55 protein-coding genes and 1 tRNA gene (2 of these 56 only partly in view) are annotated in these 57,671 nt (G+C 35.8%); 14 read left to right on the top strand and 42 right to left on the bottom strand.

The genetic code is table 11. From position 1 onward, the window contains the following. On the top strand, positions 1–633 hold the 3' portion of the coding sequence (gene tsaD / locus P176_RS0117910; protein ID WP_026755994.1) for a tRNA (adenosine(37)-N6)-threonylcarbamoyltransferase complex transferase subunit TsaD. The gene continues 390 nt to the left of window position 1, outside the view; 633 of the gene's 1,023 nt are visible here — the last part of the coding sequence; its start codon lies off the left edge, out of view; the stop codon is at positions 631–633. 3 nt (positions 634–636) lie between these two features. On the opposite strand, the gene P176_RS0117905 is transcribed toward tsaD, so the two are convergent. Next, the gene (locus P176_RS0117905) at positions 637–1,419 is read right to left on the bottom strand and encodes a tRNA pseudouridine(38-40) synthase TruA (protein ID WP_026755993.1); all 783 of its coding nucleotides are present in this window, start codon (positions 1,417–1,419) and stop codon (positions 637–639) included. A 109-nt stretch (positions 1,420–1,528) separates the two neighbouring features. Here P176_RS0117905 and P176_RS0117900 point away from each other — a divergent pair, with 109 nt between their 5' ends. Both P176_RS0117900 and P176_RS0117895 read left to right on the top strand, forming a co-directional pair. After that, complete coding sequence (locus tag P176_RS0117900; protein WP_026755992.1) at positions 1,529–2,314, top strand: LytTR family DNA-binding domain-containing protein; 786 nt, start codon at positions 1,529–1,531, stop codon at positions 2,312–2,314. Between the two features lie 160 nt (positions 2,315–2,474). Then, positions 2,475–3,425 (top strand): DUF5694 domain-containing protein, encoded by a 951-nt coding sequence (locus tag P176_RS0117895; protein ID WP_156033157.1) that lies wholly within the window; start codon positions 2,475–2,477, stop codon positions 3,423–3,425. Between the two features lie 51 nt (positions 3,426–3,476). On the opposite strand, the gene hisIE is transcribed toward P176_RS0117895, so the two are convergent. The 21 genes from hisIE to P176_RS0117790 form a co-directional block, all read right to left on the bottom strand. Next, entirely contained in the window at positions 3,477–4,076 is a 600-nt protein-coding gene (gene hisIE / locus P176_RS0117890) for a bifunctional phosphoribosyl-AMP cyclohydrolase/phosphoribosyl-ATP diphosphatase HisIE (RefSeq protein WP_026755990.1), read from the bottom strand. A gap of 90 nt (positions 4,077–4,166) precedes the next feature. Further along, on the bottom strand, positions 4,167–4,922 hold the full coding sequence (gene hisF, locus P176_RS0117885; RefSeq protein ID WP_026755989.1) for an imidazole glycerol phosphate synthase subunit HisF: 756 nt from the start codon (positions 4,920–4,922) through the stop codon (positions 4,167–4,169). Between the two features lie 26 nt (positions 4,923–4,948). Beyond that, the gene (gene hisA, locus P176_RS0117880) at positions 4,949–5,665 is read right to left on the bottom strand and encodes a 1-(5-phosphoribosyl)-5-[(5-phosphoribosylamino)methylideneamino]imidazole-4-carboxamide isomerase (RefSeq protein ID WP_026755988.1); all 717 of its coding nucleotides are present in this window, start codon (positions 5,663–5,665) and stop codon (positions 4,949–4,951) included. 55 nt (positions 5,666–5,720) lie between these two features. Next, positions 5,721–6,305: an imidazole glycerol phosphate synthase subunit HisH gene (gene hisH / locus P176_RS0117875; RefSeq protein WP_026755987.1), complete on the bottom strand. Its 585-nt coding sequence runs from the start codon at positions 6,303–6,305 to the stop codon at positions 5,721–5,723. Positions 6,306–6,316: 11 nt separating this feature from the next. After that, complete coding sequence (hisB, locus tag P176_RS0117870; RefSeq protein WP_026755986.1) at positions 6,317–7,450, bottom strand: bifunctional histidinol-phosphatase/imidazoleglycerol-phosphate dehydratase HisB; 1,134 nt, start codon at positions 7,448–7,450, stop codon at positions 6,317–6,319. A gap of 31 nt (positions 7,451–7,481) precedes the next feature. After that, positions 7,482–8,537 carry a histidinol-phosphate transaminase gene (gene hisC / locus P176_RS0117865; protein ID WP_026755985.1) on the bottom strand — a complete coding sequence of 352 codons (1,056 nt, stop codon included), beginning with the start codon at positions 8,535–8,537 and terminating at the stop codon, positions 7,482–7,484. 2 nt (positions 8,538–8,539) lie between these two features. Continuing rightward, positions 8,540–9,826, bottom strand: a complete 1,287-nt coding sequence (gene hisD, locus P176_RS0117860) for a histidinol dehydrogenase (RefSeq protein WP_026755984.1) — start codon at positions 9,824–9,826, stop codon at positions 8,540–8,542. A gap of 54 nt (positions 9,827–9,880) precedes the next feature. Further along, positions 9,881–10,738 (bottom strand): ATP phosphoribosyltransferase, encoded by an 858-nt coding sequence (hisG, locus tag P176_RS0117855; protein ID WP_026755983.1) that lies wholly within the window; start codon positions 10,736–10,738, stop codon positions 9,881–9,883. Positions 10,739–10,991: 253 nt separating this feature from the next. Then, on the bottom strand, positions 10,992–11,807 hold the full coding sequence (locus tag P176_RS0117850; RefSeq protein WP_026755982.1) for a prohibitin family protein: 816 nt from the start codon (positions 11,805–11,807) through the stop codon (positions 10,992–10,994). Between the two features lie 9 nt (positions 11,808–11,816). Next, positions 11,817–13,844: a hypothetical protein gene (locus tag P176_RS0117845; protein ID WP_026755981.1), complete on the bottom strand. Its 2,028-nt coding sequence runs from the start codon at positions 13,842–13,844 to the stop codon at positions 11,817–11,819. Between the two features lie 10 nt (positions 13,845–13,854). Continuing rightward, positions 13,855–14,898 (bottom strand): hypothetical protein, encoded by a 1,044-nt coding sequence (locus tag P176_RS0117840; protein ID WP_026755980.1) that lies wholly within the window; start codon positions 14,896–14,898, stop codon positions 13,855–13,857. Between the two features lie 19 nt (positions 14,899–14,917). Further along, positions 14,918–15,664 carry a 3-oxoacyl-[acyl-carrier-protein] reductase gene (fabG, locus tag P176_RS0117835; RefSeq protein ID WP_026755979.1) on the bottom strand — a complete coding sequence of 249 codons (747 nt, stop codon included), beginning with the start codon at positions 15,662–15,664 and terminating at the stop codon, positions 14,918–14,920. Between the two features lie 214 nt (positions 15,665–15,878). Beyond that, complete coding sequence (locus tag P176_RS0117830; protein WP_026755978.1) at positions 15,879–18,854, bottom strand: pitrilysin family protein; 2,976 nt, start codon at positions 18,852–18,854, stop codon at positions 15,879–15,881. A 132-nt stretch (positions 18,855–18,986) separates the two neighbouring features. Then, complete coding sequence (gene sucD, locus P176_RS0117825; RefSeq protein WP_026755977.1) at positions 18,987–19,862, bottom strand: succinate--CoA ligase subunit alpha; 876 nt, start codon at positions 19,860–19,862, stop codon at positions 18,987–18,989. Positions 19,863–19,972: 110 nt separating this feature from the next. Further along, the gene (locus P176_RS0117820; RefSeq protein WP_026755976.1) at positions 19,973–20,377 is read right to left on the bottom strand and encodes a nuclear transport factor 2 family protein; all 405 of its coding nucleotides are present in this window, start codon (positions 20,375–20,377) and stop codon (positions 19,973–19,975) included. After that, entirely contained in the window at positions 20,378–21,313 is a 936-nt protein-coding gene (gene lpxD, locus P176_RS0117815) for a UDP-3-O-(3-hydroxymyristoyl)glucosamine N-acyltransferase (RefSeq protein ID WP_026755975.1), read from the bottom strand. Between the two features lie 43 nt (positions 21,314–21,356). After that, entirely contained in the window at positions 21,357–21,923 is a 567-nt protein-coding gene (gene efp, locus P176_RS0117810; RefSeq protein WP_026755974.1) for an elongation factor P, read from the bottom strand. Positions 21,924–21,964: 41 nt separating this feature from the next. Continuing rightward, positions 21,965–22,750, bottom strand: a complete 786-nt coding sequence (gene lpxA, locus P176_RS0117805; RefSeq protein WP_026755973.1) for an acyl-ACP--UDP-N-acetylglucosamine O-acyltransferase — start codon at positions 22,748–22,750, stop codon at positions 21,965–21,967. Between the two features lie 85 nt (positions 22,751–22,835). Further along, positions 22,836–24,242 (bottom strand): bifunctional UDP-3-O-[3-hydroxymyristoyl] N-acetylglucosamine deacetylase/3-hydroxyacyl-ACP dehydratase, encoded by a 1,407-nt coding sequence (locus P176_RS0117800; protein WP_026755972.1) that lies wholly within the window; start codon positions 24,240–24,242, stop codon positions 22,836–22,838. Next, on the bottom strand, positions 24,229–25,257 hold the full coding sequence (gene lpxD, locus P176_RS0117795) for a UDP-3-O-(3-hydroxymyristoyl)glucosamine N-acyltransferase (RefSeq protein WP_026755971.1): 1,029 nt from the start codon (positions 25,255–25,257) through the stop codon (positions 24,229–24,231). Before lpxD (P176_RS0117795) ends, P176_RS0117800 begins: the two co-directional genes overlap by 14 nt. An 81-nt stretch (positions 25,258–25,338) precedes the next feature. Continuing rightward, the gene (locus P176_RS0117790; protein ID WP_026755970.1) at positions 25,339–26,562 is read right to left on the bottom strand and encodes an HD domain-containing protein; all 1,224 of its coding nucleotides are present in this window, start codon (positions 26,560–26,562) and stop codon (positions 25,339–25,341) included. Positions 26,563–26,594: 32 nt separating this feature from the next. On the opposite strand from P176_RS0117790, the gene P176_RS0117785 reads away from it, so the two are divergent. Next, positions 26,595–28,154, top strand: coding sequence for a response regulator (locus P176_RS0117785; RefSeq protein WP_026755969.1), 1,560 nt, complete (start codon positions 26,595–26,597; stop codon positions 28,152–28,154). 83 nt (positions 28,155–28,237) lie between these two features. Here the strand turns inward: P176_RS0117785 and P176_RS0117780 are convergent, their stop codons facing one another. Continuing rightward, positions 28,238–28,912, bottom strand: a complete 675-nt coding sequence (locus P176_RS0117780; protein WP_026755968.1) for a hypothetical protein — start codon at positions 28,910–28,912, stop codon at positions 28,238–28,240. 246 nt (positions 28,913–29,158) lie between these two features. Between P176_RS0117780 and P176_RS0117775 the strand changes: the two genes are divergently transcribed. Beyond that, positions 29,159–30,220, top strand: coding sequence for a DUF3667 domain-containing protein (locus P176_RS0117775; protein ID WP_026755967.1), 1,062 nt, complete (start codon positions 29,159–29,161; stop codon positions 30,218–30,220). 20 nt (positions 30,221–30,240) lie between these two features. Here the strand turns inward: P176_RS0117775 and uvrA are convergent, their stop codons facing one another. Beyond that, positions 30,241–33,024 (bottom strand): excinuclease ABC subunit UvrA, encoded by a 2,784-nt coding sequence (gene uvrA / locus P176_RS0117770; RefSeq protein WP_026755966.1) that lies wholly within the window; start codon positions 33,022–33,024, stop codon positions 30,241–30,243. Between the two features lie 229 nt (positions 33,025–33,253). On the opposite strand from uvrA, the gene P176_RS0117765 reads away from it, so the two are divergent. Together P176_RS0117765 and P176_RS20625 are read left to right on the top strand one after the other, a co-directional pair. After that, the gene (locus tag P176_RS0117765; protein ID WP_026755965.1) at positions 33,254–33,838 is read left to right on the top strand and encodes an RNA polymerase sigma factor; all 585 of its coding nucleotides are present in this window, start codon (positions 33,254–33,256) and stop codon (positions 33,836–33,838) included. 57 nt (positions 33,839–33,895) lie between these two features. Beyond that, entirely contained in the window at positions 33,896–34,039 is a 144-nt protein-coding gene (locus P176_RS20625) for a hypothetical protein (RefSeq protein WP_197022183.1), read from the top strand. Between the two features lie 110 nt (positions 34,040–34,149). On the opposite strand, the gene P176_RS0117760 is transcribed toward P176_RS20625, so the two are convergent. From P176_RS0117760 to P176_RS0117740, 5 genes are all read right to left on the bottom strand, one after another. Beyond that, a tRNA-His gene (locus tag P176_RS0117760) sits at positions 34,150–34,225 on the bottom strand. Between the two features lie 120 nt (positions 34,226–34,345). Further along, positions 34,346–35,062: a bacillithiol biosynthesis deacetylase BshB1 gene (gene bshB1, locus P176_RS0117755; RefSeq protein ID WP_026755964.1), complete on the bottom strand. Its 717-nt coding sequence runs from the start codon at positions 35,060–35,062 to the stop codon at positions 34,346–34,348. A 35-nt stretch (positions 35,063–35,097) separates the two neighbouring features. After that, positions 35,098–35,994 carry a 23S rRNA (adenine(1618)-N(6))-methyltransferase RlmF gene (gene rlmF / locus P176_RS0117750; RefSeq protein WP_026755963.1) on the bottom strand — a complete coding sequence of 299 codons (897 nt, stop codon included), beginning with the start codon at positions 35,992–35,994 and terminating at the stop codon, positions 35,098–35,100. A gap of 4 nt (positions 35,995–35,998) precedes the next feature. Then, the gene (locus P176_RS0117745; RefSeq protein WP_026755962.1) at positions 35,999–37,153 is read right to left on the bottom strand and encodes a PLP-dependent aspartate aminotransferase family protein; all 1,155 of its coding nucleotides are present in this window, start codon (positions 37,151–37,153) and stop codon (positions 35,999–36,001) included. A gap of 64 nt (positions 37,154–37,217) precedes the next feature. Then, entirely contained in the window at positions 37,218–37,655 is a 438-nt protein-coding gene (locus P176_RS0117740; protein ID WP_026755961.1) for a hypothetical protein, read from the bottom strand. A gap of 364 nt (positions 37,656–38,019) precedes the next feature. Between P176_RS0117740 and P176_RS0117735 the strand changes: the two genes are divergently transcribed. The 3 genes from P176_RS0117735 to P176_RS0117720 all read left to right on the top strand — a co-directional run bounded on the left by P176_RS0117735 (position 38,020) and on the right by P176_RS0117720 (position 39,960). Beyond that, positions 38,020–38,697 (top strand): HAD family phosphatase, encoded by a 678-nt coding sequence (locus P176_RS0117735; protein ID WP_026755960.1) that lies wholly within the window; start codon positions 38,020–38,022, stop codon positions 38,695–38,697. 428 nt (positions 38,698–39,125) lie between these two features. Beyond that, positions 39,126–39,557: a DUF2452 domain-containing protein gene (locus tag P176_RS0117725; RefSeq protein WP_026755958.1), complete on the top strand. Its 432-nt coding sequence runs from the start codon at positions 39,126–39,128 to the stop codon at positions 39,555–39,557. Further along, entirely contained in the window at positions 39,550–39,960 is a 411-nt protein-coding gene (locus tag P176_RS0117720; RefSeq protein ID WP_026755957.1) for a hypothetical protein, read from the top strand. Before P176_RS0117725 ends, P176_RS0117720 begins: the two co-directional genes overlap by 8 nt. A gap of 8 nt (positions 39,961–39,968) precedes the next feature. On the opposite strand, the gene mscL is transcribed toward P176_RS0117720, so the two are convergent. After that, complete coding sequence (gene mscL, locus P176_RS0117715; RefSeq protein WP_026755956.1) at positions 39,969–40,424, bottom strand: large conductance mechanosensitive channel protein MscL; 456 nt, start codon at positions 40,422–40,424, stop codon at positions 39,969–39,971. A 332-nt stretch (positions 40,425–40,756) separates the two neighbouring features. Here mscL and P176_RS0117710 point away from each other — a divergent pair, with 332 nt between their 5' ends. Both P176_RS0117710 and P176_RS0117705 read left to right on the top strand, forming a co-directional pair. After that, positions 40,757–41,359: a SatD family protein gene (locus P176_RS0117710; RefSeq protein WP_026755955.1), complete on the top strand. Its 603-nt coding sequence runs from the start codon at positions 40,757–40,759 to the stop codon at positions 41,357–41,359. Then, positions 41,356–42,075 carry a DUF3307 domain-containing protein gene (locus P176_RS0117705; RefSeq protein ID WP_026755954.1) on the top strand — a complete coding sequence of 240 codons (720 nt, stop codon included), beginning with the start codon at positions 41,356–41,358 and terminating at the stop codon, positions 42,073–42,075. Before P176_RS0117710 ends, P176_RS0117705 begins: the two co-directional genes overlap by 4 nt. Before the next feature lie 69 nt (positions 42,076–42,144). On the opposite strand, the gene ccsA is transcribed toward P176_RS0117705, so the two are convergent. From ccsA to P176_RS0117670, 7 genes are all read right to left on the bottom strand, one after another. Beyond that, positions 42,145–45,408 carry a cytochrome c biogenesis protein CcsA gene (gene ccsA / locus P176_RS0117700; protein WP_026755953.1) on the bottom strand — a complete coding sequence of 1,088 codons (3,264 nt, stop codon included), beginning with the start codon at positions 45,406–45,408 and terminating at the stop codon, positions 42,145–42,147. Positions 45,409–45,535: 127 nt separating this feature from the next. Beyond that, positions 45,536–45,718 (bottom strand): CAL67264 family membrane protein, encoded by a 183-nt coding sequence (locus P176_RS19780; RefSeq protein ID WP_037349039.1) that lies wholly within the window; start codon positions 45,716–45,718, stop codon positions 45,536–45,538. A 93-nt stretch (positions 45,719–45,811) separates the two neighbouring features. Continuing rightward, on the bottom strand, positions 45,812–46,531 hold the full coding sequence (locus P176_RS0117690; RefSeq protein WP_026755952.1) for a pirin family protein: 720 nt from the start codon (positions 46,529–46,531) through the stop codon (positions 45,812–45,814). Positions 46,532–46,599: 68 nt separating this feature from the next. Beyond that, complete coding sequence (locus tag P176_RS0117685; protein ID WP_026755951.1) at positions 46,600–47,472, bottom strand: pirin family protein; 873 nt, start codon at positions 47,470–47,472, stop codon at positions 46,600–46,602. Between the two features lie 38 nt (positions 47,473–47,510). After that, positions 47,511–47,948, bottom strand: a complete 438-nt coding sequence (locus tag P176_RS0117680; protein WP_026755950.1) for a MarR family winged helix-turn-helix transcriptional regulator — start codon at positions 47,946–47,948, stop codon at positions 47,511–47,513. A gap of 51 nt (positions 47,949–47,999) precedes the next feature. Then, complete coding sequence (locus P176_RS0117675) at positions 48,000–48,281, bottom strand: GNAT family N-acetyltransferase (RefSeq protein ID WP_026755949.1); 282 nt, start codon at positions 48,279–48,281, stop codon at positions 48,000–48,002. A gap of 2 nt (positions 48,282–48,283) precedes the next feature. Beyond that, positions 48,284–48,814 (bottom strand): NADPH-dependent FMN reductase, encoded by a 531-nt coding sequence (locus tag P176_RS0117670; RefSeq protein ID WP_026755948.1) that lies wholly within the window; start codon positions 48,812–48,814, stop codon positions 48,284–48,286. A gap of 140 nt (positions 48,815–48,954) precedes the next feature. Here P176_RS0117670 and P176_RS0117665 point away from each other — a divergent pair, with 140 nt between their 5' ends. Together P176_RS0117665 and P176_RS0117660 are read left to right on the top strand one after the other, a co-directional pair. Continuing rightward, entirely contained in the window at positions 48,955–50,583 is a 1,629-nt protein-coding gene (locus tag P176_RS0117665) for an acyl-CoA carboxylase subunit beta (RefSeq protein WP_026755947.1), read from the top strand. Positions 50,584–50,621: 38 nt separating this feature from the next. Continuing rightward, entirely contained in the window at positions 50,622–51,890 is a 1,269-nt protein-coding gene (locus P176_RS0117660; RefSeq protein WP_026755946.1) for a nitrate/nitrite transporter, read from the top strand. On the opposite strand, the gene P176_RS0117655 is transcribed toward P176_RS0117660, so the two are convergent. The 5 genes from P176_RS0117655 to P176_RS0117635 all read right to left on the bottom strand — a co-directional run. Beyond that, positions 51,880–52,500 (bottom strand): hypothetical protein, encoded by a 621-nt coding sequence (locus P176_RS0117655; RefSeq protein ID WP_026755945.1) that lies wholly within the window; start codon positions 52,498–52,500, stop codon positions 51,880–51,882. The two genes, P176_RS0117660 and P176_RS0117655, sit on opposite strands and share 11 nt — an antisense overlap. A gap of 261 nt (positions 52,501–52,761) precedes the next feature. Continuing rightward, entirely contained in the window at positions 52,762–54,831 is a 2,070-nt protein-coding gene (locus P176_RS0117650; RefSeq protein ID WP_026755944.1) for a VWA domain-containing protein, read from the bottom strand. Positions 54,832–54,923: 92 nt separating this feature from the next. Next, positions 54,924–55,988, bottom strand: a complete 1,065-nt coding sequence (locus tag P176_RS0117645; RefSeq protein ID WP_037349037.1) for an AMP-binding protein — start codon at positions 55,986–55,988, stop codon at positions 54,924–54,926. 2 nt (positions 55,989–55,990) lie between these two features. Next, entirely contained in the window at positions 55,991–56,968 is a 978-nt protein-coding gene (locus P176_RS0117640) for a CPBP family intramembrane glutamic endopeptidase (RefSeq protein ID WP_026755942.1), read from the bottom strand. Between the two features lie 19 nt (positions 56,969–56,987). Beyond that, a protein-coding gene (locus P176_RS0117635) for an o-succinylbenzoate synthase (protein WP_026755941.1) crosses the window boundary here: on the bottom strand, positions 56,988–57,671 show its 3' portion. The gene runs 366 nt beyond the window's last position; 684 of the gene's 1,050 nt are visible here — the last part of the coding sequence; its start codon lies off the right edge, out of view; its stop codon occupies positions 56,988–56,990.

The raw sequence follows: 57,671 nt of genomic DNA, 5'->3' as shown, positions 1-57,671 counted from the left end.
AAGCCTCCATTTCCATTTTTGGCGATGACAATTTCTGGCGGTCATACTCAGATTATTAAAGTGGACTCTTATTTTGATATGGAAGTGATAGGAGAAACTATTGATGATGCGGTTGGCGAAGCATTTGATAAAAGCGGAAAGCTTCTCGGTTTGGGATATCCCGCTGGTCCAGAGATTGATAAACGTGCTAAACTGGGCAACCCAAAAGCCTTTGCGTTTACAAAACCTAAAGTAGACGGACTTAATTTTAGCTTTTCGGGATTAAAGACGGCGATTCTCTATTTTGTACAAAAACAAGTTAAAGCCAATCCCAATTTTGTTGAAGAACATTTAAATGATATTTGCGCTTCTATTCAATATACTATTGTTGGGATTTTGATGGACAAACTAAAATCGGCCAGTAAGCAAACTGGTATCAAACATATTGCAATAGGGGGTGGTGTTTCTGCAAACTCCGGTATTCGTGAGGCATTGATGTCTGGTGAGCAAAAATTTGGATGGACCTCTTACATACCTAAATTTGAGTATACCACAGATAATGCAGCCATGATTGGTATTGTAGGATATTTAAAATATCTGGAAGGAGATTACGCAGAGCAACGCGTTATGGCTAGTGCACGATTGAAGATTTAAACACTATTCAAATTCAACACTGTTTAAGATTAAACCAGAAGCTGGCGCAACAAAGCCCATGACTTCGGTGCTTTCGGGTTTTAATGAGTTTTCAATATAGGCTAAGGTCACGTCTCCCCTTCCTAGATTGACTAGTGTGCCCATCATGAGCCTGATTTGATTTCGACCAAAACCCTTACCCTTAACAATGAGCGTATAGCTTTCCGAAGGAAAGAAATTTGCAGTAAACATGGTGTTCTCTGTAATTTCACAATGTAAAATTTCACGCTCATAAAGTCCTTTCTCAGTGGCTCTAAAACAATAGGGTTTAAAATTATGAAGCCCTTCAAACAATTTTGCGCCCTTTTTCATAAGTTCAATATCCAAGGGCTCTAAAAAGGTGGTCATTATTGGAGAACAGAAGGGGTGACATTTTTGGCCGTGGGTAAAAACATAAACATATTCCTTAACCTTAGAATGCTGGATGATATTGAACTCGGCAGTCACTTCTTCCATTTTTAACGCTCTAATATCTTGAGGAAGATTGTGATTGAATAAGGCAATAAAAGCCTCTTTATCTTCAATTTCATGATAAACAAATAATTCAAAAGCAGTTTCATTTGCAGAGACCATGGCATCTGTTCGTCCAGAAACCAACGTTTTAAAGCGTTTGCCTTCAAGCACGTAATTGAGCGTGCGATCAATCATAAAATGAATGGTTTTCAATTTTGGCTGTTTTTGCCAACCATGAAATCGATATCCTAAATATTGAATGGAGACTACGTAATAAAAGCGCTTTGTAAACATGCACGCAAGTAAGTTATTTTGATGAAGATTATAAAATTATTAGCGTTTTTGTTGATTTGGGATTTCCGCATAAAATCTTATTTTTAAAATCTAAACGTAAACCTCTAATTTGACTGTAAAGTATCCATTTGATCCATCTATAAAGCACCATCTCTTGATCGCCTTAGGCTTGGCCATTTGGGTATTTGTATTTCTCTATTTTACAGAGCCGCTTGACGTCAATGAGTTTAACGCTACTGAAAAGCTAATTTATCTCCCACTCTATGGCATTTTAACAGCAATCATCTATATAATGTTGTTACCCGTTCAGCAATGGCTTTATCATAAGAGCGGTCAATGGCGACTTCGAGATGAGCTACTAGTACTGATCTTATTTATAGGTATTGCGGTTGTGGTTATGCGTTTTTATTATTTGCAATTTATAGTCCATTGGCATCCCAATGCTTATAGTTTGTGGTTTCATTTCAGGGCTATTTTAGCTCCCGCAATGCTTACTATACTTCCCGTTTTACTTATTGGACGATTTGGCTTTGGCAAATACAAAGAGAAACAGTTTGAGGATCAAAAAATTGAAATTAAGGGAGAAGGTCATTATGAAGGCTTGCGACTTCAACAGCAGGATTTGATTAGCATTCAGTCTTCTGATAATTACATCGAGGTGTTTTACCTTGACGGACATGTGCTGAAAAAGACCCTTATTAGAAATAAACTATCGGTTGTTGCCGATACGTTTCCCGATCTCTTAAGAACGCATCGCGGCTATGTGATCAATCCTTATCATTTTCAATCTTGGAAAACCGAAAAAGGAAAACCTATAATTCATCTTTCCCATCAGATAGAAGTGCCAATTTCTAAGACTTATTTAGAGCAATCTAAGCTTGTTTTAGGATTATGATTTTAGAAGTTTGTCTTTATTCTAAAACATTTTAAATTAACACCATTAATTTCACCACAGCAGCATTTGATTTCACCCCAAAGTCCCATTATTATTGAATTAGAGCAAGGTCTTCTTCTAAATTTGTTTTCAGAAAGTTTAATCAAAACACATGACTATTATGAAAACAATCACCACTTTAATCGCCATCTTTTTCTTCGGAATTTTAAGCTCAAATGCACAAACCGAAAATCCTCAAGAAATCTATATCATGGGAACCATGCATACCGTTCCTAAAATTATAAAACGGAGTTACAAGCCGATGCTCAAGGATGCCATCACATACCATCCAGATGCTATTTATGTTGAAAGTCCTAGAGGGACTGATAGTCTTAGCTGGGCCTATTTAAAAGACGGATGGTCTAAAAGCTATCAAAAATTCTATCGCTTATCAGATTCAATACAATCTGTATTTACTCCAGATGAAAATAGATTTCAGTCCATCTTAAAAAGAGATTTTAATACTATGAATAATAACGACTTAGACTTCCTCATAAAAACCTTTACTTATCATAGAGATCATGCCAATTATGAGTTTTATTCTTATATAAAAACTTACGGCAGCGAAGGTTCGCACAAGCCTACACGCCATGAGGATGGTGACCTTACATTTAAGTTGGCCTTAGATCAGAACATAAAGTTATTGAAGTCTATGGATGATCAACGTACCAACGGAAAGTATCATGAGGCTTGGAGCAAATGTTCAAAAGAAGGGCAGTACAATGGTAATAACGCCATTAATACGAAATTGAATAAAAAAGGATATAATTCCGCAATTATACCAGCGCTTTTTAGAGGTTTAGGATCACATATCAATAGCCGTAAATCTTTAGAACGACTCCATAAATCAAGCGCTTTTACTTATGCTGAAGTTAAAACATCTGGTTGTACCGAAGGTGAAAAATATTGGAACGCACGTAATTTTAGAATGTCTCAGAACATTGCCGAGCAAGTAATAGCTTCTGGTTTGGAAAAAAACATTGTTATTGTTGGCGCGTCACACGTTATAGGTCTAGAGAAAGCGCTCAAGACAAACTATCCCAACTTAAAAGTGGTGCTTATGACTGATTGAACTTTCTAAACTAATCTTTAAGTCCACAAGCCATTGCTTTATAGCGATGGCTTATTTTTTATCCCGATCTTCTAGAACAGCAACAATATCATTCATTTTAAACCCTTTAGCCTGAAGCAAAATAAGATAATGAAATAGAAGATCAGCGCTTTCATTTAAAAAGAGGTTATCATCATTGTCTTTTGCTTCAATCACGACTTCAACGGCTTCCTCGCCTACTTTTTGGGCTATTTTATTAATACCCTTTGCGAATAAAGAAGCCACATAAGAAGTGTCTTCGGAAGCGTTAGTTTTGCGATCTTCGATGACCGATTCCAATTTTGAAAGAAAACCAAAAGTTTGATCATTGGTTTCGTCCCAACAGGTATCAGCGCCTGTATGGCACGTTGGGCCTTTGGGATTTACGGTAACTAGCAAGCTGTCATTATCACAATCTAATTTAATATCTACCAAGTGCAGCACATTTCCGCTTTCTTCGCCCTTGGTCCATAAGCGTTGTTTGCTCCTGCTAAAAAAAGTGACCAGTTTAGTGTCTTGTGTTTTTTTTAGTGCCTCCTCATTCATATACCCTAACATGAGTACGTTTTTGGTAGTTGCATCTTGAATAATTGCAGGAACGAGTCCGTTATTTTTACTGTAATCTATAGTCATCAAAACTTATTTTATTTAGTTTCTAAGAAACTGTGCTATTTGTTTGAAAGCAATCTAACTGTTGATTTATAATTGCTTAGCAAGAGTATTTTAAAGTCGAACAGCAATATCTTGCTGCTTCAATTCTCGTTTAAGATCGAAAATCTCAATCTCACCAAAATGAAAAACGCTTGCCGCTAATGCAGCATCTGCTTTGCCTATTTTAAAGGTGTCTACAAAATGCTGAATGGTTCCAGCACCTCCAGAGGCTATAATTGGGATATTGACTGTTTCTGATAAACGCGATAAAGCCTCATTGGCAAAACCAGCCTTGGTGCCATCATTATTCATGGATGTGAACAGTATTTCTCCAGCTCCTCTTAGCTCCATTTCTTTTGCCCAATCAAATAAATTTAAATCTGTGGGAATTGTACCGCCGGCTAAATGTACCATCCATTCCCCATCTATATCTTTGGCATCAATAGCAACCACAACACATTGACTTCCAAATTTATTGGATAGCTCTGTAACCAACTCTGGTCTTTTTACTGCTGAAGAGTTGATAGACACTTTATCGGCACCAGATTTTAGAAGCTGATCTACGTCACCAACGCTTGAAATGCCTCCACCAACCGTAAACGGGATATTCACCTGCTCTGCCACTTTTAACACAAGATCTATCATGGTTTTTCGGCCTTCTAATGTTGCCGAAATATCCAAAAACACTAATTCATCGGCACCAAGTTTGGCATATTTTTTAGCTAGCTCAACGGGATCACCCGCATCTCTTAAATCTAAAAAATTAACCCCTTTAACGGTTCTTCCATTTTTAATATCCAAACACGGGATAATTCGTTTTGTAAGCATAAGTTTTAATCGAAATTTCTAATGGTTTAACCGTAGATTTCCAAATCTTTTAGACGTATGTGACCCTCGTATAGCGCTTTACCAATAATAGCGCCTTCGCAACCAATATCTTCAAGCTTATTGATATCTTCTATTGAGGTTATCCCTCCAGAAGCTACCAGCTTAATATCCCGGGTTTCTTGAATGAGCTTTTCGTATAAATCAAAAGAAGGTCCCTCTAACATGCCGTCTTTAGCGATGTCTGTACAGATCACGTACTGTATGCCCTTGTAGAGATAGTCTTTAACAAAAGGCAATATATCGAGGTCGCTTTCTTCTTGCCATCCAGAGACGGCTATTTTTTCATTCTGACAATCGGCACCTAAAATAATTTTTGTGCCACCATACTTTTGTATCCAAGATTCAAATATTTTAGCGTTTTTAACCGCAATGCTTCCTCCTGTTATTTGGCGAGCACCTGAGTTAAAAGCAATATGTAAATCTTCATTGGTTTTTAAACCACCTCCAAAATCAATTTTTAGGTTGGTTTTAGAAGTAATCTGTTCTAAGACTTTATAGTTGACAATATGCTGTGCTTTTGCACCATCTAGGTCAACTAAATGTAAATATTGAATGCCCGCATTCTCAAATGCTTTTGCGACTTCAACAGGATTTTCATTGTACACTTTTTTGGTATTATAGTCGCCCCTAGTGAGGCGAACACACTTACCATCTATAACATCTATTGCTGGAATTATTCTCATTTACTATGCTTTGCTCTTAACTATTAGCCCATCACTTGGTACCAATAGCCTTTAGCTATTTAATATTTATAAAATTCTTTAACACCTGTTCACCTGCCAAACTGCTTTTTTCAGGATGAAATTGTACCCCAAAAAAATTGTCTTTTTGAAGCGCAGAAGCATATTGCAGTTCATAAGACGTGGTTGCTATGACCTCATTACTTATTTCGGCATAAAAACTGTGAACAAGATACATGAATTCTTGTTCTTTAATATCTTTAAATAAGTCAGATTTTAAATTTGTAATGGTATTCCATCCCATTTGTGGAACTTTAACTTTTTTTGAAAACTTTTTGACCTCCACATCAAATATGCCAAGCCCCTTGGTGTTGCCTTCTTCTGTAGATGTACACATGAGTTGCATGCCTAGACAGATACCTAGAACCGGTTGTGTTAGTTTGGGTATCAAAAGATCTAGCCTCGAAGATTTCAACATCGTCATGGCAGAACTCGCCTCACCTACTCCTGGAAAAATCACACGATCTGCTGTTTGAATTTCATCTGGATCATCGCTTAAGATGGCCTCAATGCCCAAACGTTGAAAAGCAAACTGAATACTTTTAATGTTGCCTGCGCCGTAATTTATAATAACAAGTTTCAAATGCGTTTTGTTTAAAGGGTTCCTTTAGTTGATGGTAAAATCATTTTCTCCAAATCCCGTTTTACGGCCATTTTAATAGCTTTGGCAAAGGCCTTAAAAATGGCTTCTATTTTATGATGCTCGTTAGTCCCTTCGGCTTTAATATTTAAATTGCATTTTGCCCCATCTGTAAAGGATTTAAAGAAATGGTAAAACATCTCGGTAGGCATCTTACCAATCATTTCCCTTTTAAAGTCTGCTTCCCATACTAGCCAGTTTCTACCTCCAAAATCTATGGCTACTTGGGCTAAACAATCATCCATAGGTAATGCGAAACCATAGCGTTCTATACCTAATTTATTACCAAGGGTTTGAGCAAATAGCTCTCCCAATGCAATAGCGGTATCCTCAATAGTGTGGTGCTCATCAACCTCTAAGTCGCCATCTACTTTGATATTTAAGTCTAATTGACCGTGTCTTGCAATTTGGTCTAGCATATGGTCAAAAAAAGCAAGACCTGTATCAATTTTACTCTTTCCAGTACCATCAAGATTAAGATCAATCTTAATCTTGGTTTCATTGGTGTTCCGTTCTAAGCTTCCTGTTCTGGCATCAGATTTTAAAAAGGTATAGATTTCCTCCCAATCATTAGATTCTAAAGCAATAAAATCCTCTAAATCATCCCGTTTTACAGTGATCTCATTAGTGCCTAAATGTGTGTGATCATTAATAAAAATACCTTTGGCACCTAAGTTTTTGGCAAGTTCAACGTCTGTCAACCTATCACCGATGACAAATGAATTTTCAAGATCGTATTCCGAAGAAAAATACTGAGTCAAAAGTCCTGTATTTGGTTTACGGGTTGGGGCGTTATCCTTTGCAAAGGTTCTATCGATAAACTGTTCTTTAAAAATAATTCCTTCAGATTTGAATGTTTGCAACACAAAATTATGAACTGGCCAAAATTTATCCTCTGGGTGCACTTCTGTTCCTAAGCCGTCTTGATTTGTAATCATAACGATTTCAAAATCCAATTCTTTTGCAATTTTACTTAAGTATTGAAACACTTTTGGGTAAAACTCCAATTTTTGGAAGGAATCAATTTGTTGGTCAGCGGGTTCTTTAATAAGCGTTCCGTCTCTATCTATAAATAATACTCTTGGCATGATCTTCTTTTATTTTTTAGAAGGTATATGGTTATATTACTGCAATATCTTCTAGTGCTTTAACTAATTTAATATTTTCAAATTGGGTACCCACCGTAAATCTCAAACAGTTTTCACAACCGGGTTGATTACTACGATTTCTAACCACGATCCCTTGTGTTATTAATTGATCATAACGTTTGTTAGCATCATCAACCTTTGCCAAAACAAAATTAGCATCAGACGGATAGACAGTTTCAATAATAGTATTCTGCTTTAATTTTGAAATTAACCAGGTACGCTGTTTTAAGATCTTTTGGATTTCTTCTGTTACTTTTTCTGGATGAGATAATCGTTCCAGAGCTTTTTGCTGCGTTAGTTCATTGATATTATATGGTGGCTTGATTTTATTTAAAATGGCAATAATTTCTGCGGAAGCATAACAAATACCCAATCGAATACCTGCCATTCCGTAGGCTTTTGAAAGCGTCTGAGTGACTATAAGATTTGGAAAATCCTCTAATCGGCTCGTCCAACTCTTGTGCTTTGAAAAATCAATATAGGCCTCATCAATAACAACGATACCATTAAAGGTTTTCAAGAGGTTTTCGATAGCATTAGGCGCAAATGTATTGGCCGTAGGATTGTTGGGAGCGCATATAAAAATGAGTTTGGTATGAGTACTCGTTGCTCTTGAGATGTTATCAAGATCGAGTTCAAAATCAGGATCTAAGGGAATTTCCCTATTTTCAATAGCATTGAGATTGGCTAAAACACCATACATGCCGTAGGTTGGCGGCACTGAAATGATATTATCTTTATTGGGCTCACAAAAAGCTCTAAAGATCAAATCCAAAACTTCATCACTGCCATTTCCTAATAGAATATGTTCTACAGCTATGTTTTTCAACTTAGAAAGTGCTGCTTTCAATTGGCCTTGCTGTGGATCTGGATAGCGATTAAGTCCATTTTCAAAAGGGTTTTCATTGGCATCTAAAAAAACCTGAGCACCATCAATCGCCTTAAATTCATCGCGTGCTGAAGAGTAAGGCTTCATGGCCTTTACATTATCTCTAACCAGCTCGTTTAGATTGAAATCTGTTGTCATGTTTATTTTTTAAGGTCGTTTAATCTTAAGGTTACTGCATTTTTATGGGCATGCAAACCTTCTGCCTCTGCCATTAACTCAATAGTCTTACCAATATTTAGAATGCCTTCTTCACTAATTTTTTGAAAGGTGATGCTCTTATTAAAGCTATCTAAATTTACTCCAGAATAAGAGCGACTGTAGCCATTGGTGGGTAAGGTATGATTGGTTCCAGAGGCATAATCTCCTGCGCTTTCAGGTGTGAAATTACCAATAAAAACAGAACCTGCATTTAAAACGTTATCAACGTAGAATGCTTCATTTTTGGTACAGATGATAAAATGTTCGGGTGCATAGGCATTAATGATCTCTAATGCAATAGCATCATTTTCAACATAAATCAAATTCGAATTATCGATAGCCTTTTGTGCCATTTCCATTCTTGGCAAGGCCTGGATTTGCTTCTCCACTTCAATAGAAACAGCCTCTATGAGTGCTTTGGATGTAGAAATCAAAATCACTTGACTGTCTGATCCATGCTCTGCTTGACTCAACAAATCTGATGCTACATAGCTCGCCTTGGCCGAATCATCTGCTACAACCAACAATTCGCTAGGGCCCGCGGGCATATCAATAGCGACTCCAAATTTAGTAGCAAGTTGCTTGGCAACGGTGACATATTGGTTTCCTGGACCAAAAATTTTATAGACTTGAGGAATACTTTCCGTTCCAAAGGTCATGCCTGCAATGGCTTGAATTCCTCCTACTTTTACAATTTTTGTGACCCCACATAATTGAGCTGTGTAGAGAATCTCATGGGCTATTTTTCCTTGCTTATTTGGTGGAGAACACAAAACAATCTCCTTGCAACCCGCTATTTTAGCTGGTACCGCAAGCATTAAAACGGTAGAGAATAATGGTGCCGTGCCGCCAGGAATGTAAAGCCCAACTTTTTGGATGGGACGCTTTTCTTGCCAACAATCCACACCCGTAGTGGTTGTTACCTTGATTTTCTCAGTTTTTTGAGCTTTGTGAAAGGTCTCAATATTTTGCTTAGCCGTTTGAATTGCTCTTTTTAAATCTTCGGAAATGTGATTGGAAGCAGCGTTTAGTTCTTCCTCAGAAACCAAAAGATGATCTAAGTTTACACCATCGAACATTTCGGTGTATTTTAAAACTGAACTGTCTTTATGGCGTTTAACGTCATTAAAAATTTCATTGACCGTATGCTCAATATTCTCAACAGTTTTGGTTGGGCGTTTTAAAACGTTGGACCAAGTTGATTTTTTTGGATTTAGTATGATGTTCATGCTTATTTTTTTAAGACGTTGGTTTCAGTTTTTAATACCTAAGGCAGTGCTTGTTTAGAGCACCATGTTCTCAATTGGACAAACGAGAATGCCTTCTGCTCCATTTTGTTTGAGCTCATCAATCACTTCCCAAAAGTCATTTTTATTGATGACGGAATGTAATGAACTCCAGCCCTCTCTGGCTAAAGGTAAAATAGTGGGACTATTCATACCCGGAAGAATACTCACAATAGTTTCTATCTTATTGTTAGGTGCGTTGAGAAGCACATATTTGCTTTGTCTCCCTCTTAAAACAGATTTTAATCTAAAATGCAACTTATCTAAAATGCTCTTTGCCTCTGCTGAAATCATTGGAGATACCGCAAGGACTGCTTCAGATTTTAAGATGACCTCTGCTTCTTTAAGTCCGTTTTTAAACAAGGTGCTACCACTAGAAACAATATCTACTATGGCATCGGCCAAACCGATATTGGGAGCAATCTCTACACTTCCGTTAATGATGTGAAGGTGAGCCTTGATATTATTTTTTGCTAAAAATGTATTTACGGTATTTGGGTAAGATGTGGCAATACGTTTTCCTTCTAAATCTTTAGCGCTATTATATTTCGCTGATTTAGGAATGGCTACAGACACCTTACAAGAAGAGAACCCTAGCTTTTCTACGATAGCAATATCTTCTCCCTTTTCAATGAGCACATTTTCGCCAATAATGGCCACATCAACGACACCATCCTTTAAGTATTGTGGGATATCGCCGTTTCTAAGGTAGAAAATTTCCAAAGGAAAATTTTTAGCGGCTGCTTTTAATTGTTCTTTACCATTATCTATAGAAATCCCAACTTCTTTTAAAATGGCCATCGAATCGTCGTGAAGTCTTCCTGATTTTTGTACTGCAATTTTTAGTTTTTTCATCTGTAGTGCTCACGTGAGTGAGGTAATTTTAATTGTTAATTGCTTGAATTATAGAAACGAAAAAACCCGTTTGATTAGCTCAAACGGGTTTCAAATATATTTTAATTTATTCAATACATTTTCAGCTCGCTTGATTGCCAGAATGAAAATGATGATGGTTTTGAATAAATGTCATGCGTCTTATATTATTTAGCAAAGATCATAAATAAAATCAAATATATGCTACTCTTTGCTTATTAAAATTCTGTTAAGCTTATTGATCTCCTAAAATAATAGGTAATCCACTATCTCCAGAACCAATAACAATAACTTTACTGTTAGGCGATTCCGCTAATTTCATAGTGGCATCAATACCTTTGTCCTGCAAAATTTTATCGGTAAGTGATGCACTTAAAATTTTATTGGCATCGGCTTTACCTTGAGCTTCAATTCTTACTTTTTGAGCTTCTTTGTCTGCAGTAACCAATCTAAACTCATATTCTAAAGACTCTTGCTCCTGCTTTAATTTACGTTCGATGGCATCTTTAATGGTATTAGGTAGAGTCACATCTCTCACCAAAACTTGATTTAATTGTACAAATTGTTTGTTTAAAATCAATTTTGTCTCTTCAAAAATTTCGTCTTGAATGGCATCTCTTTTACTGGCATATAATTGCTCAGGTGTATATCTTCCTACAACGCTTCTAGCAGCACTTCTAATGGCTGGTTGAATAACGCGCTGTAAGTAATCTTTACCTATAGATTGGTGTAAATTACCTAAGTCTTTATAAACCGGCTCATACCAAGCAGAGGCATCAATTTGAATTTCCAATCCATTTGAGGATAATACTTTCATTTTCTCAAACAACTCTTGTTGACGAACTTCATAAACAAATACTTTGTTCCATGGTGCAATGATGTGAAATCCTTCGCCTAATGGTGGGTTATCTGTTACAACTCCTTCATCAAATGTTTTGTAGAGAACTCCTGCTTGACCAGAATCAATAGTGACCGCAGATTTTGCTAATAAAATAATCAATACAACAACTGCAATGACCGCTGGTATTGCAATTTTTGGTAATCTTTCCATAGTTTTAATTTAAATTAAACCGTTATATTTTCTAATGAACCACTCTGCAGATAAGCAAAGTGCAATTAATAAAAGAAGATACTTAAAGTCTATCAAAGGTACGACTTTTTTAGTGCTTTTTTGAATGGTTACGAAACGAGAATCATTAAGTAGCGCATTGGCTACATCTTTGGTGTTGTCTATAAAATATGAGGTTCCGCCAGAGGAAGTCGCTACCGTTTGTAATTTGGAAACATCTGCATTTAAAAACTGTTGCTCCACATTATACTCTAAAATTTTAATTTCGCCAGATTTTGAAATAGTCTCATTGCTAGCCGATACTGTAAACGTATAGTCGCCAGGTTCTAAGCCACTTAAATCCACTTGATAATTGTTTGTATTTAAAACAAAAGGTAAGGTGGTTGTTGCTTCGGAAATTTCATGTTTTAAGGTGATATCTAGATTGGCATTAGCGTCGAATTCATAATTTTTATTGAAAAACTGTGCCGTCATCACTACATTATCATTGCCATCATAAAAAGACTCATAATTAAGATTAAGCCTTGTTTTTTGTTGAGAGGAGCTGAGATACTGAACCAACTTACCCATAAAATCATCGAATGCATTAAAATCTCCTTGGTTTAAATAGGTCTGTGCGCGCCATCTCCATAGCCCTTGTCCCAAGAGCAAGGCTTCTCTCCTACTATTAATTTCGAAGGTTGACAATAGTGGTTCGTCTATTTGAGTGCCATTGATGGTTTTATATAAAATGGTTTCGAAGGGAACTGAAAAGGTAGTTTCTCCAAATTCTGAAGTCAGTGGAGGAAAATCGTTAAAACTTAAATTATCTATGGTAAAGGTTCCGTAATTTTGATTTAGGCTAGGCTGAAAATCTTCGGATTGATTCGTGATTTGTTGCTTATAATTTGTTTGAAGTGTGTTTAATATGGACCAATTGGTATCGGTTCCTGTAATAACGAATTTATTGAGATTTAATCGGTTGGCTTCTTCAAAAACTGATTTAAACGTCGTGGATGGTTGATACATCACCACCATTTGAAAATCATTGGATTGTTTTAAAAATTCTTCAACAGTCACAATACTGGCTTGCCGTTGCTCATTACTTTCTATTGCTTTTTTTAAAGCACCTAAATCTGGGTGAATGATCTCTGATACAATGGCAACATTGGTCTTTTGATCAATGACTTCAACTGCAAAATTCTTTACATTATTGATCACGTTTTTTTCATTTTCCAAAGGAAGTAATTCTGCTTTGTAGCCTGAAATACCAACACGATTTGCGGGAAGTGTGAAGCTTATGATTTCCGAGGTGTTTGATTGGCTAAACGTTAGGGGTTTTGAAAATACCGTGGCATTTCCAGAAGTTATTTTTAACTGCGTATTGACATCAGTATTTCCTTCGTAGGTGGCAATTAATTCTACTGGAAATTTATTTTTTAAATACGCATAGCGATTTACGTTAAGCTGCGAAATTCTAAGATCTGTAAAGGTTGTAGTATCTCCTAAAATTATTGGAAATATGGGCTGTTTATACGTTTTGCTTAAATAGGTGAAATCACGCCCGTAAGTTTGATTACCATCTGTGATCAATAAGGTTGGTGCCACTGAATTGCCATAAACCTCTTTAAACCTTTCGAGAGCCAGGGCCATATTAGACTGTTTCTCTTTGAAGGATAGAGCATCGGTACGCGTTACATTAGATCCAAAGGTGAAATATTGAACGTTGAAGTTTTTATTAAGAGCATCATTCGTTTTTAGACTATTGATGAGACTAATCACTTCTTCACTTCTCCCAAGATAATCAACCGACTCTGAATTATCTACAGCAACCACCAAATTAGGTTTCTCGTTGTAATAGGAAATGCTATCAAATTTCGGGTTGATTAATAATAGAAGTATGGAAAAAATGGTAACAAAACGCAAGGCTGTTAGAAGCCAATATATTTTGGTTCTTTTTTTTGACTTATAGACATACTGAAAAAGCGCTATTGCTAGCGCTATGATTACTGCTAAAATTATAATTGGAATACTATTCAAGTTAAATCAATTATTTTTTTAAAGCCTTTTTTATCAGATCATTAATGTCTTTAATATGCCTTTTTTTTAAATTATATGAAGACAGCGCGCCAGCAATATAGTCTCGATAAACTATTTCTCCAGTTTTAGAATTTACAATTTGGACAAACTTCTGACTATTGACTCTAACAAATCTCAAGTAATAGAATTCTTCACCGGATAAAATTCTTTCATCCATTTCTATCTCATCTTGAAATTGATACTCGTAGTCATAACCGCTCAAAACCTCTTCAAAACCTTCCTTATCCTCTTTGGCGGTCATTTTCCTACTATTAAACTTAATTATATGATAATTTGGTATATACAATATTGTTTTGGAAAGTTTTTTTAGTTCTGGCAAAAAATCGTTTTCATACATCCAGTATTCTTCCTCATCAACTAATTGATTATTGACCTTTTGAAAGTAATTTTTCAAAAAACCTGGCTTATAGTTATAAAACACATCTCTGTTATATATGCTATCCATAATAACTTCAGAGTTAGTAGATAGTGCTGTTGGAATAAACGTGTCTTTTGGGAACATTTCTATTCGAGCAATTTTTTGTGTATTTGAGGTTAATGCCATATTGAAATCACCTTCATAACTTCTTTTATTCTTTTTTAACTTCGATACATCATCCTTAAAACCTTCAAAATCTATCATATAAAAATTAATATATAGATAAAGGTAGTCGACGACAAGTCCTGACTTCGTAGTCTTTTGTTTATGCAATCCTTCTAGATTTGCAAAGGAAAAATTACCATCCATATCCATATAATCTAAAAGATCAAAATCTTCTCGGTTAACCAACTTATAAGGGGTAACACTCCAAGAATCCTTTAATAATTTTTGATATGAGGCAGTATCTATAATATTTGATAAAATAAAAATTGTTTCTGTCTTTTTAAATTTATCTAGCTGACCCTTCGGAAATTTTTTCATTTTCCATACATGCCTAGCCCCTACGCTAATTTGAGCAGAAACTTTAAATAAAATCAAAAAACAGACAAAAAATAGAAGTTTTTTACTCATCATAATTATAAAGGTTTTATTATTAAGTCAACATACCACCATCAACATTCAAGGTCTGCCCTGTAACGTAAGCACTCATATCACTTGCTAAAAAGACACAAGCATTGGCAATATCTTCAGGCGTCCCTCCACGTTTTAAAGGAATGGCATTTCTCCATCCTTTAACAGTCTCTTCATCTAATTTTGCGGTCATTTCTGTTTCAATAAACCCTGGTGCAATCACGTTGCTTCTAATATTTCTAGAACCTAACTCTAATGCTACAGATTTTGAAAAACCGATAATACCAGCTTTTGATGCTGCATAATTGGTTTGACCGGCATTTCCCTTAACTCCTACAACAGAGCTCATATTGATGATAGAACCTTTACGTTGCTTCAGCATGGTACGTTGTACCGCCTTCGTCATATTGAACACAGATTTTAGATTGACCTCAATGACCTTATCAAAATCTTCTTCGCCCATACGCATGAGCAAATTATCTTTAGTGATCCCTGCATTATTGACAAGAATATCAATGGTTCCAAATTCGGCTGACACCTCTTCCGCCAATTTTTGAGCATCATCAAAGTTTGCAGCATCACTTTTGTAGCCTTTGGCTTTTATGCCTTCAGCATTGAGTTCTTTTTCTAAGGTTTCTGCAGCCCCTACAGATGAGCTATATGTAAATGCAATGTTAGCGCCATGTTTTGCAAAAACTTCCGCAATTCCTTTACCAATACCACGACTGGCTCCTGTTATAATTGCTGTTTTTCCTTCAAGTAATTTCATATGAGTTAATTTGAATACAGTTTTTAATCTTCTTTAGAGCTTAAGCACCATTTTCTTATGAAAAAACCTCTAAAACTTATAGGTCTTAAAAGTAAGAAAACACGCTTAATGCTTACGACTCAAATATAACAATAACAAATTGTCCGAAAGCTAAAAAACCTCACAAATTCAAGTTGAATCTGTGAGGTTTTTGTTTTAAAAGTAAGCGTATTTGTTATAATTTAATCTCTTCTGGTTGATCAAAATTAAATAAATAATCAACGTCCATCTCTTGAACTTCACCTAGTTTTTTAAGTGCTTCAAAATCGATGTCTTTTTTATTACCTATAACCATAACGTTGTAATGTTCTCCTTGAATGTTCTCGTTAAAGAATGTTCTAAGATCTTCCATTGTCATATTTTTTATGGCATTGTACATGTCTTCGCGATTGTCATTATCAATACCTAGCTTTTTTAAACGTTCATAGCTCCAGAAAACGCTAGACTTGGTAATACGTTCCGCAGCGATCTTTTTCAAAGCAGCCTCCTTAGCAGCATTAAATTGCTCTTCGGCTTCAGGCATATTGGTCATCAATTCCATCATGGCGTCAACCGCTTGTGGTAATTTGTTAGCTTGAGTTCCCATATAGGCCATAACATAGTTAGAATCGTCTTTATCTCTGGCAGTTTGATAGCTAGAGAATGCAGAATAGGCTAAAGACTTCGATTCTCTTATTTCTTGAAATACAATTGACGATAAGCCACTTCCAAAATACGTGTTGAACAATGTTGAGGCTGCCATATTTTCGGCTTTAAAAGGATCTCCTTTGGCCAATAATAACATTTCAGACTGTACCATATCAAAATCTACAAAATAGACGTTGCCACCAGTTTCTTTTTCGGTGTAACTCATTGCTTCTGGATAGTCTTTAAGTTGGTCTGCGACCTTATGATTTTCATTCAATGCTGCGACGGCAGCGTCAGAATCTTTACCATAATAGAATATTCTCTGCTTGTAATTTTTCATATCTTTTATGATGTCTACAAGCTCCATTGGGTCAATGGCTTTTAATTCTTCAACCTTGTAAATGTTACGAAGTCTAGAATTTTCTCCATATTTACCATAGTTCATCAAACCATTATACAAGATGCTTCCTTTTTGGGTCTTTGTATCTTTTCTGTCTTTTGCAATGGACTCTACGTATTTGTTGTAAGCCTCTTGATTTGGCACTGCATTATTCCAAAGGTGCTCAAGAAGTTCTAAGCCTTTTGGCAAGTTTTCTTTTAAACCATTTAAGCCAACGTATGTGGTTTCAGATCCAGCACTTACATAATAATTGATTCCTAATTTATAGAACTCCTTTTTTAGTTCTTCTGGAGAATATTTATCGGTACCTAAATACTCCATATATCCTGCAGCCAAACCTAATTTCTTATCGCTATCACTACCCATATCGAAAATGATATTCATATCAAACAAATCATTTTGTTCGTTTACGATATACGATACATCGATTCCGTTCTTCAGTTCAGTTTCCTTGATGGCTTTCTTATAGTCTACAAATTTAGGCTCTAGCATCTCAGACTCTGTTTCGTTAAAAGTCTTCATAAATTCAGAGCTCTTATCTCTGTTAAGATTAACCGGGGTAATACCAGGATTCTCAACTTTTACAATAGAATCATCGGTACCTTGTCTTTTATAAGTTACTACATAATTGTCTTTATAAAAAGAATTTGCGAAATCAACGATTTCTTGCTTGGAGATAGCTTTAAGGTCCTCTAAAAATTTCACTCTATTGGCCCAATCTTCATGTTGGATAAACGCATCAACATACATATTAGCTAGTGCAGTACTATTTTCATAGCGTTGGGTCTGGCTTAATTTAAGATCATTGACAACAGCAGTTGGCATCCAATCTTCAAACTCACCTTTTTTTAATTTTTCAATTTGTGCCAGTAATAGATCTTTGACTTCATCAAGGCTTTGTCCCTCTTTTGGAGTTCCTGAAAAAGAATGATATCCATATTCTTTTAAGAATGTAGGAGAACAACCAGCACTTTGTACCATTTGCTTTTGATTTAAGTTTAAATCAATAAGTCCGGCATTACCATTGGCTAAGATCATATCGCACATGGTGACCATTTTTTCTTGCTCACTTCCTGTTTTGTCGGTTCTGAAGGCTATAGATACCGACTCTGCAGTTGGTCCGAACACTTCATTCACTACAGGAGCTGTGATAGGATCTTCTTTTGGTAATGAAGGATGTTCAACTTCTTTTTTCTCTAATTTCCCAAAAGTATTGTTGACTTTTTCAATAGTCTTATCAAAATCAATATCCCCAACAAGTACAATTGCCATATTATTTGGCACATAATATTTATCAAAATAATTATGGATATCTACCATGGAAGGATTTTTAAGATGCTCTCCTGTACCTATAGTGGTTTGTTGACCATAAGGGTGATTAGGGAACAAGCCTTCTAACATAGCAGCATAAGTTTTTCTGTAATCGTTATCTTGGCCTCTATTGAATTCCTCAAATACAGCCTCCAATTCTGTATGAAACAAACGCAATACCAAATGGCCAAAACGTTCATTTTCTACAGCAAGCCATTTGTCCAACTCGTTTGATGGTATTTTATTGGTATAGACTGTTTGTTCAAACCAGGTATATGCATTAGTGCCTGTTGCTCCTAGAGAACTAATCATTTTATCATATTCGTTAGCAACCGCGTAATTGGACGCTTCTAAAGACACTTCGTCTATTTTTTTGTAAATCTCTTTTTTCTTTTCTGGATCAGTTTCGGCTCTGTGCTGCTCGTATAACTCAGAAATTGAATCTAAGTAGACTTTCTCTTTTTCCCAGTCTAAGGCACTGATTTTATCCGTTCCTTTAAAAACCATATGCTCTAAATAATGAGCAAGACCAGTGGATTCTTTAGGGTCATAATTAGAACCAGCTCTTACAGCGATGCAAGTTTGAATTTTAGGCTCGTCTACGTTTTTGCTTAAGTATACCTTTAAACCATTGTCTAAAGTGTACAAACGTAATCCCGTGGGATCGTTATTAATGGTTTCATAATTAAAACCGTTGTCATCGGTATTAGTCGCTACGGCGTAGTCTTTTGTCTTAGAATCTTTTTCTGATTCTTTACAGTTAAACGCCAACGCTACTATAAAAAGTAACGTAAAAAATTTGATCTGTTTCATTTAAGATTGGTTTAAATTAGTTGGAGTGGTTTTAATAATTTATGTGTAATTACAAAAAAAATTCCGTTGTCCAATGTAAGGGCAACGGAATTATAACGATATATATTTATAAATATTTTAACAGGTAAACAACTATTTACCCATAACTTCAGCAACTTTTTTGCCGATTTCTGCAGGTGATTCCACAACGTGGATACCACACTCCTTCATAATAGCTTTCTTAGCTTGAGCAGTATCATCACTGCCTCCTACAATTGCTCCAGCATGACCCATAGTACGTCCTGCAGGTGCAGTCTCTCCAGCGATAAAACCAATAACCGGTTTTTTGCTTCCACTATTTTGGTACCATTTAGCAGCATCTGCCTCTAATTGTCCACCAATCTCACCAATCATCACAACGCATTCCGTTTCTGGATCATTGATTAATAATTCAACAGCTTCTTTAGTGGTCGTTCCAATAATAGGATCTCCTCCAATACCGATAGCCGTAGTAATGCCTAATCCTTGTTTTACAACTTGATCAGCTGCTTCATAAGTTAGGGTACCAGATTTAGAAACGATACCTACTTTCCCTTTTTTGAAAACGAAGCCTGGCATAATCCCTACTTTAGCCTCTCCTGGTGTAATTACCCCTGGACAGTTAGGACCAATTAAACGGCAATCCATATGTTTGATATAGTTTGCAGCCTTAATCATATCGGCTACAGGAATTCCTTCAGTAATCGTAATAATAACTTTAATTCCTGCATCAGCAGCTTCCATAATGGCATCTGCAGCAAATGCTGGTGGTACAAAAATAATGGTTGTATCTGCTCCTACTTCTTTAACTGCTTCAGCTACAGTATTGAACACAGGTCTGTCTAAATGTTTTTGACCACCTTTTCCAGGAGTGACACCACCTACAACGTTGGTACCGTATTCTATCATTTGTTCAGCGTGAAACGTACCTTCACTACCTGTAAAACCTTGAACAATTATTTTTGAATCCTTATTTACTAAAACGCTCATATATTTTTAATTGATTTGTGTTGATTACTATGAGATTATAATACCTTAAGCAAAGGCTTAACGTATTATAGACAAAAGTAAAGGTTTAACGACTATTTATAAAGGGTTTTTTAGACTTTTATTTCTGCATAAGAGTTTAAGCTTTCTTGACTATCATCGGCCAATTGGCTTATTTCAAAACCTTTAAACAGCTTACCGTCTTTTGTTTCCCAAATTGTTATAAAATGTGCTAGTGCTTCTTCTTTATCGGGCCGTTCAATAGAGGCTGCATAAATGGTATATCTTAGTGTTACCGTATCATTATCTTCTAAGACGTGACTTATTTTATACCTAAAACTTTCAAAAGACCGCCTTAATTCTTTAAGCATGGCATCCATCCCGTTATAATCTAGAATAGTATACCCTTTACTGCTATGCCATTTGAGTTTGGCATCTTTATGAATACAACTTATGGCATGATCATCTTTTGCTAAGTCAAGATTATAAAATGATTGCGCAATAGTTTTTGCTGACATTTAAATGTTATTTAATTTCTTAATGATTTCGGGAAGTTTATTGATATAGGCTAACTCCTTGAATTTTTTTCTGGCCTCTACAGCTGGTGATCCAAAATAAGCCGTGTTTTCTTCTGTGGAATGGCCTAAACCAGATTGGGCGTAAATGGTAGTGCCTTTTGCTAATGTGATGCCGCTTTTAATCCCGACTTGCCCCCAGATTGTGACTCCGTCTTCAATAACAACACATCCAGCAATACCCGTTTGTGAAGCGATTAAACACTTTTTACCTATTAATGTGTCGTGACCAACCTGAATTTGATTGTCTAATTTAGAACCTTCCCCAATGGTCGTGTCACCCGTTACACCTCTATCAATGGTGCATAGTGCTCCAATATCAACATGATCTTTAATGACAACGCGACCACCCGATTTGAGTTGGTCAAAACCTTCTGGACGGTTTTTATAGTAAAAGGCGCTTGCCCCTATAACTGTACCAGCATGTATTTGAACGTGATTGCCAATGACCGTATCATTGTAAATACTAACGTTGGGATGGATGATACAATTCTCACCAATGGTAACATTATGACCAATAAAACAATTGGGTTGAATGATGGTTTCTTTTCCTATGCTTGCCGAATCTGAAATGGAAACACTAGAAGATTGAAAAGGTTTAAAATGACTCGTAAGCTTATTAAAATCCCTAAAAGGGTCGTCGCTTATGAGCAATGCTTTACCTTCTGGGCAATCAACTTTCTTATTGATAAGCACTATGGTGGCTTCGGAATTTAAAGCTTTATCGTAATATTTGGGATGATCTACAAAGACAATATCACCGGAATTCACGACATGAATCTCATTCATTCCCAAAACAGGAAAATCATCTGCACCTACATATTCCGTGGAAATAAGTTCGGCAATTTCTTTAAGAGTGTACGTTCTTGGGAATTTCATTGTTTAGTATAGGATGGATTCGTTGATTTGTTGAAATTCAACCTTATTCTTTAACACGCTCTTTATACGTCCCTTTTTCTGTTTCGATCTTAATTTTATCGCCTTCATTAATAAATAATGGCACATTCACCTCTGCTCCTGTTTCTACAGTTGCAGGTTTGGTTGCATTTGTGGCCGTATTTCCTTTAACTCCAGGTTCTGTATGTGATACTTCTAGAATAACACTCGCTGGCATATCTACAGATAATGGCATATTATCCTCGGTATTGATCAAAACGGTGACAACTTCACCTTCTTTCAATAAATCTGGACGATCTAAAGCCGCTTCCAACAAACGGATCTGGGTGTAGTCTTCTTGATTCATGAAATGGTAAAATTCACCATCAGCATAAAGAAACTGAAATTTGTGAGTCTCTACTCTAACATCATCAATTTTATGACCAGCAGAAAATGTATTGTCCAATACTTTCCCCGTCGTTACACTTTTCATTTTAGTTCTTACAAAGGCAGGACCTTTGCCTGGCTTCACGTGTAAAAATTCAATAATTTTAAAAATATCGTGATTGTATCTGATGCACAATCCATTTCTTATGTCTGAAGTACTTGCCATAATTTTATGTTCCACCTAAGTGGATGATTTAGTGATTTGTATTAATTTGATTTAAAATACCCTTTCATGATGCCTCGATGTGAATTCTTTATAAACTGAAGAATCTCGTCACGCTCTGGTGTGGCTTCCATTTCAGCCTCAATTAAATCTGATGCTTGGGTAGTATTATAATTTTTTTGATAAAGAATACGATAGATGTCTTGAACTTCTCTAATCTTATCGGTAGAAAAACCACGTCTGCGAAGGCCTACAGAATTAATTCCAACGTAAGACAAAGGCTCACGTGCAGCTTTAACAAACGGTGGGACATCCTTTCTTACTAAGGATCCTCCTGTAACAAAGGCATGGTTTCCTATAGAACAAAATTGGTGAACGGCAGTCATTCCTGCCAATACTACGTAATCTCCTATAGAAATGTGTCCGGCTAAGGTACTATTGTTTGAAAAAATGCAATTATTTCCTACAATACAATCATGGGCAATATGACAATAGGCCATGATCAAGCAATTATCGCCAATCACGGTTTTCATCTTATCGGTGGTACCCCTATTGATGGTAACGCACTCTCTAATGGTCACGTTATCGCCTATTATGGTTAACGTATCCTCATCATTATATTTTAAGTCTTGTGGTATTGCTGAAATCACCGAACCAGGAAAAATATTACAATTTTTTCCTATCCGAGCGCCTTCCATTATGGTCACGTTGCTTCCTATCCATGTCCCCTCACCAATAGTTACATTACTATATATGGTTGTAAAAGGTTCTATGACTACATTCTTGGCAATCTTTGCACCGGGATGCACATAAGCTAAAGGTTGGTTCATGTTATAGCTGTTAATTCGGTTTTTATCTGAAACATTCTCAATTGATAAAATGAGATTGAATATCTAATGATAATTACGATTTTAATTATTTTACTTTTGAAATTTGTGCCATCAGTTCAGCTTCGGCACATAATTTTCCATTGGCATAAGCATAGCCCTGCATATGGCAAATACCACGTCTTATAGGTGTAATCAAATCACACTTAAAAATTAAGGTATCTCCTGGTACAACTTTCTGCTTAAATTTTACTTTATCAATCTTCATGAAGAAGGTCAAGTAATTCTCTGGATCTGGTACTGTACTTAAGACTAAAATACCTCCTGTTTGCGCCATCGCTTCTACGATAAGCACTCCTGGCATTACAGGAGCTCCAGGGAAATGCCCTTTAAAAAACTCTTCATTCATGGTGACGTTTTTCATCCCGATGACATGAGAATCTGAGAGTTCAAAAACCTTGTCCAAAAGAAGAAATGGTTGCCTATGTGGTAGCATATCCATAATCTTCATAACGTCCATTAATGGCTCTTGATTTAAATCAACATTGGGCACATTATTTCGACGCTCATTTTTAATGATCTTTGAAAGCTTTTTTGCAAAAAGGGTATTGATTTGATGTCCCGGTTTATTTGCTATGATCTTGCCTCGTATTCTTGTCCCCACTAAAGCCAAATCTCCAACCACATCCAATAATTTATGTCTGGCAGCTTCATTGGGGTAATGCAAGGTAAGATTGTCTAGTATTCCGTTAGGTTTTACAGAAATAGAGTCCTTATTAAAAGCAACCTTCAATTTTTCCATAGTGGCTTCAGATAATTCCTTATCCACATAAACAATAGCATTGTTTAAATCGCCACCTTTAATAAGACCATGTTCTAAAAGTGTTTCTAGTTCATGTAAAAAACTAAAGGTTCTTGAATCTGATATTTCAGACTTAAATTCGGAAATATCTGTTAAGGTTGCGTTTTGGGTGCCTAAAACCATGGTTCCGAAGTCGACCATAGTGGTTACTTGGTAAGTTTTTGCAGGCATAACAATAATTTCGCTTCCAGAGTCTTCATCTAAATAAGAAATCACATCTGTTACCACATACTCTTCTCTGCAAGCCTCTTGTTCAACAATTTCTGCTTCTTCTAAGGCTTTGATAAAGAATTTTGCAGAGCCATCCATAATAGGTGGTTCTGAAGCGTCAAGTTCTATGATGGCATTATCGATATCCATCCCAACTAGAGCCGCTAATACATGCTCAGAGGTTTGTATGGTCACGCCATTTCTTTCAAGACAGGTACCACGCTGTGTGTTAGTGACGTAGTTGGCATCTGCATTTATTTGCGGACTCCCCTCTAGATCAATTCTTTTAAAACTGAATCCAGAATTAGATTCAGCAGGACAAAACGTTAAGGTTACATTTTTTCCAGTATGTAAACCAACACCTGTAAGAGATACTCTTTTTCCTATGGTTTTTTGTTTGACGTCTGTTTTAATTATGGCCATTGAGTTTTTTTTCTATATCGTTTAAACGTTTGATAGTTTTTGGTAGGTTTTTGAAGTGCACATAAGATTTATTGAAATCTCCATAAGTTAAGGCCGGTGAACCTTGAATAGCTTCATTATCTTTAATATTTCTGCCAATACCAGATTGTGCCTGTATTTTTACATTATTCCCTACGGAAATGTGACCGGCAATACCAACTTGTCCTCCAATTTGACAATTTTCACCAATCTTGGTTGAACCGGCCACTCCCGTTTGAGCAGCAATCACAGTGTTTTTTCCAACTTCTACATTATGGGCAATTTGTATCTGATTGTCCAACTTTACGCCTCTTCTTATAATAGTAGACCCTAAGGTTGCACGGTCTATAGTGGTAGCGGCACCTACGTCTACATAATCTTCTATAATCACGTTTCCGATTTGAGGAACTTTATGATACTCTCCTTTTTCATTTGGTGCAAATCCAAAACCATCGGCACCAATGATAGCACCAGAATTAATAACGCAGTCTTTGCCAATAATACACTCAGAATAAATTTTTACACCAGCAAAAAGAACGGTATTGTGTCCTATGCTAACATTGTCACCGACATAACTATTGGGAAAAATCTTAACATTATCACCAATAACCACATTGTCTCCTAAGTAAGAAAACGCTCCTATATAGACATCTTCTCCAACGGTGGCAGATTCTGAAATATAGGACGGTTGCTCTATCCCGTGCTTATTTAATTTGATTTGATTATAATATTCAAGCAGTTTAGAAAAGGCCTTATAAGCATCATCTACTTTAATCAAAGTGGTTGATAAGGGCTGTTCTGGCTCAAAAGATTTATTGACAATAGTAATAGAGGCCTCTGTTGAGTATATATAAGACTTATACTTAGGATTGGCTAAAAAAGTCAATGACCCCTCTGTGCCTTCCTCTATTTTTGAAAGTTTAGAAACTTCTACCTCTGTGTCACCAATGATATCTCCTTCTAAAATTCCAGCGATTTGTTGTGCTGTAAACTTCATTGCCGCAAAAATAACAAAAATGTATCAGATAAATTCTATTTGTATTTAGGGATGACTTTAAGAGGTGTCAAAGCACTGGGTTTAAACCTTGGGGTAACAGATGTAATATTTGACAATTGGTTTAGACAAGGCCTTGATATTAAACTGATCTGATGCTTTTGAAATATCAACCACCCTACCGCTTTTCTGTAAAATTTGTATGCGCTGTTTTTTAGATTGATAGGCTTGATTTGAAATCGAATCTGTAAAAACAAAATATTTGGCCTCTGCTTCAGAAATAGGATAGCGCTCGAGTAACTTCTTTAATTGTTTTTCTAACAGTTCTTTTTTAATCGGTTTATTTTTCAATTTAATTTTTAGCAAATCCCTGTTAATGATCATGCTGCACAAGTGACTTAACACAAAATCCTCTTGGTATTGCCAAGTTTTCATGGCCGCTAAAATATCAGTATCATCTAATTTTGAGAAGGTTTCTAGAGAATCATCATCTAGCCCTTTAGAGGAAATGTCTGTAGTTAAGAAAAATTGCAAAGGCTTACTTGCCTCTAAAACATAACCTTGTTGGGTGAGCTCTTTTGCTCTTTTTAAAACCCGTGTAAGCAACTGTTCTGCAACAATACCTGTTTTGTGTAGGTATACTTGCCAATACATAAACCGTCTGGCAACCAAAAACTTCTCTACACTGTAAATCCCTTTTTCTTCAACTACAATATGCTCATCTCTAACGTTTAACATGGTAATGAGACGCTCACTATTAATATTACCTTCGGCTACACCAGTATAGAAACTATCCCTTTTGAGATAATCGGCACGATCCATATCAAATTGGCTAGAAATGAGTTCACACAAAAAGGGTCGGTGATAGTCGCCTTTGAAAATAGATATGGCCAGAGTTAAACTTCCGTTAAATTCATGATTGAGTTTCTCCATAAAATAGGTGGAAATCTGCTCATGGGATACATTGTTCACGATGCTATGTTCCATGGCATGTGAAAACGGACCATGACCAATATCGTGAAGTAAAATGGCATTGTAGAGCGCGTTTTCTTCATCTTCGGAAATTTTAACTCCCTTGAAACGAAGTACATCTACAGCTTTTTTCATCAAATGCATACAACCTATCGCATGATGAAATCGTGTATGATGCGCACCCGGATAGACCAAATAAGACAGACCCATTTGAGATATTCTTCGTAACCGTTGAAAATAGCGATGCTCAATCAAATCGAAAATGAGCGAATTAGGAATGGTAATAAAACCGTAAATTGGGTCGTTAAAGATTTTGAGTTTGTTGCTAGCCTTCAAGCACGTAAAAGTTTTAATTTAAACAAATATACATGAACACTATAAATATTCTTTGGGTAGATGATGAAATTGACCTTTTAAAGCCACATATCCTCTTTCTAGAAAAAAAACAGTATAAAGTTACCACCTGTCAAAGTGGTACAGAAGCTTTAGAAATTATTGATGATAGTAATTTTGATATTGTCTTTTTAGATGAAAATATGCCAGGATTGACTGGATTGGAAACCCTTAATGAAATCAAGGAAAAGCGAGCTAATCTTCCGGTAGTTATGATCACTAAAAGTGAAGAAGAGTACATTATGGAAGAGGCCATTGGTAATAAGATTGCCGATTATTTAATTAAGCCCGTAAACCCTAACCAAATTCTTTTAAGCATTAAAAAGAATTTGGATCATTCTCGATTGATCTCTGAGAAAACCACATCAAACTATCAACAGGAGTTTAGAAAAATAGCCATGGATCTTTCTATGGTAAATAGTTTTGAAGAATGGAGTGAGCTCTACCAAAAATTGATTTATTGGGAATTGCAGCTAGAAGATATTGAGGATGTAGGTATGACCGAAATTCTTGAATCTCAAAAAGCAGAGGCAAACTCTCAATTTGGTAAATTTATTGACAAGAATTATCCGTCTTGGTTTGAACCTAAAGAAGATGCTCCAACGCTATCCCATACCTTGTTTAAGGATAAGGTGGTCCCAGAGTTGAGTGACAAGCAGCCTACGCTTCTAGTGGTAATTGATAATTTACGGTATGACCAATGGAAAGCATTTGAGCCTATTGTAAACAATTATTATAAGAAGGTTTCAGAAACCCCTTTCTATAGCATATTGCCTACTGCAACGCAATATGCAAGAAATGCCATTTTTTCGGGCTTAATGCCAAGTGATATGGAAAAATTGCACCCAAAACTATGGAAAAATGATACAGATGATGGTGGTAAAAATTTACATGAGGCTGAGTTCCTAGAGGGGCAGCTTAAGCGTTTGGGACTTCAAAATTTAAAGACAGAATACCATAAAATCACCAATCTCAAAGCAGGAAAAAAACTGGTTGAAAATTTTAAAACTTTAAAGGATAATGACTTGTCTGTTATTGTGTATAATTTTGTAGACATGCTCTCGCATTCAAAAACAGAAATGGATGTGGTGAAGGAATTAGCCTCAAATGATAAAGCCTATCGATCATTGACAGTGAGCTGGTTCAAAAACTCGCCACTTCTCGAGATGATACAACAGGCACAACAATTAGGGTTTAAATTGATTTTAACCACAGACCACGGTACAATTAATGTTAAGAATCCTTCAAAAGTTATTGGAGACAGAGATACAAGCTTAAACTTGCGCTATAAAACAGGAAGAAGTCTTACTTATGAAGAGAAAGACGTTTTGGTGGCCAAAGATCCAAAAACAATACAACTGCCCTCTATTAATATGAGTAGTTCATTTATTTTCGCAAAAAGCGATTATTTTCTAGCATATCCCAACAACTATAATCATTACGTAAGTTATTATCGAAATACTTACCAACATGGTGGCGTTTCTTTAGAAGAAATGATTATTCCTTTTATTGTTCTCAATCCAAAACAGAACTAATTTATTCATTAAAAGCAAAAACCCATAGACTTTGAGGAGATCTATGGGTTTTAAATGCTCAAATTAATGAGCGCTCTTTTTATTTACGTCTTTATTTTTATTTTCTTTTGTTTTTGGACTTTACCATTAGAGCGGTAGTAGAAATAATCGTCATAGTCATGATCATTGGCATCATAATTTCCAATTGTTCCTTGACTATTATAATGATTGCTAACGTAGGGATTGTTATAATTTACTTGCCCCGCAAAGTGTATAATCTCTCCCCATCGGTTATATTGAATTTTTAATCCACCAACCTGTCTTAGCAAACCATTACCTCGTTGATAATTCATGTATACAGAACCTGCACGTTTGATGCGACCTAACCTATCATAATTGATAAAAATATTACCTATGCGTCTCACTTTACCATCATTATCATGGGTAATAAGAACGCCTCTAGAACGAGGTTCAGAATAATGAATTCTGTTTACAGTTCCTGGTGCTCCGTAAGTGGTATTCAACATGTCTCTTCTTGATCTTGAGCTCTTATAATAAGTCTCTGAAGAACTCACTTGCAATTGTGTATTAAAATCTAAACTGCCGTCAGGAAAAACAAGAAACTCAACACCTCGTTCAACAAATGATACGGGCTCGGCAAAGTGACTTTCAATATTATAATTATCATTAAAATCTTGAGGTTGCACAAAAAAGTCCTCGGCTGCTACAGCTGCTAACCCGGTTAACATTACTGTAAATAGAAGTACCTGTTTTTTCATAATTAAAAGGGTTTTAAGAAAAAGACTTCAAGAGAAAAACATCCCCATAAAGACTCAATCGATTTCTGCTGTTAAAACAAGATACGTGCCAATAAATACAACTTATTAATATTTAGACACTTGAATTATTTATAAACGCAGTCGTTTTTTTGTATTTAAGGTGAGTTGTATTTATTTTGATTTAGTGCTCTACGTGATTTAAGTGAATTCTTTTACTATTTTTATACCAACAACCAATCATTATCAATGGCATCAGAAAACTTACAATGTAAAAACTGTGAATCACAGCTTTTACCTGAGTTTACATTTTGTCCCAACTGCGGACAAAAAGTAAATGAAGAACTGACCTTGCAGGTACTTTTCTACAACACCATCTGCAATTATTTTTCTTTTGATGCGCGATTTTTTAAAAGTTTTTGGCCCTTAATAGCTAAGCCTGGATATTTGGCAAAAAAATACTTGGAAGGCAAACGATTGATGTTTTTGCACCCAGCACAGATGTATTTATTTATATCGGTCGTGTTTTTCTCCATTTTATCGTTTTCTATAAGCGACCAAACTGAAACTTTAAACGAAGAGTTAAAAAGGGACTTAACGACTAAACAAAAAGTATCTGTGCTCGATTCTATAAGAGCAGTACAATCTGATTCTACCGAACGAGAAGAAGCTAGAGCGTTCTTAAAAAAGAACCAATGGTTAAGTGGCTTAGATGATAAGGCCGTCGATTCTATACTCTCAAATGAGAGCGTTGAAAAGAATAAGGTATCATTTGGTTTTGATGTTGAAGAGATAGATTCTTTAATTAATATAGATGCTAAAGAAACCGATATTTATAAATCTATGGGTATGGAGAGTGATGCGGGCTGGTTTCAAAGAAAAGCTTACGCACAAGCTTTGAAGTTCTATAAAAAAAGAGACGGTGGTAGTATTTTAAAAACATTTATTGATACCATTCCCATCGCATTATTTATATTGTTACCGCTCTTTGCACTTATTCTAAAACTGTTATACTATAACAGAGGTCGTTATGCCCATCATTTAGTGTTTAGCTTTTACTTTTTCTCCTTTCTATTTATCGTGTTCAGTTTTGTGTTTGGATTGAATTTAATTTGGGATATTCCTGATTGGTTGGATTGGTTGACCATTCTGTCCACCTATTTCTATCTATTTATTGCACTTAAGCGCTTCTACCAAAACGGATGGTTCTGGAGTTTCTTTAAGTGCAACGTTGCTACATTTACCTTTATGGCTCTTGTATTACCCACTGCGGCTGTGATTATTGGTTTTTATGCGTTTCTATTTTACTAGAGCTCCAAAATTTAGCGTCTTTATAGTTTGTCTTTGAGATATGTTGCTGTAATTGAAGATTTGTTTTTAACGATGTCTTCAGGTGTTCCGGCTGCTAATAATTTTCCGCCACGATCTCCTCCTCCTGGCCCTAAATCAATAATATAGTCGGCACATTTTATCAAATCCAAATTATGCTCAATTACAATTATAGAATGGCCTTTTGCTATTAATGCCTGAAACGACTTTAACAATTTTTTGATGTCATGAAAATGCAATCCTGTGGTTGGTTCGTCAAAAATAAAGAGCGCATGATCACTTTTGCTCCCTTTTCCGAGGAAAGACGCCAATTTTATACGTTGAGCCTCACCACCAGATAAGGTTGATGAGCTTTGCCCCAAGGTGACATAGCCTAATCCAACATCTTGAAGTGGTTGTAGTTTTTTCTGAATTTTATCTTGCTTGTGCGTTTCAAAAAAGGCAACAGCGTCATCAATGGTCATGTTCAAAACATCATCAATAGACTTACCTTCAAAAGCGACCTCTAAAACATCCTTTTTAAAACGCTTACCATTACAAGTTTCGCAGAGTAAATGTACATCTGCCATAAACTGCATTTCGATAGTGACTTCACCTTCCCCTTTGCAAGTTTCGCAGCGACCGCCATCAACATTAAAACTAAAATGTTTTGCCTGAAAATTTCTTATTTTACTTAGTTTTTGATTTGCAAACAGTGCTCTAATATCATCATAAGCCTTGATGTAAGTTACAGGGTTTGAGCGTGAAGAACGACCAATTGGGTTTTGGTCTACAAACTCAATTTGTTTAATGTTTTTATAATTTCCTTTCAATTCTGAAAACTGCCCAGGCTTATCTCCAAATCCCGTTAACTCCTTTTGAATGGCAGGAAATAAAATTTTCTTGACTAGGGTGCTTTTACCACTACCGGAAACGCCTGTGATTACGGTTAACATTTCTAACGGAAATGTGACGTCTATATTCTGAAGATTATTTGCTCTAGCACCAATAATATCAATATGATATTTTGATTGTCTTCTTTTCTTCGGAACCTCAATTTCCATAGTACCATTGAGGTATTTGGCGGTTAAGGACTCAGATTTAAGAATGTCGGCATAGGTGCCAACGGCTACAACTTCTCCTCCAAATGTTCCAGCTTCTGGACCAATATCAATAATTTCATCAGACGCTTGCATGATATCTTCATCATGTTCAACCACAATAACGGTGTTGCCTAAATCCCTAAGGGCTTTCAAGACGGTAATTAGCTTTTCAGTATCTCTAGGATGCAGACCAATACTGGGCTCATCTAAAATATACATAGAACCTACAAGACTGCTCCCTAAAGACGTTGCTAAATTGATTCTTTGACTTTCTCCACCAGAAAGCGTATTTGATTTTCTGTTTAAGGTAAGGTAATCTAACCCAACATTGCTTAGAAATGATAGTCTGCTATTAATCTCCTTAAGTAAGCGTTCTGCGATTTGAAGATCATGATCATTTAGTTCGAGCTGCTTGAAGAAAATGACTAATCTATCGAGAGGCATTTCAACTAGGTCGGTAATGGTAACATTGGCTATTTTAACGTAATTGGCTTCAACTCTTAATCGTTTCCCATTACAAACGCTGCACTTTGTTTTCCCCCGATAGCGCGATAACATGACTCTATTTTGAATCTTGTAGGCTTTAGATTCTAACTCTGCAAAGAAGTCGTTTAAGCCTTCAAAATACTTGTTGCCCTCCCAAATGAGTTGTTTTTGCGCATCAGAAAGTTCAAAAAATGGTTTATGTATAGGAAAGTCAAACTTGTGAGAATTATTTACCAATTGATCCCTATACCAACTCATACTTTCGCCTCTCCAAGGAAAAATAGCATTTTCATAAACCGATAAAGCAGTATTTGGAATCACTAAATCATCATCAATACCTATAACATCACCGTAACCCTCACATTTTGGGCAAGCGCCATATGGATTATTAAAACTGAATAAATGTGGATTTGGTTCTAAAAAAACCATGCCGTCAAGCTCAAATCTATTATTGAATTCTGTTCGCTTTTTATCTGATAAAGACTCGATAATACAGGTGCCCTTACCCTCAAAAAAAGCCGTTTCTATGGCATCTGCCAGGCGATTGTAAAAATCATCTTCATGTTTTACAATGATTCGGTCTACCACTAAAAACACATCAGCCTTTATCTTCTTTTCAATAGCGTCATCAATTCTAAGAACATCTTCTTTATATTGAATCCTAGCGTATCCTTGTTGTTTTAAAACGTTGAGTTTATCTTCCATACTCCGACCGGGTTCTAGAGTAATTGGGGCAAGCAAAAGAAGCTTTTCACGCTCTTCGAAAGATTTTACGAGATTTAAAACATCCTTTGTGCGATGCTTTTTGACCAAGTCTCCAGAAATAGGGGAATACGTCTTCCCTATTCTGGCAAACAATAATTTTAGATAATCGTAAATTTCTGTAGTTGTGCCAACTGTGGAGCGCGGATTGGTAGAATTCACTTTTTGCTCTATAGCAATAGCCGGAGCAATGCCTTTGATGTAATCTACCTTGGGTTTATTTAAACGACCCAAAAACTGTCTCGCATAACTAGAAAGGCTTTCTACGTAACGACGTTGGCCCTCTGCATAAAGCGTGTCAAAGGCCAAACTGGATTTTCCAGAACCAGATAATCCTGTAATAACCACCAGTTTATTTCTAGGAATAACGACGTCAATATTTTTTAAATTATGGAGCTGAGCTCCCTTGATGATGATATTGTGTTTTGGATTTACATCCAATATATGATTTGCCATAGCAGATTTTATAAAAGAAAACGCAAAGATAAGCTATCTACACAAGCCCTTAAAATGGATTATTGTATGTTAAATTGTTAAAGTTTGTTATCTTTTTTTGTTTTTTCGGAATGAATGTTGTTATATTTGGAATCATAAATAACTAAAAATAAGTCGCCTATAACATAATATTACTTTAAAAAATTTTAACCCCAAGCTGAGTTTATTCTTTGCCCTTAAAGTATGTATTATGAATCAAGAGCTTATCCCAGACGCTGTATTAGTTAAGAACTACATGAATGGTGACGAAAGTGCACTATCCGTATTAATCAAAAGACACAAACAAAAAATATATGGTTTCATCTATTCGAAGGTGTTCGATAGAGATGTTACCGAAGATATTTTTCAAGATGCCTTTATCAAGGTAATTAGAAACCTAAAACTTGGTAAGTATAATGAAGAAGGTAAATTTTTACCTTGGGTTATGCGTATTTCCCATAATTTGGTAATTGATCATTTTAGACGCAATAACCGTATGCCAAAATTTGATAACTCTGGTGAGTTTAGCATCTTTTCGGTTCTTGGGGATCCCGCTTTAAATGCAGAGAGACGCTTGATAAAGGATCAAGTAGAATGTGACGTACGCAGATTGATTGAGGAATTACCAGAAGATCAAAAAGAAGTATTGGTGATGCGTATGTATAAGGATATGAGCTTTAAGGAAATATCAGAGCGTACTGGCGTAAGTATAAATACCGCCTTAGGAAGAATGCGCTATGCGCTTATCAATCTAAGAAAGGTCATTGACAAAAATAATATCGTTTTAACAAATTGATACAATAAGTGAAGTTTTGTTACGTTTATTAAATTATAATCAACTAATAAACCTAAAATGGCAAAACTTTACTCAGAATGTCCTAAAAAGAAGGACGATTTAAACCCGAAGGAAGAAACCATCGATTTTCTTTTGAACTACTCGAAGGCTTTAAGTGTTATAAAGTGTAATAATTTGAAGTTTGAAGCACTTCAAAACTAAATTGGAAAGCCCTGAAACAAAAAGTTTCGGGGCTTTTTTATTCAATGGTTTACAACTTGCTTGATTAACACCACAAAAAAAGCTTCCTAAATATAGGAAGCTTTATTTTTGGGTGGAAGACCGGGTTCGAACCGGCGACTTTCGGTACCACAAACCGACGCTCTAACCAGCTGAGCTACAACCACCATTTTTCAATTTAAGCGTTTTGTTGTTTATTATATCCAAGGACATAACATCAACCACTGTAAATTGGATTGCAAATGTAAATGATTTACTAGATTCTGCAAAGACTTTTTTTTAGAATTATTATTTCAAATGAAATAAACTATCTACGCCAATGTAACGGTCTACGGTATAGCCTTCTGCATATTCTACACCAATGAGTCTTCCGAGATCTCTTGCGCGATACAAAATGCTATCGGTGAAATTTTTACTTGATATTGGTGTTTGTGGCTCGTTACTATTTGGATCATAAAACTGTGTTTTATAAGCTAAAACAGATTCCATTTTGATGGTTTCAAAGCCTGTGATGTCTACAATAATATCTGGTTCAATGGGTTGCCATTGGATGTAGTTATAAACCTGAGTGGGACGCCATTGTTTTTGTTTTTCACCCTCAAGAGATGTTTCAATTTTCTTTAAGCCACTTAAAAAACAAGCGTCTCTTACCAATTGGCTTCCTTTGCCGTGATCGATATGGCGGTCCTTAATAGCATTGCATAAAATGATTTCAGGTTGGTATTTTCTAATCATCTTAATGATCTCCAATTGATGTGTTTGATCATTTATAAAGAACCCATCATCAAAGGCGAGATTCTCCCTAACATGTACTTTTAAAATTTTCGCGGCCTCTGCAGCTTCAGATTTTCTAGTTTCGGCTGTGCCTCTAGTACCTAGTTCGCCCCGAGTTAAATCAACAATTCCCACTTTCTTCCCATTGGCAATCTCTTTAGCAATGGTGCCTGCACAACTTAATTCTATATCATCTGGGTGAGAACCAAACGCAAGTATGTCTAATTTCATATGTAACGTATTTCTTCTAACTAACTTTTTAACTACTATTTACTATTCTTCCAAGCTTCTTGTTCCTTAGGGTTTAAAAAAGACCAGGCCACTACTCTACTTATTTTATTTCCCAATTCCATTTGAATGACCTTAAATTCGGTTGCACCGAGTTTTTCTAGAGAACTTTTCATCGTTTTGATCAACTCTTTTTTAGATACTAAGCTTGTAAACCAAAAGCAACTCTTTTTTTGCAGAGAACTTTGGTAAAGGTAGTTGTGTAAAAAGGCTTTCTCTCCTCCAGGATAGATAAGTTCTTTGGAAGTGCCACTAAAATTTCTTTTCCCTTGCGAAGCGTCCAAACCAAGCCCTTTCAATTTTTTTTCATTTGAAGCTTCAGCTTCCATTTCATTTTTATAAAACGGCGGATTACACATTGCTGCCGAAATTTTATCTGAAGATTTTAAGATCCCCTCCAAAACCCGCTGAGGATTCTCTTGAAAACGAAGTTCTATTTGACGCTTTAGATCATTCTTCCGAAGAATGTCCTCTGCATTTTTTAAAGCATTTTGATCTAGCTCAGATGCTATAAAATGCCATCCGTATTCCGAAGACCCTAACAATGGATAAATACAGGTTGCACCCGTTCCTATGTCTAAAATCTTAATGTCTTTGTTCAATCCAGATGATTTCAACAAATCATTTAAAACATGAATGTACTCCACCCGACCTGGTATTGGTGGGCATAAATGTTCATTCGGAAATTCCCAATATTGAATACCGTAATGCTTTTTAAGTAAAGCTTTATTTAAAATCTTTACTGCTTTAGAATTTGAAAAATCAATAGTGATCTTATCAAACTTGTTGGTATGAACAAATTGAGCAAGCTCGCTTTCTATAGTCACTAACTCTTGAAAATCGTAATTCTCTGAGTGTTTGTTGTTTTTATGCACTTAATTATGATTTTGTTGTTTTTATGGCTTGTTTGATATCTGCTTTTAAATCTTTAAAAGTCTCAATACCTACTGAAAATCTGATAAGACGATCACTAATTCCTATTTGGTCTCTTTCATTTTGAGATAGCAATGCGTGAGATGTTCGTGAAGGCAAGAGCATGGTGCTTTCCACACCAGCCAAGCTCATTGACGATTTGATAAGTTTTAAGTGTTTTTGAAATGTCATGGCATCGATGCCATCATTTAATTCAAAGGAAAGCATACCTCCAAAACCTCGCATTTGTGTTTTGGCTAGTTCATGCTCTGGATGACTTTTAAGACCAGGGTAGAATACATTAGCAACATCGCTGTGTTTATCTAAAAACTCAGCAAGTTTTTGGGCGTTTTTATTTTGTGCTTTAACTCTTAGCGCTAATGTTTTCATACTACGCTCCAACATCCAGACGGTCATGTCGCTTAAACTTCCACCAAGGTTTTTGGCTACATTCCAAATCCGCTCCATGTGTATATGAGAACCGGCAACTGCACCAGCAAGAATATCACTGTGCCCGCCTAGGTATTTTGTAGCAGAATGTATAATAAGGTCAATCCCGAAATCGGCGGGGTTTTGATTTATAGGGCTTGCAAAGGTATTGTCAATCATTGAGACTAGACCTTTAGATTTAGTCAAGTCTGCAATGTTTTTAATATTGGTGATGGTCAATAAAGGATTTGAAGGCGTTTCAATATAAATGACCTTGGTATTTGATTGTATTGCATCTTCAAAATGGGCAACTTCATAGCCATTAGTAAAAGTGAATTCTATACCATATTTTGGAAATTCTTCTCGAATAAAATTACTGGTACCACCGTATAGCGTGTTTTGAACTACAATATGGTCTCCCTGTTTTAAAAATGCGAGAAGCATTGTACTGATAGCGGCCATGCCACTTGCGAAAATCATGGCCGTTTCAGTATGTTCTAAAGCTGCTATTTTCTTAGATAAGTGGGTTTGGTTAGGCGTATTAAAATATCTAGGGTAACGCTTAACGTCAACATTATCAAATTCATAAGAGGTTGACAAATAGATCGGCGACACAGCTCCCTTAAACTGTTCGTCTTTTATTTCCCCAACATGTGTACAAATGGTATTTACTCCAAATTTTTCTTTTGACATCAAAATTCTTTTGAAATCAAAAGTAAGTAAAAACTCAGTAAGTACTTGTTTAGATTATAAAAGCTTAGGCTGAAATATAAATCTTCTTAGAGATGGTTTTATCGTGGATCACTATCAAAATAATATAGTAACCTGATTTAAATTCATATGATGTCAGGTCCAATTTTTGATCGCTATCAAATTCATTAGCCTCAAAACTGCCATAATGGTTACCTCTGGAATCAAAAATGGCCAATTTGCTTATTTTTTCAACATTGATATTCTTGATCATTAAAGATCTGGAATTATGTAAATAGTAAACGCCTATGTTGTCACCTAACTCTGTTGAGGAGTCTAAAGTATCAAAAGTTAAAGCCGTAAAATTAGAGAATGTTTTCGTAGTTTTAATTTCATAAGATGGATTTGGGGATGCATGAAAATCTTTCTTGTTCGCATTTTGGGCAAAGCCATTCACTGTAGAAAGCACGATACTTCCAATTAATAATAAGTTTAATTTTTTCATAATAAGTAGGTTTTAAGGTTCAGCCAATTTAAAGTATACTCAGCAATAAAACCGATATTTAACTAAATTATTCGATATAATATATAAAAAAGTAAGATTTTAATTACAATTATAGCAATATTGATCTATGAATAATCTCTCAATTGATATTGATCATAAATTATATAGAGTAAAAATCTTAAAAAATGGTGACCTATCTCTTAGGTAACTAAGACATTAAAACCAAAATACACTAATGATTATGTCTTAAACTGTTATGAATTTAGGTTGTCGGATATTTGTTTCTTTTAAACAAATTTCTGCCTGAGTATTGATTTTAAGAGGCTAATTTTTTATATTCGTGAGCCTAATTAATTGCCTTGCTATGTTTAAAGCCGTATTATTTGATATGGACGGAGTCATTGTTGACACTGAGCCACTTCATCGAAATGCTTATTACCAAATGTTTAACGCTGTGAATATTGAAGTATCAGAAGATTTGTACGCTTCTTATACTGGTCAATCTACGCAAAATATTTGCGAACAGCTTATCGAACATTTTAATCTGCCACTTGTGGCGGATACTTTAATGAATTTGAAACGAGATTATTTTAAAAAGCTTTTTGAGTCTGATGAGTCTTTGCAACTTTTAGATGGTGTCTTAGACCTTATAAAAGATTATCATGCTAGTGATATGTCTTTGGTATTAGCGTCTTCTGCTTCAATGGATAATATCAATAGAATATTTGACAGATTTGATCTCAATCCTTATTTTAAAGCTAAAATAAGCGGTGCAGATCTTAAAGAATCTAAACCACATCCAGAGATTTTTGAAAAAGCAGCTGAACTATCTGGTCATCACCCAAAACATTGTTTTGTAATCGAAGATTCAACTAATGGCATTGAAGCTGCTAAATCTGCTAATATATTTTGTGTAGGATACAATAGCTTGCATTCAAAAGATCAAGATTATAGTAAAGCTGATCTCGTGATTTCACATTTTAACGAAATATCCTATAAAGCATTAAAACATCACGCTACAGAAAAGAAAAGCTTTGCTTGATAAATTTTGAATCACGTTGTTTTTTTACTGAACTTACTTTTTTTGCTACTTGTTGCGATCAATCCTATTATAAGTTCTTATAATTAGGACAGCCCAAATAACAACGCAGAAGGCCACTATACCAGAAAACCAAAATACAATCTCGTTAGCGTCCATTGTTAATTTGTTTAATAAAAATTACTATTCCTAATAATGTAGGTGCCCAAAGTCCTATAAAAATAGCGTGTAACTGGTCACCTTTTAAAAATAAATATTCTGCAACCAAAATTATAGCTGCGCAGAGAAATAAAATAAATAGGTTTGCAAACCCTATTTTTTTATAGAAATCCATAATTACATAATTATCAGGCAAAGTTAACATAACTTTAAGAAATATTGAGCCATATCCATAAAATTGGGTGCTTTATCTTTGTAAAAACGATAGGAGAATGAGTAAGACAAAAAAACCAGATCAAGTGGTGTTTGATGAGGAAGAGCAAAAGTATACAGCTTCCCTCTTGCCGTATGCTACTAATGTAGGAGCACCTGCCATTATAACTCAAGATACGAATGCCTGGAAAAGTAGAAATGTTAATAAAGCAAATACACAAATTAAGGCCAAATACCTTGAGTTAAAAGCCGAGTATGACAAAGTCATGCAGTCATTAGAGTACAATAATTTGGTTTATAACGCTAAATTTAATTTTGAACCTATTATTGGCGAGACGTATTACTTATATAAAAATAAAAACGATGAGCCATTTTTATCCATAATTGCGCCCAATGATTGTAATTTCGATTATGTAGGAAGTTTTTATTTAAATTCAGAACAACTTTGGATAAAAATCGAGGATCGCAAAGGAGACGAGAGCGATGATTGAAGTTTGGCGTGTTCTGATTGACTTTGGACTTGTTGTTCTGATTTGGATAGTTCAATTAATCATTTATCCCAGCTTTAAATTTTATGAAACCCAGGATCTCATAAAATGGCACAAGATCTACACGAGACGTTTAGGTATGGTTGTGATGCCTTTAATGATCGCTCAATTAGCAATTTACGGTTATTTGATTTTTCAAGTTCAAACTTGGTTTAACCTGTTTGGAAGTGTCACCGTGCTCCTACTTTGGCTGTCAACCTTTTTTCAATTTGTACCGCTTCATAACAAAATATCAGATCATAATTACTCTAAAGAAACACTGAACGCTTTGGTAAAATTAAATTGGATTAGAACAGGTCTATGGACCCTCATATTCGTCGCAAGTTTCTATCAATATATTAATTAGTCTCTCACTTAAAGTGCTGATTTATTGTTGGTTTTAAGCAAAGCATTTTGCTCTTCCATTAAATCATTTAATTTAGAAAGCAGTTCTATATCTTTTGGGGTTTTTACAACTGGGTTTTTAGGGTCTTGAGCTTTTTCTTTTAATTGGTTCATGGCTTTAACCACAACAAACACTGTAATTCCTACAATAAAAAAATCTAAAGTGGTTTCAAATAAAGTGCCATATTCTATAGCCACTTCTTGACTTGTAATTGTGCCAGTAGCATCGGTAATTGCTTCCCTGAGGATGTATTTTTTATCTTGAAAGTTGAGTCCGTCTGTCATTAATGAGAGCGGTGGCATAAAAATCTTCTTTACTAATACGTCTATAACTTGATTAAATGCAGCACCAATAATGATTCCGATGGCCATATCCATCATATTGCCCTTTACAGCGAACTCTTTAAACTCTTTAAAAAATGTCATGTTTCAATATTTTAGCCTGCAAATTTAGATGTTTTAAGTGATTTTTTAATTTAAAAAGATGACTTGAAACCTAATTTTTTCTCAGTTAACGAAGATTAACCAAGGCCATTTATTATCGAGAGCAACTATTCTCTTTTACGTTATTATAATTTAGGAGAAAGCTGTCTTTATAAATATTGACTTGAAATTATAATTATAATCTAATTCAATTATAACTTAAATTATAATCTAAATCAATTATATTTGATATTATAATCTAAATCAATTATATTTAGCATAAATCATGGTGCTTATTTACTTATAAAAATTTAAATTGAACGTATTTTAATCTTATGAAGACGGCAATACTTACAGGGGATATGGTAAATTCCCAGAATTCTGATCCCGACAAATGGGTGGACGTATTAAAAACAGTACTCAATGTTTTTGGAAACGCTCCCACAGATTGGGAACTCTACCGAGGTGATAGCTTTCAGTTAGAAACGCAACCTGAAAAAGCATTATATGCCGCACTTATGATTAAGGCGCATTTAAAATTTCAATCAGATCTTGATGTCAGGATTGCTATTGGTATTGGAGAGAAAACTTATAATGCTGAAAAAATAACAGCATCTAACGGCACCGCATTTATTAATTCTGGGCATAGCTTTGAACAACTCAAAAAAAATAATCTAGCTATAAAAACAGAAGATAGTGATTTAGATAATACGCTAAATCTTATGTTTCAGCTCGCTTCCGTTACTATTGATAATTGGACGTCTACCGTTGCAGAACTTATAGAATTAGCGCTGACCTACCCAGATTATAACCAACAACAAATTGCTAAGAGACTACAAACCACTCAAAGTAATGTAAGTCAAGGTCTCAAACGTGGCGGATTTGATGAATTGTCAAAACTTCTGGCCTATTATAAATCTCAAATAAGCACATTATGATTCTTTTATTCATCAAACTCATCTTAGCACACCTTATAGGGGACTTTGTGCTACAACCTCAAAAATGGGTTAAAGATAAAAACAAGAATAAGCATCTGTCAAAATACTTGTATTGGCATTTGGCAGTACATGCGCTTTTATTATTGATCGTGCTGTCATTTAAATTTGACTATTGGCTCGCTTTCTTGATCATCATTCCCAGTCATTTTCTTATCGATTTAGCCAAGTTACATCTTCAGAATAAAAAGAATAAACGTTGGCTGTTTTTGCTAGATCAATTGGCGCATCTCATTGTTATTGCGGGAGTGGTAGAAATTTACGAGCCCTATCTATCACATTATCATAAACTTGATGCAACTATGAGCTTACTTTTTTTAGCGTGTGTGATTGCAGTCACAAGTATGTCTTCAATTGTAATGAAAACTATTATTTCTAGGTGGAATATAGAAAATTACAAAAACGATGAAGATTCTTTAGAAAATGCTGGTACCATCATAGGGGTTCTAGAAAGACTGTTTGTTTTTCTATTTGTAATTATGAACTTTTGGGAAGGTATCGGGTTTCTACTAGCCGCAAAATCTATTTTTAGGTTCGGAGATCTCTCTAGAGCCAAAGACCGAAAACTTACCGAATATGTTCTCATAGGGACGCTTATAAGCTTTGGACTCGCCATATTAATAGGCCTCCTATACAACTACATGCTCGGCATTATTTAAAAATAAAAATTGAATTATAAATTTCGAGCTCACAAAAGAGCTGGTATTTATAAACAATGCAAGTGACGTTTATTTCTTGTAATATTTTACATATTTACGATACGCTAATGCGCCCAAAACGGTAACAGCACCTAGCGTGATTAAAATGATTTGAACACTTGCAATTTGTTGTCCTGATTGATAAGAGTGCAATCCCGATAGGTAAAAATTAACACCAAAGTAAGTGAAGATGATACTTGCAATAGCAATAATCGACGCTAAATTAAAGCCATAACGACCACGTAGTCCTGGAATTAACCTCATGTGTATTACAAATGCATAAACCATGATACTAATCAGTGCCCAAGTTTCTTTAGGATCCCAACCCCAATAACGTCCCCAGCTTTCATTGGCCCACATGCCGCCTAGAAAATTTCCAATAGTCAACATGACCAAACCTACCGTTAAGGCCATTTCATTAATAATAGTGAGCTCTTTGATATTGAGCAGCATTTTTTCCTTATTGTCTTTGGTAGTAAATATCATTAATAAGAGCACAGTAACCCCTAAAATCATTCCTAAGGTAAAAGGACCATAACTTGCTACTATTACTGCAACGTGAATCATTAACCAATAACTGTCTAGTACAGGTTGAAGTGTAGAAATGGCAGGATCCATCCAGTTCCAATGTGCAATCATTAAGAGCATCGAAGTTACAAAAGCGGTTGACGCTAATGTTAACATGCTTTTTCGACCAAAAGCAAGCCCGAAAAACATGGTTGCCCAAGCCACATAAATCATAGATTCGTAAGCGTTACTCCACGGTGCGTGACCAGAAATATACCAACGTGCAATTAAGCCAGCCGTATGAACCATAAACAGTAAAAGGATGACAATACCCAATCCGTTAACGGTATAATTGAGAATCTTACTTTTATATTTGAATATTTGAACAATCAATAATATAAACAAAATCCCACCTACAATCATGTAATACGCAAAGAGCTTCTTAAAGATATCATATTTGTTGTAGAGAATTTCGGTCTCAATTTTATCGTCGGAAAGCATGACCTCACTGCCCATTTTGGCTTGACTTCGTTTAAAACCTTCTAACAACTTGTTGGGGGTTTCAAAATCACCCGTCTGCTTAGCGTTGTAAAGTTCTTGGAGATAAAAACTGAAACTATTTTCTATAAATTTTCCGTAGAGTGTATCTTGTATTTTAGATGCATATTCCTCTTTATATTCCAACGGCGAAATCCAAGTGTTGTTTTCATCATTAGGAACTGGAAATATTTTCATAAACCGACCATCAACCGTGCTAAATAATAGACTGACGCGTTGGTCGGCCTCTTTAAATTCTTTTTGATATCCATTAGGTACTGCTGCTTTATAAGCTTCCTCTAAGTACGGCGCTAATTTGTAAGATCCATCTGGTCTTAAGAAGTCGGTAAGTGCAACATATTCTTGATCTTTATCAACCCCAATAATGTGTCTAATGGTATCTGCCTTACGCCTTGTGAGATAAATAAGAGGTACATTATACCAAAACAAAGGGCTTTCTTGCATAGACAGCATTACCTGATTGGCATCAAACTCTTCGTAATGGTCTATTTTACTAAGCTTACGTAAAACTTCAGAAGCATAGGTATCCATGGGCATCATTCGCCCACTAAAATCCTGTATTACCAATCTTCCAAATTTATCTGCATGTTCTTTAGGAGTGATATTTGCTCTTATTACAGAATCTATTTCGGTTTTGGTCGGTTTTATGACCTCTACTTTGGCGCCATGGTCGTGACCATCTTCTTCAAAGTGTTGTGTTTGTTGAATGCTATCGCTGGTATGATTATGGGCATCATTTTCAGAATGCTCTTGAGCAAATCCAGTTAAACTAAAACAAAGCAATGCTACAGTAATCACCTTTGATTTTTTAGTCTTCACCTTTTCTAGCATTCGCTTTAAATCTGCGAACCTCGTTTTTTTATCAAATAGAATCGCCATTAAGCCGAAGTATAAAAGCATGTATCCAAAATAAGTGACCCAAGTGCCCCATTGGTCATGATTGACTGAAAGACGAGTCCCTTTCTCATCAGGATCAAAGCTGGATTGAAAAAAGCGATAGCCGTCTTGGTCTAAGACGTGGTTCATAAAAATTTTATAATCGTAATCACCTTGTTCTGTATTTAATACCGTGACCTCGCTAGAGAACGCTGAGAAACTATCTTCTGTACCAGGAAAGCGCTCCGCCTCAAAATCATTAAGTTTAATGCTAAATGGCAACTCTTTTACAATAGACCCGTATTTTACGGCAACCTCCAAACCGCCAACTTTGGTTTGTTCAAATTTTCCGTCTTGATACTGCGCGCCTAAAATATTAAGCTGTTTCGTTTCACCATTTGCGGTAACATTAACAACGAGACCATCTTCATCGCTTCTTAATAACTTAGATTTTTTTACAATACCGAATTCCCCTTGAACCACTGGTTTTGGGAATACCAAAGCAATATTGCCAATTTGATATCGAGATCGCAATTGTAAAGGCTGAAGAGAATCCTTAACCAAAGTACCGGTTGCCCGAGTCGCCATGGTCATGTAATCGCCTTCAAAAGGAGAGTCTATAAATATTGCATCATTTGCATCTGTTGTTAAATTTACCGCTCCAGGTTTCGGGTTATTGAGCGTAAAGGCCATGTTATGAATAAGTTCTTGATCTCCATCTTGAATAAAATGGCTGTGTGATGCGCCTTCACCGGCCTCAACTAATTTTAAATAACGATTACCTGTATCTGCAGGAATAATATCAAGCTCGGCATCTTCTACAAATTGTTCAACCGCTATAGTTACAGGCGTTCCATCATATTGCGTGTTGATTTCAAGATCATTATCCAAACGTTCAGAAAAATCAACCTTTTCTTGTTCTACCTTACGCTGTAATTGGCCATCAATTTCTAAATCACCATCTATAAATGCGGTGATATATACCTCTCTTGTTAAAAATGTATTTTCGGTTTCTCCCTCTCTAATGGGCATCCAACCTTCAAATCCAATATAACGCGTGATTCCTGCTCCTATAAATATAAAGATGAAAGCCAAGTGCAACGTTAAGGTTGCCCATTTTTCTTTTCTTAAAAGACGATATCTAAATATATTTCCGACGAAATTGACTACAAAAAGCACCATAATCAACTCGAACCACCAAGTATTATAAATATAATGTCTTGTAAAAGGCGTTGGAGAGGTGTCTTGACCAGCGTCAAGAAATGTACCGACAATCATGGCAACTGCATAAACAATAAAAAGAAGCGCGGTAAGTCGTGTAGAAAAAAGGATATTCGCAAGTTTCTTTTGCATAACTTTTTTAAGTTTTTCCCGTGATATTTGGGATTGCAAAGATAACCAATTTTGTTCGTTTACTTAAATGTATGAACCAGCAAATATGTGTTAAAAATTAAAGTATTTTTATCTTGTAGAAAAAAGCCTAAACACGTCCTTTTAAGGCATTAAATACCCAAGCGATTGCAAAAAAACCAACACCTACAGAAGCAAATCCCCAACCAGCAACATCATCATATTTAAAGGCACCCATAGCGATGAGTCCTAAACCTACTATAATCATAATTGTAGTAGCCCAAGCTAGTACTGTATTTTTGTTCATTGACATGTTTTAGTTTTTTAGCGAACAACAAATATCGTACTTTTTTAAATAAAAAAAAGCACTCCTTACGGAATGCTTTAACTCTATCGATATAAATACTTAAATCATAGGGACTTCAATAAGTAATAATTCTGAATCTTTCGTCGCTTCTATTGAAAAACCATCTGTTCCAGAAACACCAATGGCGTCTCTTTTACCAAGTTCTTTGTTATCAACTTTAATGCCTCCTTGAATGGTCATAACATATACTCCTTGATTGGGATCTTCAATTTTATAATCAAATGATTTACCACTGCTCAAATCTAATCTGGAGATTTTGGCATTTTGGTGAATCAATAAACTACCATCCACAGGATGATCAATGGATGAAACCACAACCTGTAACTCATTGTCACGATTTTCTTTTTTAAATCTTTTTTGATCGTATCGCGGAGTAACACCGTGTTTGTTAGTAATTATCCAGATTTGAAACAAATTTAAATGATCATCATTACTCCCGTTAATTTCAGAATGTGTCACACCTGTCCCCGCAGACATAATTTGAACTTCTCCAGATTCAATAGCTTGCCATTCATCCTTCATATTGTCACGATGCTTTAAGCTTCCACTTAATGGAATGGTAATAATTTCCATATTGTCATGTGGATGTGTTCCAAAACCCATTTTGGGAGCTATAACATCATCATTCATAACTCTCAGTGCGCCAAAATTCATTTTTTCTGGATTATAATAATTTGCAAAACTAAAGGAATGATTGGCCTGCAACCATCCATGATTCGCCATTCCTCTTTCATTTGCTCTGTGAACTATTGTTTTCATAGGTATTACCCGTTTAAGGGATTTAAATTTAATATTGCATTATTTTTTTTTGAAAATCAGTGGCTTTTTTAATTTACTGGTAAAAAGCCCATTTTTCCCATTTGATAATCTCGCATGGCTTCCATTATTTCCGTTTGTGTATTCATAACATACGGCCCGTAAGTAGAGACTTTTTCATTTAACGGTTCTCCAGAGAGAAATAACAGTACGCTATCAGATGCTGCTTCAATGTGTATACCATCGCCATCTTGGTTAAAGACAATCATTTGCTTTTGATCTAATTCTAAAGTTTCCGAAGCATTAACCGTCACTTTTCCCTTTAAAAGATAGAGCATCGCACTATGAGATTTTGGGAATAAAATAGATTGCTCACCTCCTGCTTGCGCCTCAATCATAAACGCATTTACAGCAGTTTGTGTCTTTATTCTTCCACAGAGATCATTTAGTTCTCCAGCAACAATTCTTGTGTGTACTTTTTTGTCTTCGGAAATGACCACATTAAACTCCTCTCGTTTGGCATGTTGGTACGCTGCTGGCATCATTTTCTTTTCAGATGGAAGATTTAGCCATAGCTGAATGCCCTCAATAATGCCACCTTTTTTTACAAATTCTGCGGAAGGTTTTTCAGCATGTATAATACCTCTTCCTGCTGTAGTCCATTGCACATCTCCAGATTTCACTACACTTTCATGACCTAAGGAATCGCGATGCAACTGCTCACCTTGTAGTAAGAACGTAACCGGCTCAAAGCCACGATGTGGGTGCGGTCCCAAATCGAATGGATTATGTGCTTCTGATATTTCATAAGGTCCGTAATGATGTAACAATATAAAAGGATCAATCATATCGATGCTTTGGGTTGGCAACGGCTGTCTGAGTCTAATTGGTCCCATATTGACGAACTCACTCGTTCCTATTGTTTTTATGGTATTGTGTTTCATTTCTATATTATTTTCAATTGAACATTGTCATGTTGAGATTAACGCATCTTATCTAAAAGAAGACTCAATTGTTCGGCTTCAGACTCTGATAAATTCTTCAACAAATCCATATTAAAGTCTTTAGGTATATTCTCTAGCAATGTTTTTCCTTCTTGGGTAATGGCTATTTTAACAACTCTTCTGTCCTCTGCAGATGGGATGCGCTCAATGTAATTTTTAGCACATAGTTTATCCATAAGCCGCGTAGCATTTGGAGAGCGCTCTAACATTCGCTCTTTAATGGTCTGAACTTTTAAAGGCGCGTCTGCTCCATTAAGAATTCTCAAGATATTATACTGTTGGGGTGAAATCCCATAATCTTTAAAAAACTCATTCTGACAACTCGAAATCCAGTTTGAAGTATAAATAATATTCAACAATGCCTTTACCTTATAATTGTCAAACTTAGAGTTGATGTCTTTTGATAAATCTCCCATGGGTATGTGATTAGCGTTCAAATTTTAAAGCTCAAAAAGGATAAAGCGTTTTTAAAATTTAACGTCATTATATTCAGGTTTCTTTTTAAAAACGGCACTTGCAAACGTGCAAAGTGGCATAATTTTTATTTGGTGATCTCTGGCATATTCCACGGCTGCGTCTACTAATTGATAACCTATACCTTCACCTTGAAGAGAAGGATCTACTTCTGTATGATCAATAATAATTTTATCTTCTCCTGCTCGGCTATACGTCATGACCGCTTTAGTTTCTCCATCTTTTTCGTAATAAAAACGACCTTTAGATGACGCTTCATCTTGCTTAATATCCATAATTACAATGCGTTTTTAAATTGTTCAACTTGTTCCTTTAATTCTTGATCCAGCTCTGCTTTAGTGATTTTTCCATTAGAAAAATTATCATGAAAAGAGGGTAATGAAAACTCTCCTACAATATCAGCATCGTGATATGGGAAACGTTCTACAGCTATATTTAAAACCGTTTGTCCGCCGCGACCTCCTGGTGATGTTGCTAAAAGCAGCATTGGTTTTCCCAACCAATTTTTTTGCTCGGCTCTAGATAGCCAATCAAATAAGTTTTTAAATACAGTGGTATAGCTGCCGTTATGCTCTGCTAAAGATAGGATGATTCCATCCCCTGTTCTTAAGAGTTCTAAAAATCGAAGGGCCTCATCTGGAATTCCCTTTTTTGATTCTAAATCGGTACTGTATATAGGTAAATCAAAATCATTTAAATCTAAAATAGTGGCTTCGGCATTATTGGTTAAAATGGAAGCATATGTTGCCAATTGTTTATTAATTGATGTAGAACTATTACTCCCTGCAAATACAATGATACGTTTCATGTTGATTATTTTGTTTCTACAAATTTATAAAAATTTAATTTAGTTTCCAAGGAAACTATTTCCATGTATTGTATTTTAACAAAATATTCACTTCCGCAACATCAATAGGTTTTGTAAATTCGTGACAAACTTAAAGACCAATGGATTTAAACTTCAATAAAAACGAAGATCACAATAAATTACTCCTTTCAGAACTAAAGAAAAGACTGGCAAAAGTCAAATTAGGTGGAGGTGAAAAACGGATTGAAAAACATCATGAAAAAGGTAAGATGACTGCTAGGGAGCGCGTCAATTACCTATTGGATTCTAAAAAACCATCAATAGAAATCGGAGCCTTTGCCGGCGAAGATATGTATGAAGAACATGGTGGATGCCCTTCTGGAGGAGTGGTTGTGAAGATGGGTTATGTAAAAGGAAAACAGTGTCTCGTCGTGGCTAATGATGCCACCGTTAAAGCTGGGGCATGGTTTCCAATTACCGGAAAAAAGAATTTACGGGCACAAGAAATCGCTATAGAAAACAGATTACCAATTATTTATTTAGTGGATTCTGCTGGCGTATATCTCCCTATGCAAGATGAGATTTTTCCCGATAAGGAGCATTTTGGTAGAATATTTAGAAATAATGCCGTGATGAGCAGTATGGGCATTACTCAAATTGCAGCGGTAATGGGGAGTTGTGTTGCTGGAGGTGCTTATCTACCTATCATGAGTGATGAGGCCCTAATTGTTGATAAAACAGGAAGTATTTTTTTAGCAGGAAGTTATCTAGTTAAGGCTGCTATAGGCGAAACGATAGATAATGAAACCTTAGGTGGCGCTACAACACATTGTGAGATTTCTGGTGTGACCGATTATAAAGCGAAAGATGATAAGGATGCCCTTGATACCATCCAGAGACTGATGGATAAAATCGGAGATTATGATAAAGCCGGATTTAATAGATCAACGGTAAAAAAACCAAAAGAGAATCCTGAAGATATCTATGGAATTATTCCGCGCTCAAGAGCAGATCAATATGATATGAAAGAGGTGATCAAACGATTGGTAGATGACAGTGAATTTGACGAATATAAAGAAGGCTACGGACAAACCATTATCACGGCTTATGCTAGAATAGATGGTTGGGCCGTTGGTATTGTCGCAAATCAACGTAAGCTAGTTAAAACTAAGAAAGGTGAAATGCAGTTTGGCGGTGTTATTTATAATGACAGTGCAGATAAAGCCACCCGCTTTATTGCAAATTGCAACCAAAAGAAAATTCCGTTAGTGTTTTTACAGGATGTTACAGGATTTATGGTGGGTAGTAAGTCTGAACATGGCGGTATTATCAAAGATGGCGCAAAAATGGTAAATGCAGTTAGTAATTCTGTAGTACCAAAATTCACTATTATTATTGGAAACAGCTATGGTGCTGGAAATTATGCCATGTGCGGTAAGGCTTATGACCCAAGATTAATTGCTGCTTGGCCAAGTGCAGAACTCGCAGTAATGAGCGGAAACTCTGCAGCAAAAGTACTGTTACAAATTGAAACGGCTTCATTAAAGAAGAAAGGTGAGAAAATTACCGAAGAAAAAGAAAAGGAACTTTTTGATAAAATCAAGAATCGCTATGATCAACAAGTGTCTCCGTATTACGCCGCAGCGCGTATCTGGACAGATGGTGTGATCGATCCTTTAGACACTAGAACTTGGATAAGCATGGGGATTGAAGCCGCAAACCACGCTCCTATTGAGAAAAAATTTAATATGGGCGTTTTACAGGTGTGATTTTTGATGACTACTCATTCTATAATTTATAAAAACAGATGATAGCAAAACAACGGTTATCATCTGTTTTTTATTTAATCCTGCTTGTTCTAGCAGGAGAGGCTGTGTTCGTGCTTCCTTTTGTTTTACAACGTGTTTTTAGACCAACATTCTTAGAAGTTATTGATATTAACAATACTGAAATTGGAACCTGCTTTTCCATCTACGGTATCGTCGCTCTGTTTTCTTATCTCTTTGGAGGTCCGTTGGCAGATAAATTTAAACCACATCACCTAATGTCGGTTGCATTAATTTTAACTGCATGCGGAGGCTTTTATCTGGCGAGCTATCCACCGCTCTATGGATTATTCTTTTTATATGGATTTTGGGGGTTTACAACGATATTTTTATTCTGGGCAGCACTCATCAAGGCTACTCGTATATGGGGCGGTGAAAAACGGCAAGGAATGGCGTTTGGGTTTTTGGATGGTGGACGCGGACTTGTAGCAGCGCTCATCGGGACTCTCGGTGTCATTATTTTTGCCTTTTTTATGGATGATGATATCTCCAATTCGTCATTGATTGAACGAAAAACGGCTTTTCAACAGGTCATTTATTGGTCTTCGTTTTTTGTTGCATTTACTGGTGTTTTAGTGTTTTTATTCATGAAAACAAAAAACATTAAAACCGAAACGATAACTCATCAACTAAAATGGTCTGATGTGAAAGCCTTACTAAAGTTACCCTCGGTTTGGCTATTATCCATGATTATTTTATGTGCTTACGTAGGCTATAAAACAACAGACCTCTTTAGTCTTTATGCCAGTACAGCCATGAATTATGACGATATCAAAGCAGCAAAGGTTGGCGCTGGTCTCCTTTATCTTAGACCTTTAGTTGGAGTTGTTATCGGTCTATTAGCCGACCGTTCTCGAGCTTCCATTTGGCTAATTGTTGGCTTTATTTTAGCGGCTGTGTCTAGTATGATACTCGGTTTTGGAACTATTACTGGGGGGCATATTTGGTTATTTATTATTAATACCGTGATGATCGCTACAGGAGTTTATGCCTGTAGGGTACTCTATTTCGCAACTTTAGAAGAGGCCAACATTCCTCTGGCCTTAACGGGAACCACAGTAGGATTGGTCTCTGTTTTAGGATACACTCCAGAAATTTTCTCAGGCCCCATGTTTGGTGTGTTGTTAGATCAAAAAGATAAGGTTTTAGGCCTCCAGCATGCCTTTTTAGTGCTAGCTCTGTTTAGTATTATTGGCCTTCTTGCTTCCATCGTTTTTTTAATATTAAACCGTAAAACCTCTAATCCTTAATTACAGAAATAAGCTCGGGTAGTAAGGCTATAGCCGTAATTAAAACAGCGCTATTTTTTTTATTTGGTACTGCATTTGAAGCGGAGATATTGCTATTGTTCAAATCATTAGTGACTTGTTGAGATGCATTCGGGTTTCTTACCATGATGACCAAATTTTCGGCATTATCAATAAAATGGTCATTCATGTAGTCATAAGCTAAGCTAATACCATCTTTATTTGAAGACAGTTGACTCTTTTCCAAATGCTCAATAGCATATAAAATGGATTTGTTGTTTTTTGCGGAAGACTGTTCTAAAGCCAAACCACTGTAACCCGAATAGGTGACTATAGACAGAGAATCTGTAGCATTCATCCGTTTTGAAATCAATCTGAATGCTTGCTTTAAGATGACCTTATCTTCTGCTGCCATGACACCAGTAGGAGTTTCAATTAGAAAACAATATTGACGTAAAAGTTTAGTAGATGATGTATCTCTTACTTTAATTTGATCTACCGTAAAGCCTATAAGCTGATCTAGAGTTATGGATTTTGTTTCAATTGGTTTGTCTTGAGCTAAGCTTGTAAAATTTAAAAGACCGATAAAGAGGATTGTTAATGTAGTTTTCATAAGGTTTGGATTATTAGTTCATAATAAAGTTACCGTTGGTAATCTTTATAAAAAACCCATAATGAGTCAAGTAGCCTTTTGAGTGAGTGAAGGTCGTGATCCGTAACCCCCAAAATAAAAAGCTCAAAAAGTCTTTGCCAAACCTTTTAAGCTTTTAAAAATTTTATTGAAAAAAGAAATGTTTATATTGTAAATATCCCCCACCAATTTGCAAACCGACGGTCGTTAAATGATAGGGGTTATTCACATAACTATACATTCTTATAAATTAGAATGGGATTCTACTAGTCTAATAAATTCAGATCTATAACCATTTTCATCAATACCTCTACCCGCTTTTGCGAGCTTGATAACGTCTTGAATTTGAGCATTGTTCGCATATTTAGAGGCTCTTAATTCCATTCCAAATAGTGCTACGGCGGCTGCAAAACTCATGTCTTTGGTAGGTGTATTCACAATGTCTTTTTGTACATGCACCATTTCTATACTTTTTGATCCGTCTGGTTTTTTATATCTAAATTTAACCGTAAAAAGCTCATCATCATAATCATCTAGAGACTCTACTTTTGTGTATTTTAATGTGGTTTTAGACTGCAAGTAATCGGTTTTCACACCTACTGGGATAATTTCATAAAGCGCTGTAACTGTGTGTCCGCTTCCCAATTCTCCAGCATCTTTGGTGTCATCTATAAAGTCTTCATCGGCTAATAATCTATTCTCATAACCTATTAATCGGTAAGCTTGTACTTTTTTAGGATTGAATTCCACCTGAATCTTGACGTCTTTCGCAATCGTATATAAAGTCCCACCAAATTCTTTTCCGAAGACTTTTTGAGCTTCTTGCATGTTATCAATATAAGAATGGTTTCCATTACCTTTATCTGCAAGCGTTTCGAGTTTTGAATCTTGATAATTACCATAACCAAAGCCTAAAACTGATAAAAATACTCCAGACTTACGCTTTTCTTCAATTAATGTTTCCATAGCTTTATCACTTGAAGCACCCACATTAAAGTCACCATCAGTCGCCAGAATCACACGGTTATTTCCGTCTTTTTTATAATTTTTTTCGGCCAATTGATACGCCAATTCAATACCTGCGCCTCCTGCCGTTGAACCACCAGCTTGCAATCGCTCTAAAGCGGAAATAATTTTCTCTTTATCGTCTCCAGAGGTTGGTTCTAACACAACACCAGCTGCTCCTGCGTAAACCACAATAGATACGTGATCTTTTGCTCTAAGTTGATTTACCAACAACTTAAATGCACTTTTAAGAAGGTGTAATTTATTGGTAGCATCCATAGAGCCAGAAACATCAATCAAAAAGGTAAGATTTGAGGCAGGCAATGCTTCATTTTCATAGGTTTTGCCTTGTAAGCCTATTTTAACCAATTTCGTTTTATCATGCCAAGGCGTTTTAGCAACTTCGGTATCTATAGAAAAGGGATGCTCATCATTGGGTTGTGCATAAGCATAATTGAAATAATTGACCATCTCCTCTATTTTAACAGCATCTTTCGGAATCTTTTGTCCGTTATTGATCATTCTTCTAATATTGCTATAGGCCGCTTTGTCTACATCTATGGAAAAGGTTGACAATGGCGCTATTTCTGATCGCTTAAATGGATTCTCTTGAATCTGTTCATAAGACTCATTCAAAAATTCATTGACGATACTCAGGTCTGGATTGTTTTTTTGTCCTTTGGTACGCAAACAAATAACACCTTTTGATCCTTGATAACCATAAAGGGCACCTCCCTGTTGTGCATTTAAGATCTCAACATGCTTGATGTCTTTTGTCTTTATGGCTCTAAACTCTGACTCTGTGATGGGCACACCATCTAAAACGAATAAGGGCTCACTGTTGGTGGCAGAAGCTACTCCTCTAATTTTTATGGCAGAGTTAGATCTTTGTGTTGTATTTATTTGTACTCCTGAGACAGTTCCAGACAAAGCATAAGATACGGTCGATTTAGATTTTCTGTAAAAATCATTTGTTATACCAGCATAACCTGTCACAACAACTTCCTCAAGTGCTGCGTTATCTTCTTCAAGGGCTACGTTTATTTCTGAAGCGTCGTTAACCTTAATATCTTGTCTCTTCAGGCCAACATAAGAGAAGATAAGCACATCCTGAGGTTTGGCTCTAATGACGTATTTACCATCAAAATCTGTTTGGGTTCCTTTGCTAGTCCCTTTAATAATGACACTAGCTCCTGGTAATGGTAATCCTTCTCCTGCAGATGTCACAATACCGTGAATTTCTCGTTCTTGGGCCGATGCATTTAGACTTAATAAAAGTATAAATGCAATGTGTAGTAAATGTTTCATATTGATTTGTGTTTTAAGTTCTAATCAAACCTAAACACAAACCAACTTCTATAAAACCACTAATGAGTTAAACACCAGTTTCAATGAGTAAACTATGCAAAAACAGCGTCGTAAGTTTTTTGACGTTGCACTTTTTTGGTCTCAGTCTCTATAAATTTAGGAAGATTATAGATGGCCTTCGGAATTTCAAATTTCTCGAGATCATCAAATACGGCTGTATCTAATTCGTTGGAATTTCCTTCAATAATTAAAATCACCTTCTCCCCTAAATCCTGATCTATTTCCGAAGCAACAAAAAACCGCTGCTCGATTTGATCTTGAAGTTTTTTCTCAATCAACTCTGGAAACAATTTAATTCCGCCAGAATTGATCATATTGTCATAACGGCCAATAATCTCAAAGGTGTCTTCGGAAATGAGATTCACAATATCATTGGTGACCACTTCATGTTCTGTTAATTGAGGTGCATTAATAACCAAACAATCCCGATCATCTTTATGAATAGAAATATTTTTTAAAAGTTCAAAATGCGCATCCTCTTCCGAAGCGGCATTTAGATGTTTCACCGCAATGTGGCTTAAGGTCTCGGTCATTCCATAGGTTTCATAAACCTTAGCGCTTACATTAGATAATTGATTTTTAACCGGAGTTGGAACTGGAGCTCCTCCTACAATCAATGTTTTGATATGCTTTAAACGACCTAATGAGTTTTTGAGCTGTAGTGGAATCATTGCGCAAAAATCGTACACCTTTTCATCATCGTAAGCTGGGTTTGAAGACGGTGAAACCAGATCTAATTCTAAACCTAAAATCATAGCTCTTATCAACATCATCTTGCCTGCGATGTACCGACTTGGCAAACAATGCAAGGCTGTATTGCCTGGCTCTAGTTCAAAATAATCACCTGTAACTAAAGCAGAATTGATCATGGATTGCTTTTGTAAAAGTATTTTTTTAGGCAGTCCTGTAGATCCAGATGTATTTACGGTAACATGAGGCTTCTCATCTAACCAATCGAGTAGAAAATCACCTACTACTTTTTCATAAACTTCTCCTTCTTTTACTAAGCTGTAAGCAACTTCCTTAAGCTCGGCATGATCATAATTAATACCGTTTAACTTAAATTTTAAGTGGATTTTGTCGTAAGTTGGTGTCATATCTATTGATTTGTATAGGAGTCTTCTCCAATGATTTTGTAATCTTCGTTTGCGGGTTCATGTACTTCTCCAAAGAGTTTTTCTTTCCAGTTTTTCCATCGGTACACTTTAGCGAATATAAATAATAGAATAGGAAATATGATGAACACAGGTAATACCATATCTATAAATTCCAAACTTGGTTCTGCCACATCTTTTAGTATCGAATGGGTTTGGAAAGCCGTCCAGTCTGAGGTTACCAATAAGGCGGTGAATAAGTTGTTTGCGGCATGAAACCCTAAAGCTAATTCCATACCCTCATCCATAAGCGTGATGATGCCCAGAAATAATCCTGTACCAATGTAGTAAACCAATAAACCGTAACCAAGTTTACCAACTTCTGGATTTGCAATGTGTAAAAGGCCAAAAATTAATGACGTCATCAGTAATGGAAACCATCTGTTCTTTGCCAACATTCCAAAACCTTGCATCAAATAACCTCTAAAAATATATTCCTCAAGACTCGTTTGTATGGGTACTAATGCCACGGCAATAACGCATAAAATGATGAACCGTTGTGGCTCAAAATTAAATTCATAACTCTCTGGTGATAAATAAAAATAGTCTAACAATACCAGTCCAGATGAAATAGTACCCCAAAAAATAAAGGCGAACCAAATGCGTTTCCAATCTAGTTTTATTCTAGAGGTAGCAATAGCCCTCATGGTTTGTTGGTGTATGTATTTTACAGCCAAAAACAAGCCGATAAAACCAACAGCAAAGGATAGTAAAATCAAAAATAAAAATAGATTTGGATCGAGCATAGAATACATCGTATCCTCCGAAATACTACCGAGTCCTTTCCCGTCTTTAATTGCTTTAATAAATAGAACAACTATAAAAGGAACTTGCCCTACGGTTGATGCAGCAAAAACAATTAATGACCCTACTAAATATCTCCAAAACTCGTGTTTGGCTTTAAAAGCCTGTGCTATAAACATAACCCTTTTTCTATGTGAATTAATAATTAAAATGGTCATTTTTTATAGACCATGAGATCGATTTATCGTAGCGCAATTTACCATTTTTTACAAGCAAAGGCGCATCAAAATTATTGGAAAATAAACCTCCTGTCCCAAGACCTTGCGGTCTGTTATTTTTTAAAGTATAGGTCCATTGTGCAATAGCATTGAGACCAATGTTACTTTCTAAAGCACTCGTAATCCACCAACCTATATTGTGACTTTCTGCTTTTTCAATCCAAGATTCACTTCCAGAACAGCCGCCAACCAAAGTGGGTTTCAGAATAATGTATTGTGGTTTGATCTGTTGTAAAAGCGCTTCTTTTTTTTCTTCGGAAAAAACACCTATCAATTCTTCATCTAGAGCAATTGACAAAGGTGTTTGTTCACATAATTTTGCCATAGCTTCTAACTGCCCTTGTTTAATGGGTTGCTCAATGGAGTGTAAATCAAATTTAGATAATTGGTCTAATTTCTCTAAAGCTTCTTTTGGCGAAAAGGCGCCATTGGCATCAACCCGAAGCTCCATGTCTTGAGCAGAATAGGTTTCACGGATGGACTTGAGTAGTCCTATTTCCGTAGAAAAATCTATAGCACCAATCTTTAATTTAATACACTTAAAACCTTGATCTATTTTTTCTCTAATTTGCTCTTTCATAAACGTTGCGCTACCCATCCAAAT

It is taken from the genome of Sediminibacter sp. Hel_I_10, from assembly GCF_000688335.1.
In the GTDB taxonomy this organism is placed as follows: Bacteria; Bacteroidota; Bacteroidia; order Flavobacteriales; family Flavobacteriaceae; genus Psychroserpens.
Note: the sequence above shows the minus strand (reverse complement) of the source record. Positions and strands in the feature narration are given on the sequence as shown.

Bases quoted from the DNA above. Each gene is read 5' to 3' on its own strand.
- hisF (WP_026755989.1), bottom strand. From the start codon at position 4,922: ATGCTTACAAAACGAATTATCCCGTGTTTGGATATTAAAAATGGAAGA.
- P176_RS0117650 (WP_026755944.1), bottom strand. From the start codon at position 54,831: ATGAAACATTTACTACACATTGCATTTATACTTTTATTAAGTCTAAAT.
- P176_RS0117680 (WP_026755950.1), bottom strand. From the start codon at position 47,948: ATGGGAGATTTATCAAAAGACATCAACTCTAAGTTTGACAATTATAAG.
- hisIE (WP_026755990.1), bottom strand. From the start codon at position 4,076: ATGACTATAGATTACAGTAAAAATAACGGACTCGTTCCTGCAATTATT.
- ccsA (WP_026755953.1), bottom strand. From the start codon at position 45,408: ATGCAAAAGAAACTTGCGAATATCCTTTTTTCTACACGACTTACCGCG.
- fabG (WP_026755979.1), bottom strand. From the start codon at position 15,664: ATGAAATTACTTGAAGGAAAAACAGCAATTATAACAGGAGCCAGTCGT.
- hisA (WP_026755988.1), bottom strand. From the start codon at position 5,665: ATGAGAATAATTCCAGCAATAGATGTTATAGATGGTAAGTGTGTTCGC.
- P176_RS0117705 (WP_026755954.1), top strand. From the start codon at position 41,356: ATGATTCTTTTATTCATCAAACTCATCTTAGCACACCTTATAGGGGAC.
- P176_RS0117765 (WP_026755965.1), top strand. From the start codon at position 33,254: ATGAATCAAGAGCTTATCCCAGACGCTGTATTAGTTAAGAACTACATG.
- hisG (WP_026755983.1), bottom strand. From the start codon at position 10,738: ATGAAAAAACTAAAAATTGCAGTACAAAAATCAGGAAGACTTCACGAC.
- P176_RS0117745 (WP_026755962.1), bottom strand. From the start codon at position 37,153: ATGTCAAAAGAAAAATTTGGAGTAAATACCATTTGTACACATGTTGGG.
- mscL (WP_026755956.1), bottom strand. From the start codon at position 40,424: ATGACATTTTTTAAAGAGTTTAAAGAGTTCGCTGTAAAGGGCAATATG.
- hisB (WP_026755986.1), bottom strand. From the start codon at position 7,450: ATGCCAAGAGTATTATTTATAGATAGAGACGGAACGCTTATTAAAGAA.
- P176_RS0117685 (WP_026755951.1), bottom strand. From the start codon at position 47,472: ATGAAACACAATACCATAAAAACAATAGGAACGAGTGAGTTCGTCAAT.
- P176_RS0117895 (WP_156033157.1), top strand. From the start codon at position 2,475: ATGAAAACAATCACCACTTTAATCGCCATCTTTTTCTTCGGAATTTTA.
- P176_RS0117740 (WP_026755961.1), bottom strand. From the start codon at position 37,655: ATGAAAAAATTAAACTTATTATTAATTGGAAGTATCGTGCTTTCTACA.
- P176_RS0117785 (WP_026755969.1), top strand. From the start codon at position 26,595: ATGAACACTATAAATATTCTTTGGGTAGATGATGAAATTGACCTTTTA.
- P176_RS0117660 (WP_026755946.1), top strand. From the start codon at position 50,622: ATGATAGCAAAACAACGGTTATCATCTGTTTTTTATTTAATCCTGCTT.
- P176_RS0117645 (WP_037349037.1), bottom strand. From the start codon at position 55,988: ATGACACCAACTTACGACAAAATCCACTTAAAATTTAAGTTAAACGGT.
- P176_RS19780 (WP_037349039.1), bottom strand. From the start codon at position 45,718: ATGTCAATGAACAAAAATACAGTACTAGCTTGGGCTACTACAATTATG.
- hisD (WP_026755984.1), bottom strand. From the start codon at position 9,826: ATGAACATCATACTAAATCCAAAAAAATCAACTTGGTCCAACGTTTTA.
- lpxA (WP_026755973.1), bottom strand. From the start codon at position 22,750: ATGAACCAACCTTTAGCTTATGTGCATCCCGGTGCAAAGATTGCCAAG.
- lpxD (WP_026755975.1), bottom strand. From the start codon at position 21,313: ATGAAATTCCCAAGAACGTACACTCTTAAAGAAATTGCCGAACTTATT.
- bshB1 (WP_026755964.1), bottom strand. From the start codon at position 35,062: ATGAAATTAGACATACTTGCGTTTGGTTCTCACCCAGATGATATAGAA.
- uvrA (WP_026755966.1), bottom strand. From the start codon at position 33,024: ATGGCAAATCATATATTGGATGTAAATCCAAAACACAATATCATCATC.
- P176_RS0117725 (WP_026755958.1), top strand. From the start codon at position 39,126: ATGAGTAAGACAAAAAAACCAGATCAAGTGGTGTTTGATGAGGAAGAG.
- P176_RS0117775 (WP_026755967.1), top strand. From the start codon at position 29,159: ATGGCATCAGAAAACTTACAATGTAAAAACTGTGAATCACAGCTTTTA.
- P176_RS0117720 (WP_026755957.1), top strand. From the start codon at position 39,550: ATGATTGAAGTTTGGCGTGTTCTGATTGACTTTGGACTTGTTGTTCTG.
- P176_RS0117820 (WP_026755976.1), bottom strand. From the start codon at position 20,377: ATGTCAGCAAAAACTATTGCGCAATCATTTTATAATCTTGACTTAGCA.
- lpxD (WP_026755971.1), bottom strand. From the start codon at position 25,257: ATGAAGTTTACAGCACAACAAATCGCTGGAATTTTAGAAGGAGATATC.
- P176_RS20625 (WP_197022183.1), top strand. From the start codon at position 33,896: ATGGCAAAACTTTACTCAGAATGTCCTAAAAAGAAGGACGATTTAAAC.
- P176_RS0117780 (WP_026755968.1), bottom strand. From the start codon at position 28,912: ATGAAAAAACAGGTACTTCTATTTACAGTAATGTTAACCGGGTTAGCA.
- P176_RS0117800 (WP_026755972.1), bottom strand. From the start codon at position 24,242: ATGGCCATAATTAAAACAGACGTCAAACAAAAAACCATAGGAAAAAGA.
- P176_RS0117710 (WP_026755955.1), top strand. From the start codon at position 40,757: ATGAAGACGGCAATACTTACAGGGGATATGGTAAATTCCCAGAATTCT.
- P176_RS0117655 (WP_026755945.1), bottom strand. From the start codon at position 52,500: ATGAAAACTACATTAACAATCCTCTTTATCGGTCTTTTAAATTTTACA.
- P176_RS0117840 (WP_026755980.1), bottom strand. From the start codon at position 14,898: ATGATGAGTAAAAAACTTCTATTTTTTGTCTGTTTTTTGATTTTATTT.
- efp (WP_026755974.1), bottom strand. From the start codon at position 21,923: ATGGCAAGTACTTCAGACATAAGAAATGGATTGTGCATCAGATACAAT.
- sucD (WP_026755977.1), bottom strand. From the start codon at position 19,862: ATGAGCGTTTTAGTAAATAAGGATTCAAAAATAATTGTTCAAGGTTTT.
- hisC (WP_026755985.1), bottom strand. From the start codon at position 8,537: ATGACAACAGATTTCAATCTAAACGAGCTGGTTAGAGATAATGTAAAG.
- P176_RS0117830 (WP_026755978.1), bottom strand. From the start codon at position 18,854: ATGAAACAGATCAAATTTTTTACGTTACTTTTTATAGTAGCGTTGGCG.
- P176_RS0117640 (WP_026755942.1), bottom strand. From the start codon at position 56,968: ATGTTTATAGCACAGGCTTTTAAAGCCAAACACGAGTTTTGGAGATAT.
- P176_RS0117675 (WP_026755949.1), bottom strand. From the start codon at position 48,281: ATGGATATTAAGCAAGATGAAGCGTCATCTAAAGGTCGTTTTTATTAC.
- P176_RS0117670 (WP_026755948.1), bottom strand. From the start codon at position 48,814: ATGAAACGTATCATTGTATTTGCAGGGAGTAATAGTTCTACATCAATT.
- P176_RS0117735 (WP_026755960.1), top strand. From the start codon at position 38,020: ATGTTTAAAGCCGTATTATTTGATATGGACGGAGTCATTGTTGACACT.
- P176_RS0117690 (WP_026755952.1), bottom strand. From the start codon at position 46,531: ATGAAAACAATAGTTCACAGAGCAAATGAAAGAGGAATGGCGAATCAT.
- P176_RS0117850 (WP_026755982.1), bottom strand. From the start codon at position 11,807: ATGGAAAGATTACCAAAAATTGCAATACCAGCGGTCATTGCAGTTGTT.
- P176_RS0117665 (WP_026755947.1), top strand. From the start codon at position 48,955: ATGGATTTAAACTTCAATAAAAACGAAGATCACAATAAATTACTCCTT.
- P176_RS0117905 (WP_026755993.1), bottom strand. From the start codon at position 1,419: ATGTTTACAAAGCGCTTTTATTACGTAGTCTCCATTCAATATTTAGGA.